Source organism: Duganella fentianensis, from assembly GCF_009857835.1.
Classification (GTDB): domain Bacteria; phylum Pseudomonadota; class Gammaproteobacteria; order Burkholderiales; family Burkholderiaceae_D; genus Rugamonas; species Rugamonas fentianensis.
Genome location: NZ_WWCL01000003.1, coordinates 862,986 through 904,508, shown reverse-complemented (window position 1 = coordinate 904,508; position 41,523 = coordinate 862,986). Strand labels below are relative to the sequence as shown.

The 41,523-nt window shown below is 60.5% G+C and carries 32 protein-coding genes, 1 tRNA gene and 1 rRNA gene (1 of these 34 cut by a window edge); 18 read left to right on the top strand and 16 right to left on the bottom strand.

All coding sequences use genetic code 11. The annotated features are described in order from the left end of the window. Both GTP23_RS17060 and GTP23_RS17055 read right to left on the bottom strand, forming a co-directional pair. A 16S ribosomal RNA gene (locus GTP23_RS17060) occupies window positions 1-595 on the bottom strand; the annotation flags it as partial. Between the two features lie 349 nt (window positions 596-944). Further along, window positions 945-1,721, bottom strand: coding sequence for an enoyl-CoA hydratase (locus GTP23_RS17055; protein WP_161036203.1), 777 nt, complete (start codon window positions 1,719-1,721; stop codon window positions 945-947). A 99-nt stretch (window positions 1,722-1,820) separates the two neighbouring features. Here GTP23_RS17055 and GTP23_RS17050 point away from each other — a divergent pair, with 99 nt between their 5' ends. Beyond that, window positions 1,821-3,113 carry an MFS transporter gene (locus GTP23_RS17050; protein WP_371866940.1) on the top strand — a complete coding sequence of 431 codons (1,293 nt, stop codon included), beginning with the start codon at window positions 1,821-1,823 and terminating at the stop codon, window positions 3,111-3,113. 2 nt (window positions 3,114-3,115) lie between these two features. On the opposite strand, the gene mltA is transcribed toward GTP23_RS17050, so the two are convergent. Together mltA and apaG are read right to left on the bottom strand one after the other, a co-directional pair. Next, a complete protein-coding gene (gene mltA, locus GTP23_RS17045; protein ID WP_161036202.1) occupies window positions 3,116-4,327 on the bottom strand; it encodes a murein transglycosylase A in 1,212 nt (403 codons plus the stop codon). A gap of 160 nt (window positions 4,328-4,487) precedes the next feature. Next, window positions 4,488-4,862 (bottom strand): Co2+/Mg2+ efflux facilitator ApaG/CorD, encoded by a 375-nt coding sequence (gene apaG / locus GTP23_RS17040; RefSeq protein ID WP_161036201.1) that lies wholly within the window; start codon window positions 4,860-4,862, stop codon window positions 4,488-4,490. Between the two features lie 181 nt (window positions 4,863-5,043). Between apaG and rpe the strand changes: the two genes are divergently transcribed. From rpe to trpC, 6 genes are all read left to right on the top strand, one after another. Next, window positions 5,044-5,709, top strand: a complete 666-nt coding sequence (rpe, locus tag GTP23_RS17035; protein ID WP_155436140.1) for a ribulose-phosphate 3-epimerase — start codon at window positions 5,044-5,046, stop codon at window positions 5,707-5,709. A 2-nt stretch (window positions 5,710-5,711) separates the two neighbouring features. Continuing rightward, window positions 5,712-6,395: a phosphoglycolate phosphatase gene (locus GTP23_RS17030; RefSeq protein WP_161036200.1), complete on the top strand. Its 684-nt coding sequence runs from the start codon at window positions 5,712-5,714 to the stop codon at window positions 6,393-6,395. A gap of 211 nt (window positions 6,396-6,606) precedes the next feature. Next, complete coding sequence (gene trpE / locus GTP23_RS17025) at window positions 6,607-8,103, top strand: anthranilate synthase component I (protein ID WP_161036199.1); 1,497 nt, start codon at window positions 6,607-6,609, stop codon at window positions 8,101-8,103. A 1-nt stretch (window position 8,104) separates the two neighbouring features. Beyond that, complete coding sequence (locus GTP23_RS17020; protein ID WP_155436143.1) at window positions 8,105-8,668, top strand: anthranilate synthase component II; 564 nt, start codon at window positions 8,105-8,107, stop codon at window positions 8,666-8,668. Between the two features lie 90 nt (window positions 8,669-8,758). Continuing rightward, complete coding sequence (gene trpD / locus GTP23_RS17015; protein ID WP_161036198.1) at window positions 8,759-9,796, top strand: anthranilate phosphoribosyltransferase; 1,038 nt, start codon at window positions 8,759-8,761, stop codon at window positions 9,794-9,796. A 41-nt stretch (window positions 9,797-9,837) separates the two neighbouring features. Then, a complete protein-coding gene (gene trpC / locus GTP23_RS17010) occupies window positions 9,838-10,644 on the top strand; it encodes an indole-3-glycerol phosphate synthase TrpC (RefSeq protein WP_161036197.1) in 807 nt (268 codons plus the stop codon). Window positions 10,645-10,689: 45 nt separating this feature from the next. On the opposite strand, the gene GTP23_RS17005 is transcribed toward trpC, so the two are convergent. The 7 genes from GTP23_RS17005 to GTP23_RS16975 form a co-directional block, all read right to left on the bottom strand. Further along, entirely contained in the window at window positions 10,690-11,922 is a 1,233-nt protein-coding gene (locus tag GTP23_RS17005; protein WP_229256127.1) for a GGDEF domain-containing protein, read from the bottom strand. A 5-nt stretch (window positions 11,923-11,927) separates the two neighbouring features. Continuing rightward, window positions 11,928-13,748: a M61 family metallopeptidase gene (locus GTP23_RS17000; RefSeq protein ID WP_161036196.1), complete on the bottom strand. Its 1,821-nt coding sequence runs from the start codon at window positions 13,746-13,748 to the stop codon at window positions 11,928-11,930. Window positions 13,749-13,760: 12 nt separating this feature from the next. Then, window positions 13,761-14,339, bottom strand: coding sequence for a nucleotidyltransferase family protein (locus tag GTP23_RS16995; RefSeq protein ID WP_371866936.1), 579 nt, complete (start codon window positions 14,337-14,339; stop codon window positions 13,761-13,763). Then, window positions 14,332-16,563: a xanthine dehydrogenase family protein molybdopterin-binding subunit gene (locus GTP23_RS16990; RefSeq protein WP_161036195.1), complete on the bottom strand. Its 2,232-nt coding sequence runs from the start codon at window positions 16,561-16,563 to the stop codon at window positions 14,332-14,334. The genes GTP23_RS16995 and GTP23_RS16990 overlap by 8 nt, the downstream gene beginning before the upstream one ends. Window positions 16,564-16,574: 11 nt before the next feature. Next, the gene (locus tag GTP23_RS16985) at window positions 16,575-17,033 is read right to left on the bottom strand and encodes a (2Fe-2S)-binding protein (protein WP_155436148.1); all 459 of its coding nucleotides are present in this window, start codon (window positions 17,031-17,033) and stop codon (window positions 16,575-16,577) included. Between the two features lie 125 nt (window positions 17,034-17,158). Next, window positions 17,159-17,884: a DsbC family protein gene (locus tag GTP23_RS16980; RefSeq protein WP_161036194.1), complete on the bottom strand. Its 726-nt coding sequence runs from the start codon at window positions 17,882-17,884 to the stop codon at window positions 17,159-17,161. 50 nt (window positions 17,885-17,934) lie between these two features. Then, a complete protein-coding gene (locus GTP23_RS16975; RefSeq protein WP_161036193.1) occupies window positions 17,935-19,155 on the bottom strand; it encodes an FAD-dependent monooxygenase in 1,221 nt (406 codons plus the stop codon). A 78-nt stretch (window positions 19,156-19,233) separates the two neighbouring features. Between GTP23_RS16975 and GTP23_RS16970 the strand changes: the two genes are divergently transcribed. After that, window positions 19,234-19,309: transfer RNA gene (locus GTP23_RS16970), tRNA-Phe, on the top strand. 96 nt (window positions 19,310-19,405) lie between these two features. Here GTP23_RS16970 and GTP23_RS16965 read toward each other — a convergent pair. Together GTP23_RS16965 and GTP23_RS16960 are read right to left on the bottom strand one after the other, a co-directional pair. Then, entirely contained in the window at window positions 19,406-20,437 is a 1,032-nt protein-coding gene (locus GTP23_RS16965) for a hypothetical protein (RefSeq protein ID WP_161036192.1), read from the bottom strand. Between the two features lie 243 nt (window positions 20,438-20,680). Further along, window positions 20,681-21,244, bottom strand: a complete 564-nt coding sequence (locus tag GTP23_RS16960; protein WP_161036191.1) for a TetR/AcrR family transcriptional regulator — start codon at window positions 21,242-21,244, stop codon at window positions 20,681-20,683. Between the two features lie 162 nt (window positions 21,245-21,406). On the opposite strand from GTP23_RS16960, the gene GTP23_RS16955 reads away from it, so the two are divergent. Beyond that, window positions 21,407-22,120 carry an SDR family oxidoreductase gene (locus GTP23_RS16955; RefSeq protein WP_161036190.1) on the top strand — a complete coding sequence of 238 codons (714 nt, stop codon included), beginning with the start codon at window positions 21,407-21,409 and terminating at the stop codon, window positions 22,118-22,120. Window positions 22,121-22,257: 137 nt separating this feature from the next. Continuing rightward, window positions 22,258-24,036: a DUF885 domain-containing protein gene (locus GTP23_RS16950; RefSeq protein WP_161036189.1), complete on the top strand. Its 1,779-nt coding sequence runs from the start codon at window positions 22,258-22,260 to the stop codon at window positions 24,034-24,036. Between the two features lie 8 nt (window positions 24,037-24,044). On the opposite strand, the gene GTP23_RS16945 is transcribed toward GTP23_RS16950, so the two are convergent. Next, the gene (locus GTP23_RS16945; protein WP_229256146.1) at window positions 24,045-24,932 is read right to left on the bottom strand and encodes an extracellular catalytic domain type 1 short-chain-length polyhydroxyalkanoate depolymerase; all 888 of its coding nucleotides are present in this window, start codon (window positions 24,930-24,932) and stop codon (window positions 24,045-24,047) included. Window positions 24,933-25,139: 207 nt separating this feature from the next. On the opposite strand from GTP23_RS16945, the gene GTP23_RS16940 reads away from it, so the two are divergent. The 7 genes from GTP23_RS16940 to GTP23_RS16910 all read left to right on the top strand — a co-directional run bounded on the left by GTP23_RS16940 (window position 25,140) and on the right by GTP23_RS16910 (window position 36,391). After that, window positions 25,140-25,673 carry a hypothetical protein gene (locus tag GTP23_RS16940; protein WP_161036187.1) on the top strand — a complete coding sequence of 178 codons (534 nt, stop codon included), beginning with the start codon at window positions 25,140-25,142 and terminating at the stop codon, window positions 25,671-25,673. Window positions 25,674-26,542: 869 nt separating this feature from the next. Beyond that, window positions 26,543-28,123, top strand: a complete 1,581-nt coding sequence (locus GTP23_RS16935) for an isocitrate lyase (protein ID WP_161036186.1) — start codon at window positions 26,543-26,545, stop codon at window positions 28,121-28,123. Between the two features lie 211 nt (window positions 28,124-28,334). Beyond that, the gene (locus tag GTP23_RS16930) at window positions 28,335-29,264 is read left to right on the top strand and encodes a histone deacetylase family protein (RefSeq protein WP_161036185.1); all 930 of its coding nucleotides are present in this window, start codon (window positions 28,335-28,337) and stop codon (window positions 29,262-29,264) included. A gap of 70 nt (window positions 29,265-29,334) precedes the next feature. Further along, window positions 29,335-32,013, top strand: coding sequence for a bifunctional acetate--CoA ligase family protein/GNAT family N-acetyltransferase (locus GTP23_RS16925; protein ID WP_161036184.1), 2,679 nt, complete (start codon window positions 29,335-29,337; stop codon window positions 32,011-32,013). A 116-nt stretch (window positions 32,014-32,129) separates the two neighbouring features. Then, complete coding sequence (locus GTP23_RS16920) at window positions 32,130-32,834, top strand: glutathione S-transferase N-terminal domain-containing protein (protein ID WP_161036183.1); 705 nt, start codon at window positions 32,130-32,132, stop codon at window positions 32,832-32,834. Window positions 32,835-33,019: 185 nt separating this feature from the next. After that, window positions 33,020-34,381, top strand: coding sequence for a prephenate-dependent tRNA uridine(34) hydroxylase TrhP (gene trhP, locus GTP23_RS16915; RefSeq protein ID WP_161036182.1), 1,362 nt, complete (start codon window positions 33,020-33,022; stop codon window positions 34,379-34,381). A 144-nt stretch (window positions 34,382-34,525) separates the two neighbouring features. After that, window positions 34,526-36,391, top strand: a complete 1,866-nt coding sequence (locus tag GTP23_RS16910) for an alpha/beta hydrolase family protein (RefSeq protein ID WP_161036181.1) — start codon at window positions 34,526-34,528, stop codon at window positions 36,389-36,391. Window positions 36,392-36,455: 64 nt separating this feature from the next. On the opposite strand, the gene GTP23_RS16905 is transcribed toward GTP23_RS16910, so the two are convergent. Then, entirely contained in the window at window positions 36,456-38,114 is a 1,659-nt protein-coding gene (locus GTP23_RS16905; protein ID WP_202412223.1) for a M28 family metallopeptidase, read from the bottom strand. Window positions 38,115-38,291: 177 nt separating this feature from the next. Here GTP23_RS16905 and GTP23_RS16900 point away from each other — a divergent pair, with 177 nt between their 5' ends. Further along, complete coding sequence (locus GTP23_RS16900; protein WP_161036180.1) at window positions 38,292-39,446, top strand: TIGR04552 family protein; 1,155 nt, start codon at window positions 38,292-38,294, stop codon at window positions 39,444-39,446. Between the two features lie 72 nt (window positions 39,447-39,518). On the opposite strand, the gene pepN is transcribed toward GTP23_RS16900, so the two are convergent. Continuing rightward, on the bottom strand, window positions 39,519-41,523 hold the 3' portion of the coding sequence (pepN, locus tag GTP23_RS16895; protein ID WP_161036179.1) for an aminopeptidase N. The gene runs 632 nt beyond the window's last position; 2,005 of the gene's 2,637 nt are visible here — the last part of the coding sequence; its start codon lies off the right edge, out of view — the gene reads right to left on this strand; the stop codon is at window positions 39,519-39,521.

Genomic DNA, 41,523 nt, shown 5'->3' with positions numbered 1-41,523 from the left:
CAGTCTTACAAAACCGCCTGCGCACGCTTTACGCCCAGTAATTCCGATTAACGCTTGCACCCTACGTATTACCGCGGCTGCTGGCACGTAGTTAGCCGGTGCTTATTCTTCAGGTACCGTCATTAGCAAAGGATATTAGCCTTCACCGTTTCTTCCCTGACAAAAGAGCTTTACAACCCGAAGGCCTTCTTCACTCACGCGGCATTGCTGGATCAGGGTTGCCCCCATTGTCCAAAATTCCCCACTGCTGCCTCCCGTAGGAGTCTGGACCGTGTCTCAGTTCCAGTGTGGCTGGTCGTCCTCTCAGACCAGCTACTGATCGATGCCTTGGTGAGCCTTTACCTCACCAACTAGCTAATCAGATATCGGCCGCTCCAGGAGCACAAGGCCTTGCGATCCCCTGCTTTCATCCTTAGATCGTATGCGGTATTAGCGTAACTTTCGCTACGTTATCCCCCACTCTTGGGTACGTTCCGATATATTACTCACCCGTTCGCCACTCGCCACCAGAGCAAGCTCCGTGCTGCCGTTCGACTTGCATGTGTAAGGCATGCCGCCAGCGTTCAATCTGAGCCAGGATCAAACTCTTCAGTTTAATCTCTGTTTTTTGCCATTTCTGGCACCAGCATTGCTGCTGGGTCGCTCACTCAAAATACTGACAGTTCGCTTCTTTTACGAAGCGTCCTATTTCATTTATTTCTTGTGAACATTTGATATTTTTTAAGTATCACGAAGACTAGCTTCGTGTGCACTTTCATCAAACGTCCACACTTATCGACTGTGAATTTTTAAAGAACTCTTTGGTACTGCTTGCTGCTTTTCGACAAATCGTTTTGTTTGTCAGCAGCAGAGAAACGAGATTATGCAGGGATTTCTTCGAGTCGTCAACCCTCGCTATGCAATTACTTGAATTGAATAGCGAGGGGCTATCGGCATCCGGCTAATTACATACCGTCGAAATTCGGTGCACGCTTCTCGAGAAAAGCATGCATGCCTTCTTTTTGAGCAGGTGTGCCGAAAGCAGCCTGGAACAGACGGCGCTCGTAGTTCACACCTTCCGTCAGCGTGGTTTCAAAGGCGCGGTTCACGGCGTCCTTAATCATCATGGCAACCGAGGTCGGCATCGAGGCGATCTGTTTGGCAGCCGTCAGCACTTCTTCGATCAGCTTATCCGCTGGCACCACGCGCGATACCAGACCGATACGCTCGGCTTCTGCTGCATCGATAGTACGGGCCGTCAGCAGCAGGTCCATGGCCTTGGCTTTACCGATGGTGCGCGGCAGACGCTGGGTGCCGCCAGCGCCCGGCGTCACGCCAACCTTGATTTCCGGCTGGCCAAATTTGGCCGAGTCGGCCGCGATCAGAAAATCGCACATCATGGCCAGCTCGCAGCCACCGCCCAGCGCATAGCCAGCTACAGCACCGACCACCGGCTTACGAATACGCAGGATGTGCTCCCAGTTACGGGTGATGTAATTGTCGCGATAGGTGTCAACATAGGTATAGTCAGCCATGGCGGCGATGTCGGCACCGGCAGCGAAAGCCTTCTCGCTCCCCGTCAGCACGATGCAGCCGATGGCGGGATCGGCATCGAATTTCTGCAAGGCGTCGCCCAGCTCGTTCATCATGCGGTCGTTCAGGGCATTCAGGGCCTTGGGACGATTCAAACGGATCAGTGCTACTTTCTCGTGCACTTCGACGATCAGGTCCTCATACTGCATAGCTGTCTCCTTGATGGTGGGATATTTACTCTGCGATTGTAGCGCCTATCCGTTGCGCTGGTATCATAGTTAGTCCCGCCTAGATTACAGGAAGCTGCCATTCTGTCCGCCCTACGCCTCAAAGTTCAGCAATATCTGGAGCGTGACGCACTGCTGCGCAACGGGAACTTCGTGCGCTACTGGATCAGCGCCATCCTCAATGATTTCGGCAGCTATATCAGTGCGCTGGCCCTGCCCTTGTGCTCCGCCCTCCTGTTGCATGCCACGCCGGCCCAGATGGGCATACTGGGCGCCGCCTCCGCCATTCCGTTTGCCCTGCTGGCCCTGCCCACGGGCGTGCTTCTTGATCGTCATCGCAAATTGCCCGTGCTGTTAGCCAGCAAACTGGTGCAGGCCCTGACTCTGGGCAGCGTACCGCTCATCTACTGGCTAGGCCACCTGAGCATAGAGTGGATGTATGGGGTGGCACTGATCAGCGGCTGCTGTTCGCTGGTGGGCGGTGGTGCGGAGCAGATTTTCCTGACCAGCCTGATCGGCCGCGACCGGCTGATCGAGGCTCAATCCAAATTCGCCGCGGTCGACTCGGTGGCGCGGGTGGTGGCGCCCGGCATCGCCGGGGTGCTGATCCAGTGGCTGACCGCACCGTTTGCCGTCATCGTCAATGCGCTGGGCTTCATCTGCTCCATCCTCATCCTGCGCAATCTGAAGGCCAACGATCCCAAACCGGAACCCAGCAAACAGCACATGCTGCGCGACATCCACGATGGCCTGCTATTCATCTGGCGCACACCGCTGCTGCGCACGCTGGCATGGGGCGCCGGCATCTGGCACATGCTGTTCTACGGCTTTGCTGCACTCAGCGTGCTATTCGGCACGCGCGAGCTGGGCATGACGGCCGGCCTGATGGGCATGGCGCAGATGGTAGGCGGCATAGGCGTATTACTCAGCTCCATACTGGTCAAGCCGCTCAACGCCCGCTATGGCCCGACCGGCGCCATGCTGACAGGTATAGGCCTGACCGCCTGCGCCTTTGCAGCCATGCCGGCGATTCCGGCCAATCTGTTTGGCAGCCCCACGGCTAGCGCCGTCGCCAATGGTCTGGTCTCCATGGTGCTTGATTGCGGCGTGATGCTGTTCTTCATGCCGTATATGACGCTGCGCCAGAAGGTTACGCCGGATGCCTATCTGGGCCGCATGGTCTCGACCATGCGCTTCCTTACCGTAGCCAGCGCACCGGCGGGCGCGCTACTGGCCGGCTATCTGGGCGAGCACCTGAGCATCCGTGCGGGACTGGCCTGCGTGGCCGCAGGCGGCATTGCGCTGACGCTGGCCATGGTGTTTGCACCTGCCCTGCGCAATGTGCCGGAACATCTGGCACCGGCCCAGCCCTGAGCCTACTGCACCTGCTTGGGCAGCAGCACCCACACATTGCCGCGCTGCTTCATGCGGCCGGCATTCTCTGCCGCCTCGGTGCCGAAGCCGAAGAAGTAATCGACGCGAATGGCGCCACGGATAGCGCCACCCGTATCCTGCGCCATCACCAGCCGCTGCAGCGGGATATCGCTATTCGGCATGGTGGTCGAGAGGAATACGGGCGCACCCAGCGGCAGCTGCGAGGCATCGATAGCCACCGAACGCGATGGCGTCAGCGGTACGCCCAGCGCACCTTTCGGGCCCATTTTCGGATCCGGCAGACGCTCTTCTTTGAAGAACACATAGCTGGGATTCACATTGAACAGTTCCTGCATACGGGTAGGATGGCCCGCGATCCAAGCCTTGATGCCCTGCGCCGACGCCTGCTCCAGCGTCAGCTCGCCCTTCTCCACCAGATACTTGCCGATGGATTTGTACGGATGGCCGTTCTGATCGGCATAGGCCACACGTACCGTCTCCTTGCTATCGGTCAGTTGCACGCGGCCCGACCCCTGCACCTGCAGGAAGAATGATTCGACCGGATCATCTACCCACAGCAGCTCCTTGCCGCCGAAGTCGGCTTTCTCGATATCGGCACGGGTGGCATACGGCACCAGCTTCTTGCCCACCACCTTGCCGCGCAGCCGCATGCCCTTCAGTTCGGGATACACGCTGGCCAGATCGACGGTGATCATATCGTCCGGCACCTTGTAGAGCGGGGTCTGGTATGGGCCGCCTTTTTTGCGGGCACCGCGCAGCAGCGGTTCGTAATAGCCCGTCACCAGTCCTTCATTGGCGCCGTCAGGCGCGATCACCTGATTCGGTTCCATGAAAGCTTCGAAGAAAGTACGGATCGCCTGCTCATCGCCGCTGTTCACACTGCGGGCAATGCTGCAGGATTCCTTCCAGTTAGCCTGCCTGGCCAGCACGGAACACGAGGACAGGAAGGCCGGCCACGCTGCGCGCAGATCATCCTTGTCCCAGCCCGGCAAGGCGCTGAACGGTGCTGGCACCAGCTGCATCACGGCCGGCTTGGCCGGTACCGGCGTGGGCTCCGGCGTAGGCACGGGCACCGGGGCCGGCGTGACCGGAGCGCGGCTGGTATCGGGCGGCAGCGGGGTCGAGGTACAGGCAGCTAAAGCCAGCGCGACGAGAGTGAGCGGAACAGGTAGACTACGACGTGTGGAGAACATAAGGACTGTTATGTGGATATTGATGATAGAAGCATGCGTGGCGTTTTTCCTGCTGGTGTTCATCGTCTGGTGGACCATGTATGCACCTAAACCCAAACCGCGCGATGACGACAAGGCGCAGCAGGACGAGCAGCCTTGAAGCGTCCCGCTTAAAGCCCGTTCAGTGCAGGGTGCGCGGCAGTGACAGCACGAATTCCGGTATCGGCACTTCGAAGCGGTGGCCGTTTTCCGCCACGCAGAAGTATTCGCCAAACATGGAGCCCTGCTGGGTGCGCAGCGCCGTACCGCTGGTATATTCGAACTGTTCGCCCGGCTGCAGCAGCGGCTGATGGCCCACCACGCCGAGGCCGCTGACCTCTTCCTTGTGGTTGTTGGCATCCGTGATGACCCAGTGGCGCGAGATCAGCTGGGCGGCCACCGTACCCGTATTCTTGATCGTGATCGAGTAGGTGAACACGAAATTGGTACGTTCAGGGTCGGACTGCTCCGGCAGATACTGGGTTCTGACCGTCACCGTCATTTCATAAGTGGCCATTCAAATTCCTTAAATCGGGGCGAGTGCACTGGCACTCTCAGCAAGCTTGGCGATTGTATATCGCCAGACTGTCATTGCACCCCAAATTGTCCCCGTATGCAAGGACGACGCGCCTGAAAACAGGCGCACAGGCGCTGTGCAGCGTAAAATAGCGCATCTTTTTTTAATGCAGGCCCATCCCATGTCCAATTTCCGCATCGCTCCCAGCATTCTGTCCGCCGACTTCGCCCGTCTGGGCGAGGAAGTGCGTAACGTCGTCAGCGCTGGCGCCGACATTATCCACTTCGATGTCATGGATAACCATTACGTGCCTAACCTGACCATAGGCCCTATGGTGTGCCAGGCCATCCGCCCGCACGTGGACGTGCCTATCGACGTGCACCTGATGGTGAAGCCGGTGGACCGCATCATTCCCGACTTCGCCAAGGCCGGCGCCAACATCATCACCTTCCATCCGGAAGCATCGGAACACGTCGACCGCAGCCTGCAACTGATCCGCGACCATGGCTGCAAAGCCGGTCTGGTGTTCAACCCGGGCACGCCGCTGCACTATCTGGACCATGTGATGGACAAGATCGACATGATCCTGATTATGTCCGTCAATCCGGGCTTCGGCGGTCAGTCCTTCATCCCCGAAGCGCTGAAGAAGATCGCGCTGGCCCGCCGCAAGATCGACGAATCGGGCCGCGACATCATGCTGGAAGTCGATGGCGGTATCAAGATCGACAACATCGCCGCCGCCGCTGCAGCGGGCGCCGACACCTTCGTGGCCGGCTCGGCCATCTTCGGCCAGCCTGACTACAAGGCCGTGATCGACGCCATGCGCGCCAATCTGGCCAAGGTGTAAGCATGAGTGTGCTGGCAGGCGTACGCGCCGCAATCATCGACCTCGACGGCACCATGCTGGACACGATTCCCGACTTCCACGTCGCGATCAACAGCATGCGTGAAGAACTGGGCCTCGCCCCTATCACGCAGGAACAGATCACCCTGATGGTGGGCAAAGGTTCGGAAAACCTGATCCGCGCCGTACTGGCGCTCGATCTGGCGCCGGACGAGGTGGAGGCCAGGTTTGCCCAGGCGATGGACGCCTACCAGCGCCACTACTTAAGCATCAATGGTCAATTCAGCAGCCTGTATCCCGAAGTGCTGGAAGGCCTGAGTGCGCTAAAACAACAAGGCCTGCGGCTGGCCTGCGTGACCAATAAACCGATCAGCTTCACCACCCCGCTGCTGGCCGCCAAAGGCCTGAACAGCTATTTCGAGGTGGTGTACGGCGGCGATTCGCTGGCGCGCAAAAAACCCGATCCCCTGCCATTGCAGACGGTCTGCGCCGATTTCGGCCTGCCGGCCGCGCAGGTAGTGGCGATCGGCGACTCGTCGAATGACGCGCAAGCCGCACGGGCAGCGGGTTGCCCGGTGCTGACGGTCCCTTACGGCTACAATCACGGAGAGGCTATACACACCATCGATTCCGATGGTATAGTAGACACGCTGCTATCCGCAGCGACTTTGATTCGTTCGCAAAATTAACCTTAGCTGAACCAACGCTGACCGTAATGTCTCTGTTCAAAAAACACCAAGTCAACCAAACCGGCGCGATTGAGGCCTGGCTTTGGCGACGCTGGCAATCCTGGCAAAACTGAGCCGAACTGATTGCTGTTGCGCTCCTGCGCGACAGGTTTTTTGAACCACCACCGCCTGTACCACATCCATCGCTCTACAGGCGGCATGGAGAACAGACATGACCGAACTCGAATTCAAATCGTTGGCCACCGACGGCTACAACCGCATCCCTCTGATCGCCGAAGCTTTTGCCGATCTCGAAACTCCGCTCACGCTGTACCTGAAACTGGCCCAGACCCAGAACGCCGGCAAGAATACCTTCCTGCTGGAGTCGGTGGTGGGCGGCGAACGTTTCGGCCGCTACTCCTTTATCGGTCTGCCGGCTACCACGGTGCTGCGCACCTTCGGCCACCGCACCGAGATCGTCAGGAACGGCACGGTGATCGAAACGCACGAAGGTAATCCGCTCGACTTCATCGAGAGCTACCAGCAGCGCTTCAAAGTGGCCCTGCGTCCCGGCATGCCGCGCTTCTGCGGCGGTCTGGCCGGCTACTTCGGCTACGACACGGTGCGTCATATCGAAAAGACGCTGGCCAACACCCAGCCGAAAGATGATCTGGGCCTGCCCGACATCCAGCTGATGGTGACGGAAGAACTGGCCGTGATCGACAACCTGTCCGGCAAACTGTATCTGATCGTGTATGCCGATCCGACCCAGCCGGAAGCCTATTCCAAAGCCCGTCAGCGCCTGAAAGACCTGCGCATGATGCTGCGCCGTGGCGTCGATGCGCCAGTGACCAGCGCTTCCGTACGCACCGAAGCGATCCGCGAGTTTGCCAAGGAAGATTATCTGAAAGCCGTGGCACGGGCCCACGAATACGTGATGGCCGGTGACCTGATGCAGGTGCAGATCGGCCAGCGCATCCGCAAGCCGTATGTGGATTCGCCGCTCACGCTGTACCGCGCGCTGCGCTCGCTGAACCCGTCGCCGTATATGTACTTCTACAATTTCGGCGAAATGCAGATTGTTGGCGCATCGCCGGAAATTCTGGTGCGTAACGAGACTCTGCCGGACGGCGAAAAGCGCGTGACGCTGCGCCCGATTGCCGGTACCCGCCCGCGCGGTTCGACGCCGGAACGCGACGCCGAACTCGCCACCGAACTGCTGGCCGACCCGAAAGAGATCGCCGAACACGTGATGCTGATCGATCTGGCGCGCAATGATCTGGGCCGCATCTCCGACATCGGTACGGTGAAAGTCACCGACCGTCTGGTGATCGAAAAGTATTCGCACGTACAGCACATCGTCTCCAACGTGGAAGGCAAGCTGAAATCCGGCCTGTCCAATCTGGACGTGCTGCGCGCTACCTTCCCGGCCGGCACCCTGACCGGTGCACCGAAGGTACGCGCCATGGAAGTCATCGACGAACTGGAAATTTCCAAGCGCGGCATCTACGGCGGCGCTTGCGGTTACCTGTCCTTCGGCGGCGAAATGGATGTGGCGATTGCCATCCGCACCGGCGTGATCAAGGACGGCATGCTGTATGTGCAGGCCGCCGCCGGCATCGTCGCCGACTCGATACCGGAAATGGAATGGCAGGAAACTGAAAACAAGGCGCGCGCCGTGCTGCGCGCTGCCGAACAAGTGCAAGATGGTCTGGATGGGGAGTTCTAAGATGCTGCTGATGATCGACAACTACGACTCCTTCACCTACAACATCGTGCAGTATTTCGGCGAACTGGGCGAAGACGTGCGGGTCTACCGCAACGACGAAATCACGATTGAGGAAATCGAAGCCCTCAATCCCGACCACATCTGCATCTCGCCGGGACCGAAAGATCCGGCGCAGGCAGGCATCTCCATCGCAGTGCTCAAGCACTTCGCTGGCAAGAAACCGATACTGGGCGTATGCCTCGGCCATCAGGCCATAGGCGAAGCCTTTGGCGGAAAAGTTATCCGCGCCAAGCAGGTCATGCATGGCAAAACCTCTCTCATCGCGCATACCGGCGTGGGCGTATTCAAGAATCTGCCCTCGCCTTTCACAGTGATCCGCTATCACTCGCTGGCCATCGAACGCAGCTCGCTGCCGGCCTGCCTCGAAGTGACGGCATGGACCGACGACGGCGAAATCATGGGCGTGCGCCACAAGGAATACGACATCGAGGGCGTGCAGTTCCACCCCGAGTCCATCCTGTCGGAACACGGTCACGCACTGCTGAAAAACTTCCTGGTTCGTTAAGGCTGGCGGCGCGCTGCGTGCGCGCTCCTGTCTGCGTCCGCAAGGGCGACGTTAACTGACTATCTGTGCCAAATTATTGCGAGGATTGCCATGTCTATCACCCATCAAGAAGCACTGCTGCGCTGCATTGAACACCGCGAGATTTTCCACGACGAGATGCTGCATCTGTTCCGCCAGATCATGTCCGGTGAAATGTCGCCAACCATGATCGCTGCCCTGACCATGGGCCTGCGCGTGAAAAAGGAAACCATAGGCGAGATCACCGCCGCCGCGCAGGTCATGCGCGAGTTCTCCACCAAAGTGCCGATGGCCGACACGCGCGGCCTGCTCGACATCGTCGGCACCGGCGGCGACGGCGCCCACACGTTCAACATCTCGACCGCTTCCATGTTCGTCGCCGCTGCTGCGGGCGCGCGCGTGGCCAAGCATGGTGGCCGCAGCGTTTCTTCCTCGTCCGGCAGCGCCGACGTGATCGAATCGCTGGGCGCCAACATCAATCTGAAGCCGGAACAGATTGCCCAGTCCATCGCCCAGACGGGCATAGGCTTCATGTTTGCACCGAACCACCACGCCGCCATGAAGCATGCAGCGCCAGTACGGCGCGAGCTGGGCGTGCGCACCATCTTCAACATTCTCGGCCCGCTGACCAACCCTGCCGGTGCACCGAATATCCTGATGGGCGTATTCCACGCCGACCTGGTCGGGATTCAGGTGCGCGTACTGCAGCGCCTTGGCGCCCAGCATGCGCTAGTGGTGTATGGCCGCGACAATATGGATGAAGTTTCGCTCGGTGCCGGTACGCTGGTCGGTGAACTGGTCAATGGCGAAATCCGCGAATACGAAATCCATCCGGAAGACTTCGGCCTGCAGATGATCGCCAGCCGCAATCTGAAAGTGGCCGATGCCGCCGAATCCAAGGCCAAGATGATGGAAGCGCTGCGCGGTGAACCGGGGGCAGCCTTCGATATCGTCGCGCTCAATTCTGCCACCGCGCTGTATGCCGCCGGTGTAGCCAGCTCGATCGAAGATGGTCTGGTGCGGGCCCGCGAAGCCATCACTTCCGGCGCCGCGATCAAGAAAATCGAACAGTTCGTGCAGGTGACGCAGACGCTGGGCCAGCATAACTAAGCGCCCCGCCCGCACCACACATACATACTCAGGTATCCATCATGTCCGACATACTGAATAAAATCCTCGCCGTCAAAGCACAGGAAGTGGCCGCTGCAAAAAACCAGCGCAGCTATGCCAGCCTGCGCGCCGAGGTAGAAAGCAACAACGAACTGCGCGCCGGCCTGCGCGGTTTCGAAGCCAGCCTGCGTAGCAAAATCGCCGCCGGCAAGCCTGCCGTCATTAGCGAAATCAAGAAGGCCTCGCCGTCGAAAGGCGTGATCCGTGCCGATTTCCGTCCTGCCGACATCGCCGCCAGCTATGCCCAGCATGGCGCGGCCTGCCTGTCGGTGCTGACCGACGAACAGTTCTTCCAGGGTTCGGTCGCCTATCTGCAGCAGGCCCGCGCGGCCTGCCAGTTGCCGGTACTGCGCAAGGATTTCATGATCGATCTGTACCAGATCTATGAAGCCCGTGCCATGGGTGCCGACGCCATCCTGCTGATCGTCTCGGCACTCGATCACGGCCTGATGGCCGAGATGGAAGCCTGCGCCCACGAACTGGGCATGGGCGTGCTGGTAGAAACCCACGATGCAGCCGAACTCGATGCGGCCCTGCGCCTGAAAACGGCGCTGGTGGGCATCAATAACCGCAACCTGCGCACTTTCGATGTGACGCTGGATACCACACTGGGTCTGCTTGACCGTATCCCGGCCGAGAAGATCGTCATCACCGAATCGGGCATATTGGTGCCGGCCGATGTGGAACGCATGCGCGCCGCCAATGTGCACAGCTTCCTCGTGGGTGAAGCCTTTATGCGCGCCGCCGATCCGGGTGCCGAACTGGCGCGCCTGTTCAACCAAGCCTGAGACAACCCTCGGTTAGTCGTCGGTTAGCCCGCCGTTAGCCAGCGGTTAACCGTTACTTGCCACAGCACTGGCTGGGGTCATCACCGGCGCAACTAGCGGCATCACGGGCGCCACCGCCGAAGTCACTAGCGGTGCCGCGATCTCGATACGATCGCGGCCGCCGCTCTTGGCGCGGTAGAGCGCCTGATCCGCCCGCAGCAGCAAACCATCCAGCTTTTCATCTGGGCTACTCTGGCAAGCCACACCGATGCTGACCGTGTAAGGCGGCAGACCATGGGCACCGGAAGCCCGCACAGCCTTGAGGATACGCTCGGCAATCTGCAGCGCGCGATCCAGCCCCGTCTCCGGCAGCAGCACGACAAATTCCTCGCCGCCGAAGCGGGCAATGTGATCCGACACCCGTAGCGCCTTGCCGATCAGCGCGGCCACTTCCACCAGCACACGGTCGCCGATGATGTGGCCGTGGGTGTCGTTGATCTTCTTGAAGTAATCAAGATCGATGCTGAGCACCGTCATCACCGTGAACTGGCGCCGCATCAGGCCCAGTTCCTTGGCATACACATCGGCAAAGCCGCGCCGGTTGAGTACCTGCGTCAGCGGGTCCAGCGTGGAGCGACGCTCCAGCAATCCTTGCAGGCGGCGTGTGGACACCGTGTTGAAGCTCACGGCCAGCAGCAGGATCATGAACTGGGCCAGCGCCAGATACAGACTCTGGAAAGGGCCGCTGGCCATGATGTTCACCAGTTCGGAGCCGAACAGCATGGCCAGCGTACCGCGCGTGAACACCACCACCGACTGTATGCCCAGCAGCACATACAGGAAGCGGGTCGAGAAATGCGGCTCACCATGGCGCCAGACGATGATGGTAAGGTAGAAGTAATACACCGAAACCAGATACGAGAACACTGCCACCCGTGCGCTGAAACTAGGCTCCCACACATGCCAGTAGGTGATGCCGGCCAGGCAGAGTAGCCACAGCAGCGAGAATAGCCACCACGACGGTTTCAGACCATAGAACTTCTGCGTACCGATCAAGGTCAGCCCGACACCGCAGACAAACGCCGAATTCGCCGTCAGCAGCACCACCAGATCAGGCACGCCCAGCCGGCTCGAAGCGAACAGTCCGGCGCCGCCCACCAGCATCAGCAGGCTAAAGGCCCAGTAATTCAAGCCGCGGATCTCGGGCGGATAACTGAAGTAGGACGAAAACAGTACGATGCTCATGGCGATGGCCATCAGCACCGACATGAAGATGAGCGTTGCGGGATCAAGCAGCATAAAAATTACCCAGCCTGGCTAGGACGCTGCGGCGTACCCGCTTTCTTGCCGGCGGCATCCACGTTCAGGCTGATGCCGGGCACGCGGTCGCCCTGCAGGGTAGCCTTGAACGTCATCAACTCGTCGCGACGGAAGGCATGCACATCGATCTCCGAACCCACACCATAGCGCGAAAGCAGCGTATCCAGATTGGCTGCCGTAACCCGCAAGCCATCCACCGCCACCAGCACGTCACCAGCCGACAGTCCGGCACTGTGGGCTGCGCCGCCTTCGTGCACGCTATTGAGCTTGCAGTCGTTGCCATCCTTGCCGAGGTTGACGTCCAGACTAGGTTTGGCCGACTTGCGCTCGTCGGCGTACTTGACGCCGAACGGGGCCAGCAGCTTAGCCAGCGGCAGGTCTTCCGTGCCGCGCACATATTTGTCGAAGAAAGGCTTGAAGCGGCCACCGCTGATTTCATCGAACAGGGCTTCCGCTTCGGCGGGCGTCACGCCACGGCCTGCACCCTGATAGAAGCTGGCGCCATAGCGCTGCCACAGGGCGCGCATCACATCATCGAGCGACTTCTTGCCGCCCGTCTTGGCACGGATGCTGAGGTCCAGCGCCAGCGCCACCAGCGAACCCTTGGTGTAGTAGCTGACGATGGCGTTCGGTGCATTCTCGTCCTGACGGTAGTACTTGCCCCAGGCGTCAAAGCTGGAATCGGCCACGCTCTGCTTGGTGCGACCGCTGCCGCGCAGCACGCTGCCCACGGTCTTGGCCACCAGTTTGAAGTAGGTCTGCTCATTAATCAGACCGGCGCGCACCAGCATCAGATCATCGTAATAGCTGGTAAAGCCTTCGAATAACCACAGCAGCGGCGAGTAATTCTCCACCTGCAGGTTGTAGGGCGCGAACACGGCAGGCTTGATGCGCTTGACGTTCCAGGTATGGAAGTACTCATGGCTGCACAGGCCCAGATACTGCAGGTAGCCGTCGCTGATGTCCTTGCTGGCGGCCTTGGTGCTGGGCAGATCGGCACGGGCACAGATCAGCGCCGTCGAAGCGCGGTGTTCCAGCCCGCCATAGCCATCGCCCACCGCCATGGTCATGAACACATAGCGGTTCATCGGCGCTTTACGGGTTTTCGGCTCGAAGAAGGCGATCTGGGTTTCGCAGATTTTCTTCAGGTCGGCGCTCAGGCGCGCCATGTCCAGATGCGGCACCTTGCCGGTGATGACGATATCGTGCGGGATGCCATGCGCCTTGAAGGTGGCCAGCGCAAACTCGCCCTGCTCTACCGGATGGTCGATCAGTTCATCGTAGTCGCCCGCCACATAGGTGCCGTAGCCGTAGCGCTTGGCCTTGAGTTCGGGCAGAGATGTAGCCACGCGCCAGTTACGCGCTGCCGGATCGGCCGGACGCTGGATATCCACCACATGCGGCTGGTCTTCCTGCCCTAGCACGCGCAGAAATACGCTAGTGCCGTTGTAGAAAGCGTGGTTCTGATCCAGATGGGCCGCGCGTACCGACAGGTCCCATGCATAGACTTCGTAATGGACGGTCAGGCTGGCACCGCGATCCTTGAGCGGCGCAGCCTGCCAGCTATGCTTATCAAGCTTAGTCAGCGCGACTGCCTCGCCATTGGCTTCGGCGCGGATGCGCACGATATTGCGCGAAAATTCGCGGATCATATAGCTGCCCGGTATCCACGCAGGCAACGCAAAAATCTGCCCGCCTTCGGCCGGCTGTGCCACTGTCAGCGTCACGCGGAACAGGTGTGCGGCCAGATCATGGCCGATGATGCTGTAGGCGATCGCTGCTTTATTCTTGTTCGGTTTTTTCATCGGATTCCTTGATTACAAATCTGCGCGGGTGTCGATGTCGCGGATCACGCCTTCATCGTCCACCACCAGTTCACTGACCGCATGGTTCTTTAGTATGGCCCTTGCGCCCTGATCGCCCTGCAGCGCCAGCAGCAATGGTAAATGATAAGCGCTGAAGGCCACCGGATTTCCGCGCTGGCCCTGATACACAGGCGCCGCAATGCGCGCACCGCGGCCTATGGTGGCCAGCAGTTCGCGCATGGTCTGCGGCTGCACATAGGGCATATCGCCGAGCGCGATCAGCCAGCCTGCTGCCGTACTGCTGCTGCGCAGCGCCAGCGTCAGGGAAGCTGCCATGCCATCGTCAGCATTATCACAGACTAGCACTTCACAACCAAGCTGCGCTAGCAGATCTGCCAGCGCAGCGTCGCCACGCCGCACCACAGCCAGTACGCGCGGCACGGCGGCCAGCAGGTTGCGCGCACTGGCCGCCACGACGGGGTCGCCGCTGGCTAGTGGCTGCAACAGCTTGTTCTGCACTCCGGACGGGTCAAAGCGTTGTCCCCGTCCGGCGGCCAGCAAGACGCCGACCAGTTCCAAGGTCTCAGGCACTGGCGAGGTCAAACGGCAGTTTACGCAGACGCTTGCCGGTCAGTTTGAACAGGGCGTTGGCAAAGGCCGGCGCCAGTGGCGGCAGGCCCGGTTCGCCCATGCCCGTCGGCGCATCATGCGAAGGCACGATGTGCACATCGATCACCGGCATATCCGTCATGCGCGCCAGCGTGTAGTCGCTGAAGTTCTGCTGCTCCACCACGCCATCCTTGAGCGTAATGGCGGCACCGGGCAAGGTCATGCCCAGCCCCATCAGCGCGGCACCCTGTATCTGCGCTTCGATGGTGAGCGGATTGACAGGCTGGTTGCAATGCACACCGGCCGTGACCTTGTGCAGCTTGGGCACACCGTTTTTCACCGAGGCCACCACCACATAGGCTATCGCCGTGTTGAACGATTCATGCATGGCCACGCCCCATGCCTGCCCTTTCGGCAAAGCCTTCTTGCCATAGCCGGACTTGGCCACCGCCAGATCGAGCGCAGCCAGATGGCGCTTGCCTTTCTCGCCGATCAGCTTTTTGCGATAAGCCACCGGATCCATGCCGGCAGCATGGGCCGCTTCATCGATCAGAGTTTCCATCACAAACGCCGTGTGGGTGGAACCGACGGAACGCCACCACAGCACCGGCACATTGGCCTTGACGGTGTGGGCGCTCAGGTTGAGCGGCACTTCATACGGCTCGCCCATGCCTTCCACCATGGTGGCATCGATGCCATCCTTGACCATCATAGGCTCGAACGGCGTGCCGCTGATGATGGACTGGCCGACGATCACATGGTCCCAAGCGACGATGTTGCCCTTGTCATCCAGCCCCAGATCGGCGCGGTGCACATGGGAAGGACGGTAGTAGCCGCCCTTGATATCGTCCTCACGGCTCCAGATCACTTTGACCGGTTCGGTCTTGCCGGCAGCGCGCCAGACTTTGGCGATGTTGACCGCTTCCACCAGATAGTCCGAGCTAGGCACGGCACGGCGCCCGAAGCCGCCGCCGGCCATCATGGTATTCAGCACCACCTGCTCCGGTTTGAGGCCGGCGGTAGCCGCAATTGCGCCCTGATCGATGGTCTGGAATTGCGAACCGGCCCACACTGTGCAGCCATCGGCGCGCAGATCAACCACGCAATTGAGCGGCTCCATCGGCGTATGGGCCAGATAGGGGAATTCGTAGACGGCCGAGATTTTTTTCGCGGCACCGGCCAGCTTCGAAGTATCGGCCTTGCGCGCCGGCTTGCCAGCCTGCTGCGCCAGCGCCTTGTAGCTGGCCATCTGCTCACTGCTGCTGACTTTTTCAACGGCGCTGGTATCCCATTCGATCAGCAGTGCATCACGCCCCATCTTGGCAGGCCAGTAGCCATCGGCGATCACGACCACGCCATTGCCACCCCGGTCGGTATTCACCGGCAGCACTTCGATCACGCCCTTGATAGCCTTGGCCTTGCTGGCATCGAACTTGGCAACGCGCGCACCAAACACGGGCGGACGGGCCACCACCGCCACTTTGCTGTTGGGCGCCTTGAAGTCCATGCCGAACTGCTGCTTGCCGCTGGATTTAACGGCCGCATCGAGCCGTTTCATGGGCTTGCCGATGAACTGGAAATCCCCGGGGTCTTTCAGCTTGACGCTGGCCGGCACGGCTTGCGCCATGGCGGCATCGGCCATGCTGCCGTAACTGGCTTTCTGCCCCGCTGGTCCCAGCAGCATGCTGCGCGAAGTGCGCACCTGATCGGCCGGCACCTTCCACTGCTCGGCGGCTGCGGCGATCAGCATGGCGCGCGCCTTGGCGCCGATTTCGCGGTACTGGATGTACGAGTGGGCGATACTGCCCGAACCGCCGGTAATCTGGATGCCGAACGCAGGGTCTTTGTACTGGTCGCCGGCCGGCGCCAGCGCGCCATTCACTTTCGACCAGTCGGCATCGAGTTCCTCGGCGATCAGCATGGGCAGCGACGTCTGCACGCCCTGGCCGAATTCCAGCCGGTTCACCTGTACCGTCACATGGTTATCGGGACTGATATGTAGAAAGGCATTGGGCTGATACACCTTGGCCTGGGCCTGCTGCGCCTGCGCGAAGCGGCCGCCGCTAGGCAGGAAGAAGCCCAGCACCAGACCGCCGCCAGCGACGGCGCCAGCCTTCATGAAGCCACGGCGCGAGACGCCGCCTGCAGCCTGAGCTTGTTTCGGAGTGTCCACCTGCGTTTCCTGTTGCATCCATTCGATACGCATGACAGTCTCCTTTAGGCGATGGATTTAGCGGCATCCTTGATGGCCGCACGAATACGCTGATAAGTGCCACAGCGGCAGATATTACCGCTCATGGCATTGTCGATGTCCGCATCGGACGGTGCCTTATTGGTGCGCAGCAGCGCCGTGGCGCTCATGATCTGGCCGCTCTGGCAGTAGCCGCACTGCGGCACATCGAGCTTGACCCACGCCGCCTGCACGGCCTTGCCCACTTTGTCGTTTTCCATCGCTTCGATGGTGGTGATCTTCTGTCCCACGGCAGCGGAAATCGGCGTCACGCAGGAGCGGATAGGCTGGCCACCCAGATGCACGGTGCAGGCACCACACAGCGCTGCGCCGCAGCCGAATTTGGTGCCGGTCAGGTTCAGATTGTCGCGCAGCGCCCATAAAATCGGCGTCGATGGATCTGCGTCCACCTGCATGTCTTTGCCATTGATGTTCAAGGTAATCATACGAGTCTCCTGTCGGTGCTGCGGTTGCACGTCACTAGAACTAAACTTGGGTTGAACAACGAGGACAACTAGCTCCGGGCCACAGAACTGCGGCCCGGGAAATCACTACCACTACACAGCCTGATTTACTGCTTAATCTTGGCGAACTTCTCTTCCAGCATTTTGCTATCGATCGCGCCCGGCACACGGCTGCCGTCCGCGAAGAAGATTGCCGGCGTGCCGTTCACACCGAGCTTGCGGCCCAGTTCCAGCACTTCGTCATTAGGCGTAACGCAGTTGGCCGATGCCGGTGCGGCCGGCTTGTTACGGATCATCCAGTCATCCCAGGCCTGGCTGCGGTCCAGCGAGCACCAGATGTTCTTCGATTTGACGAAGGAATCCTCGGCCAGAATGTTGTACATGAAGGTGTAGATGGTGACGTTGTCGGTATCCTTCAGCGTGGTCTGGCGGAAGCGCTTGCAGTAGCCGCAGTTAGGATCTTCGAACACGGCGATCACGCGCTTGCCATCGCCCTTGACGGTCTTGATGGCTTTGTCCAGCGGCAGATCGGAGAATTTGATACGGTTGATTTCGTCCAGCCGCTCCTTGGTCAGGTCGGTGCTGGTAACCAGATTGAATACGTGGCCGGAGAACAGATAGGTGGCCGTCTTGTCGGTGTACAGAATATCGGTGCCGATGCGCACTTCATACAGGCCGGCGTAAGGGGTTTCCTTCACCGAATCGACCTTCACATTGGTGCCCAGACGGGGCTCCACCAGTTTGCGGATCGCATCAGTCGACGGCGTTTCAGCGCTCACACAACCGGCCATCAGCGCCGACAACAACAGCAAACCCAGCTTACTCATACTCATAACTTCTCCGGTAACGACACACAGACCCGCATTTTTACGTGATTCGGCGGCTATTTTCCCAAGGCGTGGGAGATCAGGCGACGCTTCACTGCAGGCAACTTATCCAGCAAGTTTAATCCGAAATTGCGCGCCACGCGCAGCGGCTCGATATTTGCCCCGAACAGCCGCGCCAGACCGTCCGTGGTCAGCTGCATCAGCAGCACATCTTCCTTGCGTGCGCGGGCATAGCGGGCCAGCACGCGTTCGTCACCGAGGCTGCGCTGCGGCTCGCGCTCGCTCAGGGTTTTCACCAGCTGGGCCACATCGGCAAAGCCCAGATTCATGCCGTGACCAGCCATCGGATGGACTACGTGGGCGGCATCGCCCACCAGCGCCACGCGCTGCGCCACCATGGAATGAGGGCGGATCAGGCGCAGCGGGAAATCGCGCACCAGTTCCGGCTGCAGCGGCGTCAGCGCGCCTAGCTTTTCCTGCGCGTACACGGCCAGCCGTGCCGCGATCTGTGCGGCCGACTCGCTGCGCAGGGTATCGGCCAGCGCGTCGGGCGCCGACCACACCAGCGACACCTGATTCCCGGGCAGCGGCAGCAGCGCCACGATGCCGTCCACGCCAGTGAACCACTGGTAGGCGGCGCCATGGTGCGGCAATTCGCAGGCAAAGTTGGAGACCACGGCGCGCTGGTTGTAGCTGCGGTAGTCAAAACCGATATCGCACTGGCCACGCACCCACGACTGGGCGCCGTCGGCCCCCACCACCAGCTGCGACTTGATGCAACTGCCATTCGCGAGTTGCACAGTGGCACTGTCCTGGGTCTGCAGCAAGGCCGTGGCACGGCCCTCCACCTGCTGCACGTTCTGGGCGAACTTGAGTGCCGCATCGAGTGCCTGGGCAATATTGCGGTCTTCCATGATCCACGCCAGCGTATCGGTACGGGCGCCATAGGCATCGAAACCGAGGCCACCGGCCTGCGCGCCATCACCGTGTACGATCATGGCATCCACTGGCGCGACCCGGCTGGCGTCGAGGGCACCCCACACTTTAAGCGAAGTTAGCAGACGATAGGCGGTGTGATTGAGGGCGTACACGCGGGCATCCCAGCCCGGATCGGAACCGGCCGGTGCTGACGGCGGCGAAGGCGGCCCCAGCAAGGTCACGCTAAAACCGGCCTGGGCGAGGCCCAGCGCAGTCGTCTTGGCAATTGCGCCATTGCCAACGATACAGATATCACTCTCGATCACGCGCAGCGCAGCGGTGGAAGCTGGAATATTCATGCAATCATTATAGCGGGTCACATCGCCAGAAAACGGGGACTTGCACTTCTGCGCAGGTCTGCTATAATTTTGCCTCTTGGCCTGGTAGCTCAGTTGGTAGAGCAGAGGATTGAAAATCCTTGTGTCGGTGGTTCGATTCCGCCCCGGGCCACCAAGAATTCAACAAAAACGCCACCTTCGGGTGGCGTTTTTGTTTGTGTATTCCCGGGCATCTGGCTGCCGACGACACGCCAGCAGCCCGCGCTTGCTATCAGCTGGTCTTCAGCTGATAGCGTCCATCGTAGGGCAGATCGCCCCATTCACTCGCACAGCGCTCGACGCGCAATTGCACGCTGCCATTGCCGCGCCGGACCGTCACCTTGCAGTTTCCGTTGCTGTACTGCCAGCCGCCGGGCCCGTCACTCAACTGCCCTGCGCCCATGCCCGAACGCAGATTGCCCGCCTTGCCTTTTTGCTGCACCGCCAGCTCGAACTTCCCGTCCGGCGACACGGTGAAGGTCCGCTCAAAATTGCGGTCCGAGGCATCATAAGCGCCTGCGGCCGGATAGTCGCCGCCCGCCCCTTGCGAGCCTGCAAGCGCAGCAGGCTGTGCCGTGCTGGTCACCACCGCTGCCGACGCATTGCTGGCGGCCACCACGCCGCTCTCGCCGGTATTGGAGACCCCGGACACCCACACGCGCATGGTGTCATGCGGATAATCCCAGTCGTAGCCCATCTGGACGAACATGGAGCCGATGTAATACACGCCGCCACCGGCCAGGAAACTGCGCGCCACCGGATCATTCGGATAGGGCTTGGCCGGTGCGACGGGACCATCATCGCGCACCTGACCGGAATTCTTGTTGTAATTCATCTTTGCCGGCCAAGGACTACGCACACTGACGAAACTGATGTTGTACGCCAGATCGGTGGCGCACATGCGCAGATTGTCGAACTTTTCACTCTGACGCTCGCTGGTCCAGAGCGTGATGTTGTAGTTCACGCACTCGCTCGGCGTGTTGGTCCGGTTTTCCCACTGATCCAGCGACTTGGAATATCCGGTCACGCGGATGGCCAGCTTGGGAAAGGCCGGCGGGTTCATATTATCCTTGACCGGATAGGCCTTCAGAATGTCTTTGAGTTTGGTATCGGTCAGCTTCTGATAACTGGCGGGCGCACCGGCATTGCCCTTGTCGCCGTCCTTGCCACCGATACCATTCTTGTTCAGCGCCTTGTTGAGGCTGTTCTTCAGCATGGAGCCCAGATCCAGGCCGCTCTTGGGCTCTTCGGCATGGGCGGTCATTGCAAATGCCACGGTGGCTGCGGCAAGGAGTGAGGCAGGAATCGAGATTTTCATGAGAGAAAAGTAGAAAGGGGTTAGCACATCACCGTCTATGCCGCCGCGCGGTCCGCCTGCGCCGGCTCCACGATATTTAAGTTAATAAATAATATTAACTTATTTATATCTAATTGGGCGAAAATTCGCTCGCGTGCGGACTGCCTGTTGCAGCAACGGCGCCTATTCCCCGGCGCCAGCATCCGATAACTATTCCGCCAGCAGTTGCCGCCGGGTCGCAGCCAGGATTTCGTCCGACAGCGCCTCGTCATCCACCGCCCGTGCCAGAATCACCGCGCCTAGCATGGCCGACATCAGCAGTATGGCCTGATCGCGCTCGCTGCCGCGCTTCCCCCAGCGGAAGCCGCTGGCCAGTTTGTCGAGCAGTCCTTTCAGATAGCCCCCGAGCAGCGACCTATCCCTCCCCCTGCGCCCCACTTCCACCGCCAGCGCCGCCATGGGGCAGCCGTCACCACGGTCGTCGCGATGGGTGGCGCTCAGATACTGTTCGACGAAGTGCTGCCTGGCGCTGGCAGGATCGGCCAGCGCCTGTGCCAGCAGCGCCGCCTTCTGGTTCATGGCTTCCTGTAGCGCGGCACTGGCCAGATCGTCCTTGCTGGCAAAGTGGGAATAGAACGAGCCGTGCGTCAGGCCAGCGCCCTTCATCAGTTCGCTCACACTGACGGCATCGATGCCCCGCTCTCTGATCATGGCAGCAGCCAGACTCAGCACGCGCTGGTGTTTGGCCGCGGTTTCTTCCGGTGGATAACGCATCACTTCCCTCCATTAAATCTGATCACCATCATACATGACATTTTTGAGGTATGATTCAAAACATGATGATCATCAGATATGGCTTGGACTTAAATATGATGACTATCAGATTATATTTTATTAACTATCTGGCACGGCTGCGTGCCGCCATCAGGAGGATTTATGAAAGTTCAAGGTGCTAACGTCTTCATCACCGGTGCCAACCGTGGTATCGGTCTGGCTCTGGCCCGCCGCGCACGCGATCTCGGTGCCGCCAAAGTGTATGCCGGGATGCGCAATACGGCCGGTTTCAGCGAACCCGGCCTGATTCCCGTACAGATAGACGTGACGGATGAGGCCTCGGTACAGGCAGCCGTGCGGGCCGCAGGCGATGTGACTATCCTGATCAATAATGCCGGCATAGGCGCCGTCAAGCCCGACGCACTGGATCCCGGTGTCGAAGCGCAATCGCGGGAAATGTTCGAAACCAATTACTTCGGTGTGGTCCGCGTGACGCAGGCGTTTGCGCCAGTGCTGACACAGGCTGCCAAATCGGCCATCGTGAATGTGCTATCGAGCGTGACGTGGTTACCCGCACCTTTCCTGACCGCGTATGCAGCTTCCAAGGCTGCCGCCTGGAGCTATACCAACAGCCTGCGGCAAACCATGCAGGCGACCAGCACCAGCGTACTCGCGCTGCACGTCCACTTTGTCGATACGGATATGACCAGGTTATTCGACGCCCCCAAAACCCAGCCTGATGACGTTGCTCAGCAGACCCTGGCTGCGCTGGAAGCGGGACAGGTCGAGCTATTTGCCGACGACACTGCACGCGCGGCCAAAGCCACGCTATCGAGCGAACACGCGCTATACCTCGCGCCACAGCCAGCCCACTAAGCCCGGCCCGTCGGGCGGCCTCGACAGGCCTCCCGACGGCAATCCGGCGAGCACCCCGGCTCGCATAGCGTAACAGCACCGCATCGCGGGCGACGGCACATGCTATTCTTGCGTGGCTAAAATTTCTAGAGGACACCATGCGCCCTACCCTCCCGCTGCTGCTGTGCACCCTGCTGTGTGCTGCCATCCCTGCCATCGCTCAGGTCAAAACCCCGGCCACACCGGAAAAGATGAACCAGCTCTACGCCCAGTACTGGGAAGACTATTTGCGCGAAAACCCGATCGCCGCCACCTACAACGGCGACCAGCGCTACAACCACCTGTTCGGCCCGCAGACTGCAGCCGAAGCGAATGCCCAGAGCCGTGCACTGGCCGAAAAATATCTGGCCCTGACGGCTACCTACGATCCAGCCGCGCTGCCGGCCGAAGACCGCATCAGCTACGACTTGCTGCGCTACCGTCTGCAGCAGGTACTGGACGGCCTGCGCTTCCCGACCGACCTGATGCCGGTTGACCAGTTCGCCGGCCTGCACCTGAGCATGGCGCAGCTGGGTTCGGGCAGCTCGGCCCAGCCCTTCCAGACCGTGCAGGACTACGACAACTGGCTACAGCGCGCCGCCGCTTACGCACCGGCCGTGGACCACCTGATGGACGACATGCGCAAAGGCATAGCGCAAGGCATCGTCATGCCCAGGGCGCTGATCCAGCGCGTACTGCCGCAACTGGAAAATGTCGGCAGCGATAATCTGGAAACCAGCACCTATATGGGGCCGGTGAAGAAATTCCCGTCCTCGTTCAGTGCCGCCGACAAGGAACGCCTGACTGCCGCCTACGGCAAGCTGGTACGCGAACAGCTGGCACCGGCCAACCGCAAGCTGCTGGCCTTCATGCGCGACACCTATCTGCCAGCAGGGCGCGACACGGCGGGCATCGGTGCCCTGCCCGGCGGGCAGGAATGGTATGCCTTCCTCGCACGCCGCTCCACCACCACCGAACTGACACCGGCCCAGATCCACGATATCGGCCTGAGCGAAGTGGCACGTATCCGCGCCCAGTTCGAACTGGCCAAGGACAAGGTGGGTTTCAAAGGCACGCTCAAGGAATTCTTCCAGCATCTGAACACGGCGCCGGAACTACGCTTCAAGACGCGCGAAGAGATACAGGCAGCGTATGAAGCCATCCGCCCGAAAGTCGAAGCCAAACAGAACCTGCTGTTCGCCCACCTGCCCAAAGCGCCGTTCGAAATCCGCCCGGTCGAAGGCTACCGCGAAGTCAGTGCGGCACCGGCTTCGTATCAGCGTGGCTCGGTCGATGGCAAGCGACCCGGCGTGTTCTACTTCAACGCCTACAAGCCGGAAACGCGCACCCGCTTTACCACCAACGCCTTCTTCCTGCACGAAGCCATACCGGGCCACCACTTCGAGCGCAGTCTGGCGCAGGAAACTGCCGGTCTGCCGGACTTCCGCCGCTTCGGCGCCAGCACGGCCTTCTCCGAAGGCTGGGGCCTGTACAGCGAAATGCTGGGGCAGGAGATCGGCATGTATGACGATCCGTGGCAATGGGTGGGCCGTCTGACGGCCGAGATCTGGCGCGGCGTGCGGCTGGTGGTCGATACCGGCATCCACTCCAAAGGCTGGACGCGCGAGCAGGCGATTGCCTACTTCAAGGACAACGTACCGCAGGATGAAGTGACAGCTGTACAGGAAGTGGAGCGCTACATCGCCATCCCGGGGCAGGCACTAAGCTACAAGATCGGCGAACTGAAACTGCGCGAACTGCGCACCCGTGCCGAGACCAAGCTAGGCAAGAAGTTCGATCTGCGCGCCTTCCACAACGAAGTGCTGTCGCACGGCTCGGTGCCGCTGGACGTGCTCGATGGCGCCGTGAATCGCTGGATTGCCGCCCAGCTCAACTAGCGCTGGCTTCAGCTACCACTAAAGAAGCGCCAGATTTCGCGGGTGGCATCGATGGGTGCAGCGGGGCCGGGCCAGCTATGGCCGCCCGTGTCCGTGCTGCATAGCTGGACGCGGGCGCCAGCGGCGCAATCGCGATAAGCCACGCAGCTAGCGCCGGCTACTTGCAGCACAGACTGGGCCGGGCCACGGCACTGGTCGCGCTGCACCCAGCGCGCCACCGTGTCCGGTACGGAGACGAATTCCATTACGCTGCGCCGGTCGCGGAAAGCCTGCGGGCCGGCGCCGCCAGCGTACAGTACATGATCATCGTCACGGGCATGAATGTGCAGCACGGCGATGGGACGGGCCGGCTGGCAATGCGCGCTGGCATCCGTGCCGGCGACCGAGGCAACGGCGCGGAACAGATCGGCTGCATCGCAGGCCAGCCGGTGCGCCATCATGCCGCCATTGCTCATGCCGGTCGCAAAGATCCGTGCGCTATCGACGCGGTAGCGGCCCTTGATTTCCGCCACCACGGCACGCAGGAATGCCACATCATCCACATTCTGATCGCGCGCATAGCCACAACATCCGCCCGCATTCCACGTAGCCAGCCGCCCGCCGGGTAGCCGGCTGGCACCATTGGGAAACGCCACGATGAAGCCGCTCTCGTCGGCCTGCCGCAACCAGCCATAGCGACCATCTTCCGCCATGAGTCCTGCATGTCCACCGCCACCATGCATGGCTAATACTAGCGGTAAAGCCCGCGCCGCATCATACCCAGCAGGTAAATGAACTAGCACTTTGCGTCCCTGCACCCGCAGTTCCTGCAAGTTAGGCTCGCCCGCCGTACTGCGAATTGCAGCTTCGGCCAGCGGCCATCTGGCTGGCTGCTCCACCTGTGCCAGCAAAGGCATTGGCGACAGCGTCAATAGCATTAACGGCAAAGCCAGCATTCGGGTCGGTCTCAATGCAGGCTTGCGCTTTCCATCAGATTTCATTATCCACCTCATAGAACAACAGCCCAGTCTTTGCGCAAACACAAAGAGCTGTCGGCGCCATTTTTGTAAAATTTACCATACCTACAGCCTGATGTTAGCTGCTCTATCCGTCGAGAATTCATCATGCGTCTGCCGTTGCCCCTGCTGATCTTGCCCTGCATACTATGCTTACAGCCCGCGAATGCTGGTACGCAGGTCCTCGGGGTAGAGATCGGCGTCACCACCAGCGACCAGCTCAGCAAAAATCTGTCCCGCAGCACCGACCTCAGCGACCGCGGCATCAATAAATATAGTGGCGGAAAGATGCTAGCGACCGACGGGTCTGCTTACCAGATCGAAGGACTCACAGAAGTCGTGTATATCTTCGATAGCGTGGGCAAGCTGGCCGGGGTCATTATGGATATGGACAAAGGGCGATTTGCATCTGTCTATCAATACTTGCAATCGAAGTACAAAGTCAAAGCGACGCAACTGCCCTATGTTGGAGATCAGTTCGCACGCTTCGAGCCGGCCGACGCTATCATCGAACTAGACGCGCCTCACCTGAGCTTCACTATGCAGCTTCGCTACATCCGCAATGACCTGTCACAGAAATACAAGACCGATAAGGCAGCCGAGCGAGCAGCAAAGAAAAAGGCCGAGTCAGCGCAGTTCTAGCTTTGCCGCGTGCGCTACTCAGGCACAAACCGGTAAGCCTTGCTGTCCAGCAGTGCTAGCGGCGACAGTTCAGGATTAGCTAGCCGGAAGCTACGCCGTCTGCGCAGGCCGGGCTGCTCGACGCATGCAGCGCTGCGTTTAGCAAACCCAATATATGCCTGCTATCGAAACCTGATCTGCTGGGGTTCATGGCGAAAATGCAGACATCGGCCGACATGACGCACGCAGGCATGGCGGCCAGCGCCAGCACGCACGCGCTCAAACTAGGCCCGCGTATTAGTCGCAGCAAGATCGCAGTCTCCAGAAACGCCGAATTTATAGCACGCAACTGGCCCTGCATTAGCAAGTTACTACAGCGACATTTTTCTGCATCATCGAAGCCGACCTACCTCGCATCGCACCATTATCACGCAGCAATCGCCCCTCCTGCCGTCTACATGGCATGGCAAAAACGGCAGCCAACCTGCGCTTCCCGTCGCCGCACCCTGGTAATTCATAAGCAGCGACAACACCGTCACACCCGTTTCAGGCAGTATTTCCCACAATGCGAAAAGGCATTCTCACATTGCAGAATCCGGGTCGCTAAAAAACCACAGAATTTATCCCATCCGATAAAAAGTCATTCCACATCGCAAAAATTACTAACTAAGTCATTGAAAATTAACAGATAAAATTAAGTTATATGTCTTATATAAGACATGCTACTCAGCGAAAAAAGGACTATGATTATTCCATCGAACTTCGCTTTTTATAGAGAGTTTTCAACGCATTACTAACTTACCAGCCGGCCCCAGTGAACTGCACTACCCACACTCCCGGCACCCGTTTTTGAATCTTTATTATTCTGTTTAACTGCCAAGGAAATCATCATGTCCCAATACCAAGACGACATCCAAGCCGTTGCTGCACTGAAGCAAAAAGAAGGTAGTGCATGGAACGCCATCAACCCTGAATCGGCTGCCCGTATGCGCGCCCAGAACCGCTTCAAAACCGGTCTGGACATCGCTAAATACACGGCCAAAATCATGCGCGCCGACATGGCCGCCTATGATGCCGATCCAGCCAAATACACCCAGTCGCTGGGTTGCTGGCACGGTTTCATCGGTCAGCAGAAGATGATTTCCATCAAGAAGCACTTCAACAGCACCGAACGCCGCTACCTCTACCTGTCGGGCTGGATGGTTGCCGCACTGCGCTCGGAATTCGGCCCGCTGCCAGACCAGTCGATGCACGAAAAAACCGCCGTATCGGCCCTGATCAAAGAGCTGTACACCTTCCTGCGTCAGGCTGACGCACGTGAACTGGGCGGCCTGTTCCGTCAACTGGACGCTGCCGAAGGCGCTGCCAAAGCTGCGATTCAGGAAAAAATCGACAACCACGTGACCCACGTCGTACCTATCATCGCCGACATCGACGCCGGTTTCGGTAACGCTGAAGCGACCTACCTGCTGGCCAAGCAGTTCATCGAAGCGGGTGCCTGCTGCATCCAGATCGAAAACCAAGTGTCGGACGAAAAACAATGCGGTCACCAAGACGGTAAAGTTACCGTGCCACACGAAGACTTCCTGGCCAAGATCCGCGCCATCCGCTACGCCTTCCTGGAACTCGGCGTGGACGACGGCATCATCGTCGCCCGTACCGACTCGCTGGGCGCCGGCCTGACCAAGCAGATCGCTGTGACCAAACAGCCAGGCGACCTGGGCGACCAGTACAACTCCTTCCTCGATTGCGAAGAAGTGTCGGCTGATGCACTGGGCAACGGCGACGTGATCATCAAACGCGAAGGCAAGCTGCTGCGTCCTAAGCGTCTGCCATCGAACCTGTTCCAGTTCCGTTCCGGCACCGGCGAAGAGCGCTGCGTACTGGACTGCATCACCTCGCTGCAGAACGGCGCCGACCTGCTGTGGATCGAAACGGAAAAACCACATATCGCCCAGATCGGCGGCATGGTGAGCGAAATCCGTAAAGTCATCCCTAACGCCAAGCTGGTGTACAACAACAGCCCATCGTTCAACTGGACCCTGAACTTCCGTCAGCAAGCCTACGACCGCATGAAAGCCGAAGGCAAAGACGTATCGTCCTACGAACGTGCCCAGCTGATGAGCGTGGAATACGACAATAGCGAACTGGCCAAAGAAGCTGACGAGAAAATCCGCACCTTCCAGGCTGATGCAGCCCGCGAAGCCGGCATCTTCCACCACCTGATCACGCTGCCGACCTACCACACGGCTGCGCTGTCGACCGACAATCTGGCCAAAGAATACTTCGGCGACCAGGGTATGCTCGGTTATGTCGCTGGCGTACAACGCAAAGAAATCCGTCAGGGTATCGCTTGCGTGAAACACCAGAACATGTCCGGTTCCGATATCGGCGACGATCACAAAGACTACTTCAGCGGCGAAGCAGCCCTGAAAGCAGCAGGTAAAGACAACACGATGAACCAGTTCTAAGCTGATCGTGCTGGACTAGAAAACCGGGCTCTGTTTCTTGCAGAGCCCGGTTTTTTTTCGTCTGTACACAGCGATGTTATATCGCTCATGTATCTTTGATATAGATCAACGAAATACTTGATCCTGCTCATTACACTGAATTGACTTCGTTAGGTTTCACCCACCGACCACGTGCGTGGCACGTGCCTGTAACGCTTACCCACGTTTGACGATGCTGCCAGTTTATATTTCCCACCCGGATTGCCTGAAACACTCGATGGGCGATCAACACCCCGAATGCCCCGAGCGCATAGGCGCGGTCAACGACATGCTGCTGATCAAGGGCCTGCTCGATTTCATGCAACCGATGGATGCGCCGCTGGCGACCGAAAAGCAGCTGGCGCAAGCCCACGCCAGCCTGTACATCCACGAACTGGCGGCCCAGTCGCCCAAGGAAGGCACGGTGCAGGTCGACCCTGACACCAGCATGAACCCCTACACCTATCAGGCAGCCCTGCGCGCCGCCGGTGCTGCCGTAATGGCCACCGACATGGTGCTGACCAAGGGTGCCGGCACGGCTTTCTGCAATGTGCGCCCACCGGGCCACCACGCCGAATACAGCGCCGCCGGCGGCTTCTGCTTTTTTAACAACGTTGCAGTCGGCATACGCCACGCCCTCAATGTGCACGGGCTGGAACGGGTGGCGCTGGTGGATTTCGACGTCCACCACGGCAATGGCAGCGAAGACATCCTGCACGATGACGAGCGTGTGCTGATGTGCTCCATCTTCGAGGACAAGCTGTATCCGTTCTGCGGCAACGTGCCGCGCGGGCCGAATATGGTCAACGTGGCGCTACCGGCGCGCTCGGGCAGCGATGCGCTGCGCCAGGCCGTGCTGGAGAAGTGGATACCCGCGCTGGATCAATTCCGCCCCCAGCTGATTTTCATCTCGGCCGGCTTCGATGGCCACCGCGATGACGACATGGGCAACCTCGGGCTGGTGGAAGCGGACTACGCCTGGATCACCAAACAGATCGTCGCCGTAGCACAGCGCCACTGCCAGGGCCGCATCGTGTCCTGTCTGGAAGGCGGTTACGTCATGTCCTCGCTGGCGCGCAGCGCCGCCGCCCACGTGAAAGTTTTGCTCGGAATGGACGACTGAACCCGATCAATGCTATTGTCGGCAGCGCTTACCCGGCGCTTGCCGATCTCCCACACTGCCGATCACGCTCATGGAAACCCACTACCTCACCCCCCTGTTCTCGCCCCAGTCCATCGTTGTTTTTGCCGGCAAGCCGGACCAGCCGGACACCCAGACCAGCTATGGCCGCTCAATCAGCGCGCAGCTGGAACAGGGCGGCTTCAAGGGGCCGGTAACCTATCTCGATGTAGGCATGACGGGCACGCTGGCCGATCTGGCCCATTCGCGCGCCGATCTGGCCGTGATCGCCCTGCCCACGGAAGAACTGTGCTTTGCGCTGGAAGTGGCAGGCCGCATCCAGTGCCGCGCTGCCCTGATCCTGTCGGCCGGGGTGGATAGCACGCAGGCGCACGAACTGCACAACATCGCCCGCAAGCATGGCATCCATCTGCTGGGGCCTAACTGCCTGGGCTACCAGCGTCCGCGCCTGAACATCAACGCCAGCGTGGCCGGCCAGCTGGCCCAGCCCGGCAGTCTGGCGCTGATTTCCCAATCGGGCGCGCTAACTTCCGCGATTCTGGACTGGGGTAACAAGAATGCCGTGGGCTTCTCCACCGTGGTGTCGCTGGGCGCGAATACGGCCGTCGATCTGGCCCAGACGCTGGACTTCCTCGCCACCGATCCGGCCACCCAGAGTATCGTCATCTACATGGAAGGCGTGACCAATGCACGGCGCTTCCTGTCGGCCCTGCGTGGCGCGGCCAATACCAAGCCGGTAGTCGTGCTCAAGGCCGGTAACGCTTCCGCCGCATCGGCCGCCGCCCTGACCCACTCTGGCTCCATCGTCGCCTCCGACGATATTTTCGATTCCGCCCTGCGCCGCACTGGTGCCGTGCGCGTGAAGTCGTTTGTGCAGCTGTTTGCGGCCGCCAAATGTCTGGCTTCACGCTACCGGCCAGTGGGCCCGCGTCTGGCCATCGTGACCAATGGCGGCGGCCCCGGCGTACTGGCAGCCGACTGGATCGAAGAACTCGACCTGAAACTGGCGCGTCTGTCGGACGAAGCGGCACGCACGCTGATGCCCATCCTGCCTGCCAATGCCACCCTGTCAAATCTGCTCGACCTGTCGGAAGATGCCGATGCCGACGCCTTCTGCGCAGCGATACAGGCCTGCGCACGCGATAGCGCAGTCGATGGCGTGCTGGTGATCTATTCGCCCAAACTGGGCGGCGATCCGGCCGGTGTGGCGCGCGCTGTCAGCGCCATGAATGCAGGCTTGGGCAAACCGCTGCTGACCTGCTGGATGGGTGACGAACAGGTAGCCGAAGCACGCCAGATCATCAACACGGCCGGTGTGGCCACCTTCCGCACACCGGAAGCGGCCGTCGATGGTTTCAGCAATATCGCCTCGTTCTACCAGAACCAGCAGCTGCTGCACCAGACCCCGCCGCCGCTGTCGCAACTGGCCAAGCCTGACCTCGACGGTGCCCGCCTGCTGATCGAAGGCGTGCTGGCGGAACGCCGCAAAGTGCTGACGGAGATGGAATCGAAAGCCCTGCTGGCGGCCTTCCATATTCCGATTACCCAGACCATCCTCGCGCGCACGGCCAGCGAAGCCATGCTGATTTCCAGCCAGCTAGGCTACCCTGTGGCGCTGAAAATCGATTCGCCCGATATCCCGCACAAATCCGATGTGCAGGGCGTGGTGCTGAATGTCCAGAATGCGGCCGCCGTACGCGACGCCTTCAGCGACATGATGGCCACCGTCCGCCGCCTGCAACCGGATGCCCGCATCAACGGCGTCACCATCCAGAAGATGGCCGGCAAGCGCCATGGCCGCGAACTGTATATCGGCGTGGTGACGGACCACCTGTTCGGCCCGGCCATCAGCTTCGGCGCGGGCGGCACCATGATAGAACTGATCAACGACCGAGCCGTCGAACTGCCGCCGCTCAACCTGTTCCTGGCCCAGCGCCTGATCGACCGCGTACGTACGGCCGAAACACTGGGCGAGTGGCGCGGTGCGCCGCCGGCCCAGCGCGAAGCCATCGAGCAGATGCTGCTGCGCGTGTCGGAAATGGTGTGCGAGCTGCCGCAGCTGCGCGAGATGGACATCAACCCGCTGATCGTCGATGAAAACGGCGCACTGGCGGTGGATGCCCGCATCGTGGTCGATGCCGCACCACCTTCGGCGGCCGATTACGACCATCTGGCCATCCTGCCTTACCCGTCCAACTACACGCAGGAATGGCCGATGCGCGGCGGCGGCCAGTACACCCTGCGTCCGGTACAGCCGGACGATGCTTCCATGCTGCAGGATCTGGTACGTGGCCTGTCGGAGAAATCGCGCTACTACCGCTTCGCTTCCTCGCTGCGCGAACTGTCCGTGCCTATGCTGGCCAAGTACACGCTGATCGACTACGACCGCGAAATGGCACTGGTGGCCGTGCAGGTCACCCGCACACCGGGTGAAGATGGCGAGTTTGTCGAAACATCGCACATCATCGGCGTATCGCGCTACATCGCCAATCCCGACCACAGCACCTGCGAATTCTCGCTGCTGGTGGATGACCGCTACAGCGGCCAGGGTCTGGGTACGCGCCTGATGCTGGCCATCATGGACGTGGCGCGCGACAAGGGCCTGACGGAGATCGACGGTCTGGTGCTGGTGAAGAACACTGGCATGCTAAAACTGATGGCCAGTCTGGGCTTCCAGATCCGCCCATATCCGGACGATCCGGACTTCCGCCTGTGCAGCAAAGCGCTGTAAGCGCGCGCCCTCGGCGCTAAGGCTATACCCTGCGGTGCCCGCCTTTGCGGGCACCGCCAGCAGCATTCGGCAAATCCGTGGATAATTCCCGCTCAACAGTTTTCTACGGACCCGACATGACAACTCTTGCTGACTTCCCCATCACCAAAAAATGGCCAGCGCAATTCCCCGAGCGCATACAGCTGTACTCGCTGCCCACGCCCAACGGCGTCAAGATTTCCATCGCACTGGAAGAGCTGGGCCTGCCTTACGAAGCCCATCTGGTCAGCTTCGATAGCAATGACCAGCTGTCGCCGGAATTCCTCTCGCTCAACCCGAACAACAAGATTCCCGCCATCATCGATCCTAGCGGTCCTAACGGTGAACCGCTGGGTCTGTGGGAATCGGGCGCCATCCTGATCTATCTGGCCGCCAAGGCCGGCAAGCTGCTGCCCGACGATCTGGCGCTGCGCTATGAAACCCTGCAATGGCTGATGTTCCAGATGGGCGGCGTGGGCCCTATGTTCGGTCAGGTAGGCTTCTTCCACAAATTCGCCGGCAAGGAATACGAAGACAAGCGCCCGCGCGACCGCTACGTGGCCGAAGCCAGCCGTCTGCTAGGCGTGCTGGAGCAGCGCCTGCAGGGCCGCCAATGGATCATGGGCGAGCAGTACACCATCGCCGATATCGCCATCTTTCCGTGGATCCGCAACCTGATCGAATTCTACGGCGCCGGCGAGCTGGTGCAGATCAGCCGCTTCCCCGAAGTACAGCGCGTGCTGGCGGCCTTCGTCGCCCGTCCGGCCGTAGCCCAAGGCCTGACCATCCCCGCCCGCAGCTAAACCCGCGGGGTCAGGTCGGGCATCGGTGCAGCCTCGACCGAAAGCCTATAGTCGAGGCCCGTTTGCCCGACCTGACACTGACACTTTGCCCGACTTGACCCCAAGGTAGGCTTTTTTGATCCAGATCAAGGACTAGCTGGACGCAAGGCACTAAGATCCGCCACTTTTGCGCGCTTCTTTTTATCATGCTTAGCTCTCCCGAACTCCTCCTGCCCGCCGGTTCGCTGGCCAAAATGCACGCCGCCTTCGATTACGGCGCCGATGCCGTGTATGCGGGCCAGCCTCGCTACAGCTTGCGCGTGCGCAATAATGACTTTTCGACTCTGGATGCCCTGCAGGAAGGCATCGATGGCGCCCACGCGCGCGGCAAGCAGTTCTTCGTCGCCAGCAACATCTTTGCCCACAACGCCAAGCTGAAAACCTATCTGCGCGATATGGAGCCGGTGATCAACATGAAGCCGGATGCGCTGATCATGGCCGACCCCGGCCTGATCATGATGGTGCGCGACAAGTGGCCCGACGTGCCCGTGCACCTGTCCGTGCAGGCCAATGCCGTCAACTGGGCCGACGTCAAGTTCTGGCACCGCATGGGCCTGACCCGCGTGATCCTGTCGCGCGAACTGTCGCTCGACGAGATCGAGGAAATCCGCCAGCAGTGCCCGGAAATGGAACTCGAAGTGTTCGTCCACGGCGCGCTGTGCATCGCCTATTCGGGCCGCTGCCTGCTGTCCGGCTACTTCAACCACCGCGATCCGAATCAGGGCACTTGCACCAATTCCTGCCGCTGGGACTATCAGGTGAAGAACGCGGCCGAAGACGCTACCGGCGATCTGGGCCGCATGGAAGTCATTCCGTTCAACTTCCAGCGCGCCATCGAAGAAGCCGACGCCCGTCCGTTCTCGACCCTGCATCAGGAAGCGCGCCACCCGCTGGCCGACCGTCCTTACCTGATCGAAGAAGCCCAGCGTCCGGGCCAGCTGATGCCCATCATCGAAGACGAGCACGGCACCTACATCATGAACTCGAAAGACTTGCGCGCCGTCGAGCACATCGAGCGTCTGGTCAAGATAGGTGTCAATTCGCTGAAAGTGGAAGGCCGTACCAAGTCGCTGTTCTACGCCGCCCGTACGGCACAGGTGTACCGCCGCGCGATCGACGATGCGGTGGCTGGCCGTCCGTTCGACATCAGCCTGCTGGGCCAGCTGCAAGGTCTGGCCAACCGTGGCTACACAGATGGCTTCTACCAGCGCCACCACACGCAGGCGCACCAGAACTATATGCGCGGCGCATCCGAGGCCGACCGCAGCCAGTACGTGGGCGATGTGATCGGCGTCGAAAACGGCTGGGCGCGGGTGGACGTAAAAAACCGCTTCAGCGTGGGCGACAAGATCGAAGTCATGCACCCGAGCGGCAACCACGACATCACCCTGAACCGCATGCTGTCGGACGACGGCAACGAGATCAGCGTGGCGGCTGGCAGCGGCCACATCGTGCGCATCGAACTGGGCGCCGCCTACGACCGCGCCCTGCTGTCGCGCTACCTGTAAGCCGCGGTGGCGACGCCCGCGCCCCGCACGCCGCAAGCAATCCTTGCAGGCGTGTGCGGCGCGGGCATTTTTTTCAGCGCATGCATTGCTGCAACGGTAATTTCCCGCTAAAGTTGCCGTTTATTCAGTTATCTAAAAATCATCATGCGCTTGCTTGCTGCTAGTCTGTCCGTCTTGGTCCTCGCCACCTGCAACGCTCAAGGGCAAGCTGTCAGCGAGGCCACCAGCCAGATACCCGTCGAGCAGTTTTTCCAGCGCCCCGAAACCAGCGGCGCCGCCATTTCCCCCGATGGCCGTTCTATCGCGATCCGCCGGCTATCCCCTCATGGCCGCATGATGCTGGTGGTGCTGGATACGGAAAGCCAGAAGTCGCGCGCCGTGGCCAACTTCAACAATGCCGACATCGAGCAGTTCTTCTGGCTCAGCGACGAGCGTATAGGCTTTACCACGGTCAATATCGACCATGGCGGCGAAGTCGGCCAGACCGGCTTGTACGCCATAGACCGCGACGGCAGCAACCGTATCATGCTGCGCCCGACCATCGACAGGCCGCGTAGTTTTGCCGATGGCTACCAGATCAAATACGATTTTTTCGGCCCGACCAGCTTCAACGGCTTTCCCAACTGGCCCAAGGACGAGATGTATGTGATCTCGCAGTATCTGGACCATTCGGAATTGGTGCGCCTGAGTACCCGCACTGGGCGCATCAGCACTATCCGCGCGCCCAGCGAAACCTATCACACGCTGCTCGATGCCGACGGACAGCCACGCGTGGTGGTGGCACGGCGCAACGAGCAGATGCGCAGCTATTTACGCGAAGAGGATAGCTGGAAGGAATTCGATACCCGCGACTTCAACAACAACGATGGCTACAAGCCGCTGCTGTATGCAGAAGGTCAACTGTATGTGCGTGCCCGCAACCAGCGCGACGAAGCCGCCGTCTATCGTTACGACATGCAGCACAGAACATTGCAACAGCCCGCCATGATCATCGCGCCCGGCTTCGATACAGATGGCCACTTCATCGTCGGTGCACGCAATATGCTGGGCTACCGCTTCAACACGGATGCCGTTACTACAGTCTGGTTCGATCCCGCCATGAAGGCTATGCAGCAGCAGATCGATGAACAGTTTCCCGGTCTGGTCAACCTGATTTCACGCGGACGCCAGAGCACGACCCCATACGTCCTGATCAACACCCATTCGGACATCCAGAGCCACGCCTATCTGCTCTACAACAGCCAGACCCGCGCCGTGCAGCTGCTGGGCAGTGCCATGCCCGAGCTGCCAGCGCAACGCATGTCCAGCATGAATATGGAGCGCTTTGCTGCGCGCGATGGCCGCATGATTCCCGTGTTCGTGACCCTGCCCAAGCACGCAGGTAAGCAGCCGTTTGCCACCGTGCTGCTGAACAACCGCAATATGTCCGAGCGCAATGGCTTATGGGAATGGAATGCCGAAGTGCAGTTCCTGGCCTCGCGCGGTTACGCTGTGCTGCAAGTCAGCCCGCGCGGCAGTAGCGGCTTCGGCGCGCAGCATGCGCAGAGCCCGGCCGCAGGCCAGACGCCCGACGCCATCACCGATCTGGCCGATGCCGTGCAATGGGCCGCCAAACAGGGTTATACCGATCCGGCCAGAGTCTGCATCGCCGGTGGCGGCAGCGGTGGCCATGCTGCGCTGAAAAGCCTGCTGCAACAGCCGCAAGTGTTCAAATGCGGCATCAGCTGGTCGGCTCTGATCGCGCCCCGCAACGATCCCGACAGCGCCAGCTTGCAGCAACTGCAGCAGGTGAAACAACCCGTGCTGCTGGCCTACGACAAGGATAGCGAACGCCTCGACTACCAGCAGGGCCGCAAGCTGTACGAAGCGCTGCAGGCGCAGCAGGCGCCCGTGCAGTGGCTCGATTACACCACCACGGTAGAAGACTGGAAAACCCAGCGGCCACGCATAGACCTGTGGCGCCGGATCGAAGCCTTCCTTGCCGCCCACATCGGCCAGCCTGCAAACTAGCTGCTACGGGCCGAAAAAAAGACCACCAGTTTCTGGTGGTCTTTTGGTTTAGGGCAGGCCCAGTCTAGCGGCGCTTGCTGGCACTGGCATCGCGGATGATGCGGAACTCGGCATCCTGCGCCCAGTTCGGCCAGTCCTTCGATTCGGCCAGATCGCGGCCCAGACCATACAGCAGGCCCAGATCGCGCGCCATGCCGGTGAACGGCCACTCGGCTTTCCACTCGTCCGAAGGCTGGTGGTAGTTGTTCACCACATAGTCCTCTTCCGACTTGTGGCCAGCGGCCAGACCGCCCTCGATCCAGTCGTCGCCGGAGCCGAAGGAAATCGCCGGCACGCCGCGCTTGGCCAGCGGGAAGTGGTCGGAGCGGAAGAAGTGGCCCGCTTCCGGTTTCGGATCAGGTGCATACACCATGTCGTACTGCTTGGCTTTGGCGATCAGCTGGTCGAGCAGATCGAGCTTGGCGCTGCCGGAGATGGTGAAGTTGCGTGCCGGACCATACGGGCTCAGGGCATCCATATTGATGGCTCCCACCGTTTCCGCCAGCGGATACAGCGGATAGGCCGCGTAGTACTCGGAACCGAGCAAGCCTTTTTCTTCCGCCGTCACAGCGAGGAACAGCACGCTACGCTGTGGTGCCGGCGCCTTGCCATAGGCACGCGCCAGTTCCAGCAGCGCGGCGATGCCGGTGGCATTGTCCACTGCGCCGTTGTAGATCTTGTCGCCTTTGGCGTCCGGCAGACCGACACCAAGATGATCCCAGTGCGCGCTATACATCACAGTCTGCTCGGGATGGGTGCTGCCCACCACGCGGCCGGCCACATTTTTCGAAACGATGGTCTGGGCATCGACGGCATAGCTGGCCGTCAGCGTCACGCCCTGCAGTTGCACAGGTTTGAAGTTGCGCGTCTGTGCCAGTTTTTTGAGCGCTTCGAAATCCTGCCCGCCGCGCTTGAACAGATCGACTGCCAGATCACGCTGTATCCACGCTTCCATCGATGCATGCGCCATGGCCGGCTGCTTGCGCACGATGTCGTACATCACGTTGGTGTTCGAGTTTTTCACCGTGGCCCAGCCATACGATGCCGGTGCCGTTTCATGCACGATGATGGTGCCCAGCGCGCCGCGCCGTGCCATCTCTTCATACTTGTAAGTCCAGCGGCCGTAGTAGGTCATGGCCTTGCCGCCGAAGTCGCCCACGCCAGTTTCAAAGTCGGGATCATTGATCAGCACCACGGCCAGTTTGCCGCGCAGATCGAAGCCTTTGAAGTCATCCCATTTGCGCTCGGGCGCATTCACGCCATAGCCGACGAACACCAGCGGCGCATTGCGGAAATCGACTTTTTTACTGCCGTTCATGGCCGCGCGCACAGCCATGTCTTCGCCCTGTTTCAGCTCCTGATTGCCTTTGGCATCATGCAGCTGCAGCTTGACGGGGCCTTTGATTTCGAAACGGCCCAGCGGCACATCCTGCGTCCAGCTGCGCACATTTTTCTGGCCCTTGAGCAGATCGCCGGCCGGCTGCAGACCTGCCGCCTTGAACTGCTCGATCAGAAAAGCCACAGTCTTGTTTTCGCCGGCCGTGTTCGGCCCGCGTCCTTCGAATTCATCCGACGCCAGCACCTTCACGTCCTGCGACAAGTGCTTGGCATCGAACTCCGGCCCATTGCCGGCATGCGCAGTGGCAGCAGCTAGCAGTGAGCAGATGAACATGGTGTTTTTCAAGTCGGTCTCCGTATTATGCGTTTTAAATGCGTGTTTACCCGCGCGGCAATACTGACACGAAATCCATAGCGCAGCAACCAGCGCAAGCCCTGCCGTGGTTTTGCACTACCGCGGTGCAGCATTGACGCTGCCTGTGGGGGCTGCGATACTGGTTTACCGCCGCACGCCATCGCCGCTATGCCGACCCTGATCCCCACTCTTCAAAGCAAGGGCAAGTTCTCACTCAACTGGAGCTATCTGAACGCCATCGCCAACGGGGTTTCCGCCATCGATCTCGGTGCGCTGGCGTTGCGCAATCTCCACGATGCGCGCCAGTTCGTGCGCGAATATGGTTTCGATCTGGACCAGCCGGCGGCGCCGCGCCTCATCCTGCAGGCCCACGCCGAAGCCGTGGAATTCATCTGCCAGAACTTCCTCACGCCACAGCAGGCCGCGCTGATACCAGCCGAAGTGCGTACGCCCGAGGACCCGCTACAGCTGCTGGTGTATGCCTCTCTGCGCGGCCAGCAGGTTGACCTGCGCCGCATGTGGGCCTGCGCCGTGCTGAAGGTGATGCACGGGATTTTTTACATCGATAACAATCTCAAGCTGCGCCACTTCCACGCCATCCGCAGCCAGGTATTCGGTTCGCTCGATGAAGTCATCCGCAGCGATGGCGAGCATTACTTCCTGACCGATGGCGAAATCTGCCTGCCGCTGCTGCATTACGACCGCAAGAACAACAAGGGCCGCAACAGCATACTGCTCAAGCTGTTGCAGAAGGCGGCCTATCTGGCGGCCGATATCTTCGACCATCTGGGCGTACGCCTGGTGTTCGCCACCCGCTTCGAATGCCTGCTGGCGCTGCGCGCACTGCAGCGTTCACACCTGCTGTCCGTGACCAATGTCGATGCTGGCCGCACGCGCAACACTCTGCTCGATCTCGATGCTGCCAAAATCATCTTCAATAAATACCGCAGCCGCATTGCGGCCAGCGAGGGCTATCCCAGCGAACTGCTGCGCCAGATGGACGCCGAACTGGCCGAGCAGGCGCAGCCACTCACCCGCTGCGACAATCCCCATTCCGGCACTGGCTACAACAGCGTGCAAGTCACCGTGCGCAAGATGATCCACGTGCAGCAGCTCGATGCCGCGCCTGAGCAGGACTATGACGTGGGCTTCTTCTTCGAATACGAAATCCAGCTCATGGATGCCGATAGCTACCAGCGCAGCCTGACGGGGCCGGCCAGCCACGATGCCTATAAAAAGCGTCAGGTCGATACGGCGCGCACGCGCGTGTTCGGCCGCGAGCTGCAGCGCTGGATCGCCCAGCACGACGCGGCCAGCGTCTGAGCCGTCCGCCGCCTACCGGCAAAAAAAAGCCAGCCTTGCGGCTGGCTTCTGTCATAGCGATACAGGCCAGGTTTACTTGATCAGCTTCTGCTTGATGGCCACGCAGCGCTGGTCTTCCTGATGGGCGACCAGCAGCGAGCGCATGGTGCCGGCTGACAGCGTCCTGGTCTGATCCAGCACCGTTTGCAAGCGCGCTACGCTGGCCGGCGTGCACGCCGTTGGCAGCAAGGCGTTGGCATAGGTACGCATGAACACGGGACCGGCGCTCTGGTCCACCTGTGCCAGCGTGGCCAAACGCTGGGTTGCAGTCTGCTCGGCCAGTGCGCGCTGCTCGGCCGGATACAGATTTTCCATCGCCTTGCGCACTTTCGAGAACGGCAGCTTGGTCTGCAGATCATGGATCTTGCCCAGCCATTCAGTCTTCACGGCCGCATCAGGCTGCACCGCCGTTGCTGCCACGGCAGCCAGCTGGCCCGCATCGGACGGGTCACGCGTCTGCTCGGCCGCCAGCAGAGCTGCTGCACCGGGATAGGCGTAGCGGTTCAGCCGCGTCACGATCTCCCAGCGCAAATCCTGCCCCACGTTCAGGCCCGGCATCACCTGCTTGCCGCTCAGGATATCAGCCAGTTGCGCCAGCGCGGCCGGCGTACTGGCCAGACCGAGGAAGGTACCGAACCAGCGGCGCTGGAAGTTGTTATCGCCCTGCGCCGCCACGCTGGCTTTATAGGCCATCTGTTCCAGCTGCGGCAGCACCTTGTTGCGGTAGGCCGCCACTTCCGGCCCCATCTCGTCCAGATAGGCTTTGGCCATGCGCAGCTTGCCCGTCACATCGCCGAGCAGCGTGTAATCCTTCTCGGCAGGGGCATTCGCCAGCACCGTCTTGAGGAAGTCATCGAGCGGCAGCTGGGCAGCGCGCACGCTGTCCCACAGGCTTTGCCACAGCATGGAGCGCAGCATAGGGTCGGCCACCTTGCTCAGATTGGCCTGCGCCGTTGCAAACGAGCGGGCATCGAGCTGCACCTGGGCATAGCCCCAGTCCTGATAGTTGGGATAGACCAGATCAGGACAGGCAGCGCCCTGCAGCGCCGCCACCTTGGTTGCCGCGCCCTGATAAGTCACGGCCAGATTTTTGCTCAGTGCCAGACCTTGCGGCGTCAGCTTGAACAGGGCAATCTGCACGCGCTGCTCGCGCAGCGTCGGCATGGCCGCACTGGCCGCGCTCTGGCGCAGCGTGAACTGCTTGATCTTGCCGCCGGCGCAACTGAAATCGGCCGCGATGGTATTTACGCCCGGTTCATACAGCCACTGCCTGGTCCAGCCGCTCAGGTCACGTTTGGCCGCCTCGCCCAGACTGCCGATAAAGTCATCCAGCTTGGCGTTCTGGTAAGAGTATTTGACCAGATAGTTGTGCACGCCCTGACGGAAGATTTCCTCACCGAGCAGATGGCGCAGCTGCTTGAGCGTGGATGCGCCCTTGGAATAGGTGATCGCATCGATGTTATCGAAGGCATTCGCCGTCGAAGGGACCGGGGTTTCGATCGCGTGGGTCGTCACGCGCTGGTCCTGCACATAGGCGGCCTGCTTGCCGCCCGAGTAGAAGCCCTGCCAGGCGTTGGTGAACTCGGTTGCTTCGGCCGTGGCCAGCGTGCCCATGAAGGAAGCGAAGCTTTCGTTCAGCCACAGGCCGTTCCACCACTTCATGGTGACCAGATCGCCGAACCACTGGTGCGCCATTTCGTGCATGATCACGCCGGCCAGACTCTGGCGCTGGGCCGCCGTCATTTCGCTCTGGTGCAGGAAGCCGCCTTCGGCAAACGTTACGGCTGCGGCGTTTTCCATCGCGCCGTAGAGGAAGTCCGGCACCAGCAGCTGGTCGTATTTCTCGAACTGGTAAGGCAGGCCGAAATACTCGTCGAAGAAGGCCAGGCCCTGACGGGTGTACTTGAACCAGTCCTGCGGCGCTACCTGCTTGGCCACCGACTGGCGCGCGAACAGCCGCATAGGATATCTGGCGCTGCCGTCTTCCCATACCTTGTACGGCCCCGCGTGCATGGAGAAGTTGTAGCTGCTCAGGCGC

Coding starts and splice junctions, on each gene's coding strand:
- GTP23_RS17055 (WP_161036203.1), bottom strand. CDS start 1,721: ATGCAGTATGAGGACCTGATCGTCGAAGTGCACGAGAAAGTAGCACTG.
- mltA (WP_161036202.1), bottom strand. CDS start 4,327: ATGTTCTCCACACGTCGTAGTCTACCTGTTCCGCTCACTCTCGTCGCG.
- apaG (WP_161036201.1), bottom strand. CDS start 4,862: ATGGCCACTTATGAAATGACGGTGACGGTCAGAACCCAGTATCTGCCG.
- rpe (WP_155436140.1), top strand. CDS start 5,044: ATGTCCAATTTCCGCATCGCTCCCAGCATTCTGTCCGCCGACTTCGCC.
- GTP23_RS17030 (WP_161036200.1), top strand. CDS start 5,712: ATGAGTGTGCTGGCAGGCGTACGCGCCGCAATCATCGACCTCGACGGC.
- trpE (WP_161036199.1), top strand. CDS start 6,607: ATGACCGAACTCGAATTCAAATCGTTGGCCACCGACGGCTACAACCGC.
- GTP23_RS17020 (WP_155436143.1), top strand. CDS start 8,105: ATGCTGCTGATGATCGACAACTACGACTCCTTCACCTACAACATCGTG.
- trpD (WP_161036198.1), top strand. CDS start 8,759: ATGTCTATCACCCATCAAGAAGCACTGCTGCGCTGCATTGAACACCGC.
- trpC (WP_161036197.1), top strand. CDS start 9,838: ATGTCCGACATACTGAATAAAATCCTCGCCGTCAAAGCACAGGAAGTG.
- GTP23_RS17005 (WP_229256127.1), bottom strand. CDS start 11,922: ATGCTGCTTGATCCCGCAACGCTCATCTTCATGTCGGTGCTGATGGCC.
- GTP23_RS17000 (WP_161036196.1), bottom strand. CDS start 13,748: ATGAAAAAACCGAACAAGAATAAAGCAGCGATCGCCTACAGCATCATC.
- GTP23_RS16990 (WP_161036195.1), bottom strand. CDS start 16,563: ATGCGTATCGAATGGATGCAACAGGAAACGCAGGTGGACACTCCGAAA.
- GTP23_RS16985 (WP_155436148.1), bottom strand. CDS start 17,033: ATGATTACCTTGAACATCAATGGCAAAGACATGCAGGTGGACGCAGAT.
- GTP23_RS16980 (WP_161036194.1), bottom strand. CDS start 17,884: ATGAGTATGAGTAAGCTGGGTTTGCTGTTGTTGTCGGCGCTGATGGCC.
- GTP23_RS16975 (WP_161036193.1), bottom strand. CDS start 19,155: ATGAATATTCCAGCTTCCACCGCTGCGCTGCGCGTGATCGAGAGTGAT.
- GTP23_RS16965 (WP_161036192.1), bottom strand. CDS start 20,437: ATGACCGCCCATGCCGAAGAGCCCAAGAGCGGCCTGGATCTGGGCTCC.
- GTP23_RS16960 (WP_161036191.1), bottom strand. CDS start 21,244: ATGCGTTATCCACCGGAAGAAACCGCGGCCAAACACCAGCGCGTGCTG.
- GTP23_RS16955 (WP_161036190.1), top strand. CDS start 21,407: ATGAAAGTTCAAGGTGCTAACGTCTTCATCACCGGTGCCAACCGTGGT.
- GTP23_RS16950 (WP_161036189.1), top strand. CDS start 22,258: ATGCGCCCTACCCTCCCGCTGCTGCTGTGCACCCTGCTGTGTGCTGCC.
- GTP23_RS16945 (WP_229256146.1), bottom strand. CDS start 24,932: ATGCCTTTGCTGGCACAGGTGGAGCAGCCAGCCAGATGGCCGCTGGCC.
- GTP23_RS16940 (WP_161036187.1), top strand. CDS start 25,140: ATGCGTCTGCCGTTGCCCCTGCTGATCTTGCCCTGCATACTATGCTTA.
- GTP23_RS16935 (WP_161036186.1), top strand. CDS start 26,543: ATGTCCCAATACCAAGACGACATCCAAGCCGTTGCTGCACTGAAGCAA.
- GTP23_RS16930 (WP_161036185.1), top strand. CDS start 28,335: ATGCTGCCAGTTTATATTTCCCACCCGGATTGCCTGAAACACTCGATG.
- GTP23_RS16925 (WP_161036184.1), top strand. CDS start 29,335: ATGGAAACCCACTACCTCACCCCCCTGTTCTCGCCCCAGTCCATCGTT.
- GTP23_RS16920 (WP_161036183.1), top strand. CDS start 32,130: ATGACAACTCTTGCTGACTTCCCCATCACCAAAAAATGGCCAGCGCAA.
- trhP (WP_161036182.1), top strand. CDS start 33,020: ATGCTTAGCTCTCCCGAACTCCTCCTGCCCGCCGGTTCGCTGGCCAAA.
- GTP23_RS16910 (WP_161036181.1), top strand. CDS start 34,526: ATGCGCTTGCTTGCTGCTAGTCTGTCCGTCTTGGTCCTCGCCACCTGC.
- GTP23_RS16900 (WP_161036180.1), top strand. CDS start 38,292: ATGCCGACCCTGATCCCCACTCTTCAAAGCAAGGGCAAGTTCTCACTC.